This is a genomic window from Xanthobacter variabilis (genome assembly GCF_043831965.2).
GTDB lineage: Bacteria > Pseudomonadota > Alphaproteobacteria > Rhizobiales > Xanthobacteraceae > Xanthobacter.
Window position 1 is genome coordinate 732045 of the sequence record NZ_CM195533.1, and the last position, 55672, is coordinate 787716.

55 protein-coding genes and 1 other RNA gene (1 of these 56 running past the window's edge) are annotated in these 55672 nt (G+C 69.0%); 33 read left to right on the top strand and 23 right to left on the bottom strand.

Going from position 1 to position 55672, the window contains the following annotated elements; all coding sequences use genetic code 11:
* The first annotated feature begins 304 nt into the window (after positions 1-304).
* Positions 305-1639 (top strand): lytic murein transglycosylase, encoded by a 1335-nt coding sequence (locus tag V5F26_RS03210; protein WP_394058078.1) that lies wholly within the window; start codon positions 305-307, stop codon positions 1637-1639.
* A gap of 741 nt (positions 1640-2380) precedes the next feature.
* Here V5F26_RS03210 and V5F26_RS03215 read toward each other — a convergent pair.
* Positions 2381-3781 (bottom strand): ATP-binding protein, encoded by a 1401-nt coding sequence (locus V5F26_RS03215; RefSeq protein ID WP_394947706.1) that lies wholly within the window; start codon positions 3779-3781, stop codon positions 2381-2383.
* Positions 3781-4491 (bottom strand): response regulator, encoded by a 711-nt coding sequence (locus V5F26_RS03220; protein ID WP_234053182.1) that lies wholly within the window; start codon positions 4489-4491, stop codon positions 3781-3783. The genes V5F26_RS03215 and V5F26_RS03220 overlap by 1 nt, the downstream gene beginning before the upstream one ends.
* A 180-nt stretch (positions 4492-4671) precedes the next feature.
* Here V5F26_RS03220 and V5F26_RS03225 point away from each other — a divergent pair, with 180 nt between their 5' ends.
* The 4 genes from V5F26_RS03225 (at position 4672) to V5F26_RS03240 (ending at position 7869) form a co-directional block, all read left to right on the top strand.
* Positions 4672-4983: a hypothetical protein gene (locus tag V5F26_RS03225; protein ID WP_394947707.1), complete on the top strand. Its 312-nt coding sequence runs from the start codon at positions 4672-4674 to the stop codon at positions 4981-4983.
* Positions 4984-5391: 408 nt separating this feature from the next.
* On the top strand, positions 5392-5646 hold the full coding sequence (locus tag V5F26_RS03230; protein ID WP_394947708.1) for a cysteine rich repeat-containing protein: 255 nt from the start codon (positions 5392-5394) through the stop codon (positions 5644-5646).
* Positions 5647-5802: 156 nt separating this feature from the next.
* Positions 5803-6648: a sterol desaturase family protein gene (locus V5F26_RS03235; protein ID WP_394947709.1), complete on the top strand. Its 846-nt coding sequence runs from the start codon at positions 5803-5805 to the stop codon at positions 6646-6648.
* 87 nt (positions 6649-6735) lie between these two features.
* Positions 6736-7869: a hypothetical protein gene (locus V5F26_RS03240; RefSeq protein ID WP_394058086.1), complete on the top strand. Its 1134-nt coding sequence runs from the start codon at positions 6736-6738 to the stop codon at positions 7867-7869.
* A 45-nt stretch (positions 7870-7914) separates the two neighbouring features.
* On the opposite strand, the gene hslU is transcribed toward V5F26_RS03240, so the two are convergent.
* The 3 genes from hslU to V5F26_RS03255 form a co-directional block, all read right to left on the bottom strand.
* Entirely contained in the window at positions 7915-9225 is a 1311-nt protein-coding gene (gene hslU / locus V5F26_RS03245; RefSeq protein WP_234053187.1) for an ATP-dependent protease ATPase subunit HslU, read from the bottom strand.
* Between the two features lie 68 nt (positions 9226-9293).
* Complete coding sequence (gene hslV, locus V5F26_RS03250) at positions 9294-9842, bottom strand: ATP-dependent protease subunit HslV (RefSeq protein WP_234053188.1); 549 nt, start codon at positions 9840-9842, stop codon at positions 9294-9296.
* 165 nt (positions 9843-10007) lie between these two features.
* Positions 10008-10802: an alpha/beta fold hydrolase gene (locus tag V5F26_RS03255; RefSeq protein WP_394947710.1), complete on the bottom strand. Its 795-nt coding sequence runs from the start codon at positions 10800-10802 to the stop codon at positions 10008-10010.
* Positions 10803-10971: 169 nt separating this feature from the next.
* Here V5F26_RS03255 and hisB point away from each other — a divergent pair, with 169 nt between their 5' ends.
* The 7 genes from hisB (at position 10972) to coaA (ending at position 15662) form a co-directional block, all read left to right on the top strand.
* Positions 10972-11565 carry an imidazoleglycerol-phosphate dehydratase HisB gene (hisB, locus tag V5F26_RS03260; RefSeq protein WP_234053190.1) on the top strand — a complete coding sequence of 198 codons (594 nt, stop codon included), beginning with the start codon at positions 10972-10974 and terminating at the stop codon, positions 11563-11565.
* A gap of 21 nt (positions 11566-11586) precedes the next feature.
* A complete protein-coding gene (locus tag V5F26_RS03265; protein ID WP_394058092.1) occupies positions 11587-12075 on the top strand; it encodes a DUF2628 domain-containing protein in 489 nt (162 codons plus the stop codon).
* A 6-nt stretch (positions 12076-12081) separates the two neighbouring features.
* Positions 12082-12729 carry an imidazole glycerol phosphate synthase subunit HisH gene (gene hisH, locus V5F26_RS03270; protein WP_394947711.1) on the top strand — a complete coding sequence of 216 codons (648 nt, stop codon included), beginning with the start codon at positions 12082-12084 and terminating at the stop codon, positions 12727-12729.
* Entirely contained in the window at positions 12717-13454 is a 738-nt protein-coding gene (gene hisA, locus V5F26_RS03275) for a 1-(5-phosphoribosyl)-5-[(5-phosphoribosylamino)methylideneamino]imidazole-4-carboxamide isomerase (RefSeq protein ID WP_234053193.1), read from the top strand. Before hisH ends, hisA begins: the two co-directional genes overlap by 13 nt.
* A 7-nt stretch (positions 13455-13461) precedes the next feature.
* A complete protein-coding gene (gene hisF, locus V5F26_RS03280; RefSeq protein ID WP_394058095.1) occupies positions 13462-14238 on the top strand; it encodes an imidazole glycerol phosphate synthase subunit HisF in 777 nt (258 codons plus the stop codon).
* Positions 14239-14312: 74 nt separating this feature from the next.
* Complete coding sequence (locus V5F26_RS03285; RefSeq protein ID WP_394947712.1) at positions 14313-14669, top strand: phosphoribosyl-ATP diphosphatase; 357 nt, start codon at positions 14313-14315, stop codon at positions 14667-14669.
* 21 nt (positions 14670-14690) lie between these two features.
* Positions 14691-15662: a type I pantothenate kinase gene (coaA, locus tag V5F26_RS03290; protein ID WP_394058097.1), complete on the top strand. Its 972-nt coding sequence runs from the start codon at positions 14691-14693 to the stop codon at positions 15660-15662.
* Between the two features lie 935 nt (positions 15663-16597).
* On the opposite strand, the gene V5F26_RS03295 is transcribed toward coaA, so the two are convergent.
* From V5F26_RS03295 to V5F26_RS03320, 6 genes are all read right to left on the bottom strand, one after another.
* Complete coding sequence (locus V5F26_RS03295) at positions 16598-17491, bottom strand: DUF4167 domain-containing protein (RefSeq protein WP_394947713.1); 894 nt, start codon at positions 17489-17491, stop codon at positions 16598-16600.
* The gene (locus tag V5F26_RS03300; protein WP_234053198.1) at positions 17460-17672 is read right to left on the bottom strand and encodes a hypothetical protein; all 213 of its coding nucleotides are present in this window, start codon (positions 17670-17672) and stop codon (positions 17460-17462) included. Before V5F26_RS03300 ends, V5F26_RS03295 begins: the two co-directional genes overlap by 32 nt.
* A gap of 368 nt (positions 17673-18040) precedes the next feature.
* Entirely contained in the window at positions 18041-18907 is an 867-nt protein-coding gene (prmC, locus tag V5F26_RS03305) for a peptide chain release factor N(5)-glutamine methyltransferase (protein WP_394058101.1), read from the bottom strand.
* A 76-nt stretch (positions 18908-18983) separates the two neighbouring features.
* Positions 18984-20069, bottom strand: coding sequence for a peptide chain release factor 1 (gene prfA / locus V5F26_RS03310; protein ID WP_234053200.1), 1086 nt, complete (start codon positions 20067-20069; stop codon positions 18984-18986).
* Positions 20070-20260: 191 nt separating this feature from the next.
* Positions 20261-22528, bottom strand: coding sequence for a phosphoenolpyruvate--protein phosphotransferase (ptsP, locus tag V5F26_RS03315; RefSeq protein ID WP_234053201.1), 2268 nt, complete (start codon positions 22526-22528; stop codon positions 20261-20263).
* Between the two features lie 89 nt (positions 22529-22617).
* Positions 22618-23877 (bottom strand): aspartate kinase, encoded by a 1260-nt coding sequence (locus V5F26_RS03320; RefSeq protein WP_394058104.1) that lies wholly within the window; start codon positions 23875-23877, stop codon positions 22618-22620.
* A 374-nt stretch (positions 23878-24251) separates the two neighbouring features.
* On the opposite strand from V5F26_RS03320, the gene rnpB reads away from it, so the two are divergent.
* Positions 24252-24636, top strand: an RNA gene (gene rnpB, locus V5F26_RS03325) — RNase P RNA component class A.
* Positions 24637-24741: 105 nt separating this feature from the next.
* Here rnpB and V5F26_RS03330 read toward each other — a convergent pair.
* The gene (locus V5F26_RS03330) at positions 24742-25305 is read right to left on the bottom strand and encodes a hypothetical protein (RefSeq protein WP_394947714.1); all 564 of its coding nucleotides are present in this window, start codon (positions 25303-25305) and stop codon (positions 24742-24744) included.
* A gap of 85 nt (positions 25306-25390) precedes the next feature.
* On the bottom strand, positions 25391-25999 hold the full coding sequence (locus V5F26_RS03335) for an arylesterase (protein WP_394947715.1): 609 nt from the start codon (positions 25997-25999) through the stop codon (positions 25391-25393).
* Positions 26000-26141: 142 nt separating this feature from the next.
* On the opposite strand from V5F26_RS03335, the gene V5F26_RS03340 reads away from it, so the two are divergent.
* From V5F26_RS03340 to V5F26_RS03380, 9 genes are all read left to right on the top strand, one after another.
* Entirely contained in the window at positions 26142-26855 is a 714-nt protein-coding gene (locus V5F26_RS03340) for an ABC transporter ATP-binding protein (RefSeq protein WP_234053205.1), read from the top strand.
* Positions 26852-29380: an ABC transporter permease gene (locus V5F26_RS03345; protein ID WP_394947716.1), complete on the top strand. Its 2529-nt coding sequence runs from the start codon at positions 26852-26854 to the stop codon at positions 29378-29380. Before V5F26_RS03340 ends, V5F26_RS03345 begins: the two co-directional genes overlap by 4 nt.
* 473 nt (positions 29381-29853) lie before the next feature.
* The gene (locus tag V5F26_RS03350) at positions 29854-30264 is read left to right on the top strand and encodes a Spy/CpxP family protein refolding chaperone (protein ID WP_234053207.1); all 411 of its coding nucleotides are present in this window, start codon (positions 29854-29856) and stop codon (positions 30262-30264) included.
* A 34-nt stretch (positions 30265-30298) separates the two neighbouring features.
* Complete coding sequence (locus V5F26_RS03355; RefSeq protein ID WP_394058111.1) at positions 30299-30586, top strand: GCG_CRPN prefix-to-repeats domain-containing protein; 288 nt, start codon at positions 30299-30301, stop codon at positions 30584-30586.
* 354 nt (positions 30587-30940) lie between these two features.
* Positions 30941-32275, top strand: coding sequence for a DUF3422 family protein (locus V5F26_RS03360; RefSeq protein ID WP_394947761.1), 1335 nt, complete (start codon positions 30941-30943; stop codon positions 32273-32275).
* Between the two features lie 116 nt (positions 32276-32391).
* The gene (locus tag V5F26_RS03365) at positions 32392-33033 is read left to right on the top strand and encodes an MBL fold metallo-hydrolase (protein ID WP_234053210.1); all 642 of its coding nucleotides are present in this window, start codon (positions 32392-32394) and stop codon (positions 33031-33033) included.
* Between the two features lie 6 nt (positions 33034-33039).
* On the top strand, positions 33040-33747 hold the full coding sequence (locus tag V5F26_RS03370) for a DUF1045 domain-containing protein (protein WP_394947717.1): 708 nt from the start codon (positions 33040-33042) through the stop codon (positions 33745-33747).
* Positions 33744-34358, top strand: a complete 615-nt coding sequence (locus V5F26_RS03375; protein ID WP_394947718.1) for an LbetaH domain-containing protein — start codon at positions 33744-33746, stop codon at positions 34356-34358. Before V5F26_RS03370 ends, V5F26_RS03375 begins: the two co-directional genes overlap by 4 nt.
* Positions 34359-34516: 158 nt before the next feature.
* On the top strand, positions 34517-35533 hold the full coding sequence (locus V5F26_RS03380; RefSeq protein ID WP_394947762.1) for a KpsF/GutQ family sugar-phosphate isomerase: 1017 nt from the start codon (positions 34517-34519) through the stop codon (positions 35531-35533).
* 9 nt (positions 35534-35542) lie between these two features.
* On the opposite strand, the gene V5F26_RS03385 is transcribed toward V5F26_RS03380, so the two are convergent.
* From V5F26_RS03385 to V5F26_RS03420, 8 genes are all read right to left on the bottom strand, one after another.
* Entirely contained in the window at positions 35543-36325 is a 783-nt protein-coding gene (locus V5F26_RS03385) for an N-acetylmuramoyl-L-alanine amidase (protein WP_394947719.1), read from the bottom strand.
* Positions 36322-37029, bottom strand: coding sequence for a TerB family tellurite resistance protein (locus V5F26_RS03390; protein WP_394947720.1), 708 nt, complete (start codon positions 37027-37029; stop codon positions 36322-36324). The genes V5F26_RS03385 and V5F26_RS03390 overlap by 4 nt, the downstream gene beginning before the upstream one ends.
* A 119-nt stretch (positions 37030-37148) precedes the next feature.
* Positions 37149-38006 (bottom strand): GNAT family N-acetyltransferase, encoded by an 858-nt coding sequence (locus tag V5F26_RS03395; RefSeq protein ID WP_394947721.1) that lies wholly within the window; start codon positions 38004-38006, stop codon positions 37149-37151.
* A complete protein-coding gene (locus V5F26_RS03400) occupies positions 37999-39417 on the bottom strand; it encodes a sensor domain-containing diguanylate cyclase (RefSeq protein ID WP_394058118.1) in 1419 nt (472 codons plus the stop codon). Before V5F26_RS03400 ends, V5F26_RS03395 begins: the two co-directional genes overlap by 8 nt.
* A gap of 133 nt (positions 39418-39550) precedes the next feature.
* Positions 39551-40246 carry a pyrimidine 5'-nucleotidase gene (locus tag V5F26_RS03405; protein WP_234053217.1) on the bottom strand — a complete coding sequence of 232 codons (696 nt, stop codon included), beginning with the start codon at positions 40244-40246 and terminating at the stop codon, positions 39551-39553.
* Positions 40247-40305: 59 nt separating this feature from the next.
* Positions 40306-40647 (bottom strand): lysozyme inhibitor LprI family protein, encoded by a 342-nt coding sequence (locus tag V5F26_RS03410; RefSeq protein WP_394947722.1) that lies wholly within the window; start codon positions 40645-40647, stop codon positions 40306-40308.
* Positions 40648-40702: 55 nt separating this feature from the next.
* Positions 40703-41458 carry a 7-cyano-7-deazaguanine synthase QueC gene (gene queC / locus V5F26_RS03415; RefSeq protein ID WP_234053219.1) on the bottom strand — a complete coding sequence of 252 codons (756 nt, stop codon included), beginning with the start codon at positions 41456-41458 and terminating at the stop codon, positions 40703-40705.
* Positions 41459-41587: 129 nt separating this feature from the next.
* Positions 41588-41902 (bottom strand): BolA family protein, encoded by a 315-nt coding sequence (locus tag V5F26_RS03420; protein WP_234053220.1) that lies wholly within the window; start codon positions 41900-41902, stop codon positions 41588-41590.
* A 193-nt stretch (positions 41903-42095) separates the two neighbouring features.
* Here V5F26_RS03420 and V5F26_RS03425 point away from each other — a divergent pair, with 193 nt between their 5' ends.
* From V5F26_RS03425 to V5F26_RS03450, 6 genes are all read left to right on the top strand, one after another.
* Positions 42096-42707, top strand: a complete 612-nt coding sequence (locus V5F26_RS03425; RefSeq protein WP_234053221.1) for a J domain-containing protein — start codon at positions 42096-42098, stop codon at positions 42705-42707.
* 116 nt (positions 42708-42823) lie between these two features.
* Entirely contained in the window at positions 42824-43807 is a 984-nt protein-coding gene (cobS, locus tag V5F26_RS03430) for a cobaltochelatase subunit CobS (protein WP_234053222.1), read from the top strand.
* 78 nt (positions 43808-43885) lie between these two features.
* Positions 43886-45772, top strand: a complete 1887-nt coding sequence (gene cobT / locus V5F26_RS03435) for a cobaltochelatase subunit CobT (protein WP_394947723.1) — start codon at positions 43886-43888, stop codon at positions 45770-45772.
* Positions 45772-46830 (top strand): esterase-like activity of phytase family protein, encoded by a 1059-nt coding sequence (locus tag V5F26_RS03440; protein ID WP_394947724.1) that lies wholly within the window; start codon positions 45772-45774, stop codon positions 46828-46830. The genes cobT and V5F26_RS03440 overlap by 1 nt, the downstream gene beginning before the upstream one ends.
* Before the next feature lie 426 nt (positions 46831-47256).
* Complete coding sequence (locus V5F26_RS03445) at positions 47257-48237, top strand: SPFH domain-containing protein (protein WP_234053225.1); 981 nt, start codon at positions 47257-47259, stop codon at positions 48235-48237.
* A 7-nt stretch (positions 48238-48244) separates the two neighbouring features.
* Positions 48245-48685 (top strand): NfeD family protein, encoded by a 441-nt coding sequence (locus V5F26_RS03450; RefSeq protein WP_394058132.1) that lies wholly within the window; start codon positions 48245-48247, stop codon positions 48683-48685.
* Positions 48686-48753: 68 nt separating this feature from the next.
* Here the strand turns inward: V5F26_RS03450 and V5F26_RS03455 are convergent, their stop codons facing one another.
* Complete coding sequence (locus V5F26_RS03455; RefSeq protein WP_394058134.1) at positions 48754-49560, bottom strand: undecaprenyl-diphosphate phosphatase; 807 nt, start codon at positions 49558-49560, stop codon at positions 48754-48756.
* Positions 49561-49985: 425 nt separating this feature from the next.
* On the opposite strand from V5F26_RS03455, the gene V5F26_RS03460 reads away from it, so the two are divergent.
* Together V5F26_RS03460 and queG are read left to right on the top strand one after the other, a co-directional pair.
* Entirely contained in the window at positions 49986-50675 is a 690-nt protein-coding gene (locus V5F26_RS03460) for a glutathione S-transferase family protein (protein WP_234053228.1), read from the top strand.
* On the top strand, positions 50672-51814 hold the full coding sequence (gene queG / locus V5F26_RS03465; RefSeq protein WP_394947763.1) for a tRNA epoxyqueuosine(34) reductase QueG: 1143 nt from the start codon (positions 50672-50674) through the stop codon (positions 51812-51814). The genes V5F26_RS03460 and queG overlap by 4 nt, the downstream gene beginning before the upstream one ends.
* Positions 51815-52795: 981 nt before the next feature.
* Here the strand turns inward: queG and V5F26_RS03470 are convergent.
* Positions 52796-53821 carry a sensor histidine kinase gene (locus V5F26_RS03470; RefSeq protein WP_394947725.1) on the bottom strand — a complete coding sequence of 342 codons (1026 nt, stop codon included), beginning with the start codon at positions 53819-53821 and terminating at the stop codon, positions 52796-52798.
* A 262-nt stretch (positions 53822-54083) separates the two neighbouring features.
* Here V5F26_RS03470 and V5F26_RS03475 point away from each other — a divergent pair, with 262 nt between their 5' ends.
* From V5F26_RS03475 to V5F26_RS03485, 3 genes are all read left to right on the top strand, one after another.
* The gene (locus V5F26_RS03475) at positions 54084-54575 is read left to right on the top strand and encodes a thermonuclease family protein (protein ID WP_234053230.1); all 492 of its coding nucleotides are present in this window, start codon (positions 54084-54086) and stop codon (positions 54573-54575) included.
* 97 nt (positions 54576-54672) lie between these two features.
* Positions 54673-55284: a glutathione S-transferase family protein gene (locus V5F26_RS03480; RefSeq protein ID WP_234053231.1), complete on the top strand. Its 612-nt coding sequence runs from the start codon at positions 54673-54675 to the stop codon at positions 55282-55284.
* A gap of 4 nt (positions 55285-55288) precedes the next feature.
* Positions 55289-55672, top strand: the 5' portion of a protein-coding gene (locus tag V5F26_RS03485; RefSeq protein ID WP_394947726.1) for an MBL fold metallo-hydrolase. It continues 360 nt past the right edge of the window; 384 of the gene's 744 nt are visible here — the first part of the coding sequence; it begins with the start codon at positions 55289-55291; the stop codon falls past the right edge of the window.

The window sequence follows — 55672 nt, forward strand, 5'->3', positions numbered from 1 at the left end:
GGAGGCTCCGCAGCCCCTGGGGCACATGAATGCCGCGCAGCTATCAATCAGAATGCAGGCCGAAATCTGGCAGTTCATGGTTGATGTTTCCCTAACCGCAGCCAAACCCCATGACGCTGCGGAAGACATCTGGCGCCGATCCCACGACCACCACCGCTCCGACCGGTCCGCGCCCTCTAAAAGGCGCAAATTCCGGGCCCATGTTAACCTTGGCGCAACCAGGTTGGACGCCCAGTAGGGATGAAACGGCAAAAGCCGCGAATGGCCGCCAATGGCGGCGCGAGATGCGACGAGGGTTCACCATATGGCTTCCACGACCACTGAGGGCGCCGCGGTCAAGGGCCTGCTTGGCGCCGCCCTGGCCCTGGCGGCGGCTTGTCTGATTACGCCTGCAAGCGCCCAGGCGCAGACCACCGGCTCCATCTTCGGCGGCTTCAACGGCTTTGCCGCGCCCCAGCAGCAGAGCGGCGGCGGCCATCCGGAAATGACACCCCAGGCCATTGCCGCGGCCCAGGCGAACTTCCCCAACTGCATCGCATCCATGTGGCCGCTCGCCCAGTCCAAGGGCGTGTCGCGTCGGACCTTCGAGCGTTACACCAGCTCGCTCCAGCCCGACATGAAGATCATGGACTTCCTGGACAGCCAGCCGGAATTCTCCAAGCCCACCGGCGCCTATGTCACCATGCTGGTGAGCGACTGGCGGGTGAAGAAGGGCAAGGAGATCCTGGCCCGCTACAAGCCCATCTTCGACCAGGTGGAGCGCGCCTATGGCGTGGACCGCTACGCGGTGGCCGCCATCTGGGGCATCGAATCCACCTATGGCGACCCCAAGGGCATCGGCAGCCGCAACGTGCTGGTTTCCACCGCCACCCTCTCCTGCATCGGCCGGCGGCAGGACTATTTCCGCGACGAGTTCATCGCCACCCTGCAGATCCTGGACAAGGACGACGTGCCCTATGACCACCTGAAAGGGTCGTGGGCGGGCGCGTTCGGCCCCACCCAGTTCATGCCCACCTCGTTCCAGCGCTTCGCCGTGGACTTCGACCGCGACGGCAAGCGCAACGTGGTGGATTCCATCCCCGACATCATCGCCTCCACCGCCAACAACCTGAAGCTGGACGGCTGGGAATTCGGCAAGGCCTGGGGCTACGAGGTGGTGCTGCCCAAGGGCTTCGACTACCGCTACGTCAATCGCACCTTCAAGCAGTCGCTGGGCCAGTGGTCGAGCCTCGGCGTGACGCGGCCGGGCGGCAAGGGCTTTCCGCGCGCCTCGGACCAGGCCTATCTGCTGCTGCCGGCGGGCGCCAACGGCCCCGCTTTCCTGATGCTCGGCAATTTCAACGCGATCCTGAAGTACAATCCGGCCGATGCCTATGCCCTCGCCATCGGCCACTTGGCGGACCGGCTGCGCGGCGGCGGCGAATTCGCCCAGGCCTGGCCGAAGGAAGAGCGCGGCCTCTCCAAGGCGGAGCGGCTGGAAATTCAGGGCCGCCTCTCCCAGATGGGCTACGACATCGGCAACGTGGACGGCATTCTGGGCCAGAAGACCAAGAGCGCCATCCAGGATTATCAGGTGCGCCGCGGCCTCCTGCCCGATGGCTATCCAGACGTCGCCCTCCTCGAGCAGATGCGCCGCTGAGCGCCACCACACGGAGGGGGCGCGCCGCGCCCCTCTCCCACCGCCCGTCCCAGGCTCCGTCGCGGACGGGCCCTGGCATGACGGGCGCGCGCAAGGTCCGTTCGCCGGATGCCCCTTCGCGGCCGAAACGGTTGCCCGGGTGCTTGAAGGACGCGCGTCGAAACAAAGGGATAGCGGGCCTCAGCGGATCCATGAAAAGCTGATACGGCCGCAGTTGCGGGCAGCCACTGCGCGCGCATTCCCTGCGGGGCCGCTTGGCCCAAGCGCGCCTGACCGCCAGTCCCCTGCGCCACAGCCCCACCCTTCGCGCCATCCACCAGGACGAATCGCCCTTCCAAAAGGGGCCGTCCGGACCCAGGGGCGCCGAACCACGTTGCGGGCAGCCACTGCGCGCGCATTCCCTGCGGGGCCGCTTGGCCCAAGCGCGCCTGACCGCCAGTCCCCTGCGCCACAGCCCCACCCTTCGCGCCAGCCACCAGGACGAATCGCCCTTCCAAAAGGGGCCGTCCGGGCCCAGGGGCGCCGCACCACGCGGCGACGGGGAAACATCCGGCGCGGACCGATAGGGACAAAGGCCGCGTCCGCCGCCGAGCAGCCATCTTGGAGACGCCCGCCCCTCGGCTGCGCCATGGGCTTCCCGCTTCAACCACGCGAGGCCGCGCAGCGACGCAGGCCACGTCCACAGCCGAACGCCCATCCTGCCGGCACCCGCTCATCCGGCACCGCCATGCGCCGCCTGCTTCAGCCGCGCCCGGCAAGGTCCCCGCCGGGCACGCCGCCCGCCGGCCCGCTGTCGAGGCGGGGCAGTGCCACGATCACCCGCGCGCCGCCGCCGGCGCGATCCGCGATCTCGATGCGTCCGCCGTGGGCCTCCACGATCTGGCGCACGATGGTGAGGCCGAGGCCGGCGCCGCCGCGCTCCCTGTTGCGGGAGGGCTCCAGGCGGAAGAAGGGCTCGAACACCGCCTCGCGCGCCGCCTGCGGAATGCCGGGTCCGCGGTCCTCGACGATGAGCTCCACACTGGCGCCGCGCGGCGCCAGGCTCACATCGGCGCGGCCGCCATAGGCCAGGGCATTCCCCACCAGGTTCGCCAGCACCCGCGCCAGCGCGCCCGGCGTTCCCAGCACCAGATGGGGCCCGCCGGCCCCCGCGAGCGTCATGGCCGCGCCCTGGGCAAGGCGCGCGTCCAGCTCGGCCCGTGCCAGGGGCGAGAGGTCCACCGGCTCGGCGCCCGCCCCGGCGAAGGCGGCCCGCGCATAGGATAGCGCGTCATTCACCAGCGCCTGCATGTCTTCCACGTCGGTCTTGGCCTTAGCCACCTGCGCGTCCGGCTCCATCAGCTCCAGCCGCAGCCGCAGGCGGGTGATGTAGGTCTTCAGGTCGTGGCTGATGGCGCCGAGCACGAGGGTGCGGTTGCGCACCAGCTCGGAAATGCGCGCCTGCATGGCGTTCACCGCCCGCGTCACGGCGCGCACCTCCGGTGCGCCACGCTCGACGACCTCCTTGGGCTCCAGGTCGGCGCCGAACCGCTCCACCGCCGCCGCGAGATCGGTGAGGGGGCGCACCTCCCGCCGCACCGCCAGCAGGGCCACGAACGCCACCAGGAAGCCAAGCACCCCGGCCAGCATGCCCACCGGCAGGCCAAGCAGGCGCACCACCAGGTCGCCGCCCGCCGTCACCTCCAGAAAGCCACCCTGGCGCAGCGCCACCACCACACGCAGCCGCGCGCCGGAAAGATCGCTCAGGCGCTCCACCGGCTGCTCGCCCAGGCGGGGGGAGGTGAGCAGGCTGATCATGACCTGCCGTTGCGGATCGCCGCCCAGAAGGTTTCGCAGCCGCTGGGCCAGGGGCGCCAGCACCGCCGTGGTGCGCATGTGCGGCACCTCGGCCAGGTAGCGTGGCGAAAAGCCGGTGCTGGTGGCGGCCTCCAGAGCCAGTTCCCGCTGGGCGGGCGCGATCTCCTCCGCCGCCCGCGCCACGGCGGCGATCTGCCCCATGAGCGGGACGATGGTGACCTGGCCATTCATGGCGCGGCTGCGCTCCACCATGTAGGCCGCCACCATCAGCAGCTGCACCAGCGCCAGCGCGCCCACCACGATCAGCGCTAGCCGCGCGGCGATGCCAAAACGATGCGGCCCCATCACAGCACGCGCACGTCCAGGGCGAACAGATAGCCGCCATTGCGCACGGTCTTGATGAAGCCGCCCGCCTCCCCATCCACCGTCGAGAGCTTGCGCCGCAGGCGGCTCACGGAGACGTCGATGGTGCGGTCGAACGGGTCGGCGGTGCGCCCGCGCGTCCAATCCAGAAGCTGGTCGCGGGACAGCACCCGCTTGGGCCGTTCCAGGAAGCAGGCGAGCAGCTCGAACTCGGCCGAGGTCAGCTCCACCACGCCATCGGCGTGGGTGAGGCCGCGGGCATCCAGGTCCGCCACAAAGCCGGCGAAGGCGAGACGGCGGGTGGGCTCCGGGGCGCCCTGTGTTTCTGTCCGCCGCAGGACGGCGCGGATGCGGGCCAGCAGCTCGCGTGGATTGAACGGCTTCGGCAGATAGTCGTCCGCGCCCATCTCCAGGCCCACGATGCGGTCCACGTCGTCGCCCTTGGCGGTGAGCATGAGGATGGGCAGGCTGCTCCGCGCCCGCAGGCGCCGGCAGATGGACAGGCCATCCTCCCCCGGCAGCATCAGATCCAGCACCACCAGGTCCGGCCGGGCCGAATGAAGCAGTCGGTCCATGGTGACGCCGTCCTCGGCGGCGAGCACGCCGAAGCCCTCGCGTCCGAGGAAATCGGCCAGAAGCGAGCGAATCTCGCGGTCGTCCTCCACCAGGAGGATGGTGCGTTGCAGCGGCATGGCCCCACTTTCGCGGTGATCCGGCCCGGCATCAATGCACGGCGACGCGCCCGTTACAAAACGTTACGCCAGCGGCCCGCCGTGCAATTCGCGGGCAAAGGCTACCGCCCACTCTCCCGCCATCGCGACGGGCCCGGCCTGGGAAGCCCCCTCGGGGCGCGCTGCGAAGGAGATTTTCACATGAAGCCCATCATGCTGTCCGCATTCATCACCGCGGCCGCGAGCCTCTGGGCCATCGCGCCGGCCGGGGCCTGGGAGCGCTCCGGCTCCGTCACCACCGCGCGGGGCATGACCACCGCCAGCGCCTCTGGGGGCTGCGCCGGCGGCACCTGCTCGCGCAGCGCCAGTGTCACCGGGCCCCAGGGCTATGGCGCGTCCCGCACCGGCTCCGTGTCCGCCAGCGGCAATTCCTCCCTCAGCTATGGGCGCACCACCACCGGCCCCGCCGGCGGCAGCGTCACCCGCTCCGGCTCGGTAAGCGTCAGCCGCTAGGGTCGATCGGCACCGGAGCAACAAGGACGTCCGGAGCCCGTTCCCGCGTCCGGGCGAGACCCGCGCACCGTTGGCCCTGACGGCGGAGCGGCTTTGGCTCTGTCCCCGGCATTGCCGCTCGCCACGCTTGTGGGCCTGCGCTCCAAACGCTTCGCCCTCCCCACCAGGGGGCAACCGCGGGCACCTTGGCGGGAGAGCGCCGGCCTCAAGCGGTGCCCTGACATTCAGCTCGCCCCGGAGCGCCTTCGCGCGACGCGGGTGCAAGGCCCCTGCGTGAAATCAAACCTCTAGAGCACTCCCGCTTCCGCAGAACGCGGGAGTGCCCGCAGGTACCGCCGCATCCGGGCCGCGGCCACCCAAGGGGGCCATGGTCCCCGCATCCGCCATTGTCATCATAGGAGACTAGCCATGTCCGCCTTCACCCGTGCCCCCGTCCGCGCGCTGGCCGCGCTTCTCACCGGCTCCGCCCTTCTCATGTCCGCTCCCGCCTTCGCGCAGTCGCTGGCCGACCTGCAGAAGGCCTGCGGGGCCGATGTGAAGACCCTGTGCGGTGGCATCCAGCCCGGCGGCGGCCGCATCAAGGCCTGCCTGATGGAAAAGTCGGACCAAGTCTCAGCGGCCTGCAAGGCCGCCATCGCCGCCGCCGCGCAGGCCAAGCAATAAGGTCGACCGGCCCCGGCCCAGCTTCTCGCCCGCGAGGGGCCGGGGAGACCCCCCGCGCCCCTTCTCGACGCCCGATCGCCGCGAAAGCGGCTACTTGTGGCGCGGTGGGGCCAGGAGCGGTGGGGCCAGACGCGGCAGGTGCCGGGAAGGGATGACATGATGGGCCTCTTCACCACGCTTCAGGGCGCGACGCCGGGCGCCGGGCTCACCTTCGCTGCTCTCGCGCTGCTGCTCATGGGCGGCGAGTTCGCCTGGCTCCGCCTTCAGGGCGCGCACGCGCACGATGGGTCGGAATCCGCCGCCTCCCTGGTGGTGGCGGCAGGCAATAAGGTCATCGGCGTGCTCACGGCCGGACTGGTGGCGGGGCCGGTGATGCTGGTCGCGGAATACCGGCTGCTCGACCTGTCCATCAACGGGCCGCTGATGGCCGCGCTGCTGTTCGTGGCAGTTGACTTCACCTATTACGTCCATCACCGCGCCATGCACCGGGTGCGCTGGCTGTGGGCGAGCCATGCGGTGCACCACTCCTCCAGCCGCATCAATCTCACGGCGGCGGTGCGCCTGGCCTGGGGCGGGCCGCTCACCGGGGGCCTCCTGTTCTACCTGCCCCTGGTGCTGCTGGGGTTTCCGCCACTGGCGGTGTTCGGCATGCTGGGGCTGAACCTCACCTACCAATTCTTCCTGCACCTCGCCCACCCGCCGCATCTGGGGCCGCTGGAGTGGGTGTTGAACACGCCCCGCCACCATCTGGTGCACCACGCGGCCAACCCCTCCTGCCTCGATCGCAATTTTGGCGGGGTGCTGATCGTGTTCGACCGCCTGTTGGGCACGTTCGCGCCCACACCCGCAGGGGAATCGCTGGTGTTCGGCCTCGCCGGCGGTGCGCGGGCCACTCATCCGCTGGCCATCGTGGTGGTGGGCTGGGCGCCGATGCTGAAGGATGCCTGGGTCGCACGGGGCATCCGGGCACGGCTTTCGGTGCTGTTCGGCCCTCCATCCTGAGATACATCCTCAGGTTGGACATCTCACCCCCTCGCGGCGCAGGCTTGTCCCCTGCTAGCATCGGGCAAGCTGCGTTAGGAGTGGGTCATGTGGTTCGACGACCATCGTCCTCTCACGCCCGGCGCGCCGGATCTCCGCCGGCGCCTCGATGAGGACGCGTTCCGTCCGCTCGGTATCAGCCATGTCTGTCTGACCGAAGCGGACTTCGGCATTGAGGAGAGCATTCGCGGCCACCTGCCCTATGGCCTGCTGCGCAGCTTCAGGCGCGCGGGACCGGGGGCACCGCCCGCGACCGGCCGGCGCGTGCTGGTGGTGGCGCCCATGGCGGGGGGCTTTCCCTTCCTCATGCGCGATCTGGTGGTGTCGCTGCTGGCGGTGGCCGACGAGGTCGCCATCACCGATTGGCCCGATGCGCGCTACGTGCCGGTTTCCGCCGGCCCCTTCGGCTTCGCCGACAATTGCATCGAGACCGCCCAGATGGTGCGGGCGCTGATGGAAGACGGCACCACCACCCATGTGGTGGGCGTGTGCCAGGGCACGGTGCCGGCGCTGGTGAGTTCCCTGCTGCTGGCCGATGAAGGGCTCGCGCCAGCCAGCCTCACCCTCATGGGCGGGCCCATCGACCCCTCGCGCAACCCGACCCGGCTGTGGCGGATGCTTCAGGACCGCTCCCTGGACGCACTGGAAAAGCAGATCATCGAGACCGTGCCCGAGCGCTTTCCCGGCTGGGGACGGCGGGTCTTTCCCGCATGGCGGCAAACGGATACCTTTGCCCTTTATCTCTGGCGCCAGAGCATCACCGGTGGGCGGCTGCCCTTCCAGCTCGCCTTCGACGAGGGCGAGGACCCCATCCGCTACCCCCTGGCACGGCTGTGCTGGACGCTGATGGACGTGCCCGGCGAATTCTTCATGGAGAATGTGGCCACCATCTTCCGGGCCAACGCCCTGGCCCATGGCAGCCTCGCGGTCGCCGGCCACAGGGTGGACCCGGCGGCCCTGCGCGACACCGCGCTCCTCACCATCGAGGGCGAGGAGGACGACATCTCCGCCCTCAGCCAGACGGCGGCGGCCCACGAGCTGTGCGTGAACGTGCCGGACAGCCGCCGCGCCCGCCTGGTGGTGCCCCAGGCGGGGCACTTCGCCCTGTTCTACGGGCGGCTGATGCGCACCCAGGTCATTCCGGCCATCACCGGCATCATGGCCACCGCCGAAGCCGGCTGACCGGCCCCGGCCAGCCGGGGGAAACGCCCCCGGCTCCAGACATACTCAGAGGATGAAGCGGCTGAGATCGGCATTCTTGGCGAGGTCCGCCACGCGCGAGCGCACATAGTCCGCATCGATCAGCACCGTCTCGCCGGAGCGGTCGGGGGCGGTGAAGGAGAGATCGTCCAGCACCCGTTCCACCACCGTCTGCAGCCGGCGGGCGCCGATATTCTCCACGCTGGCATTCACCTCCACCGCCACGTCGGCGATGGCCTCCACCGCGTCGGCGGTGATGGTGAGGCTGACGCCCTCGGTCTCCATCAAGGCCACCGACTGCTTGACGAGGCTCGCCTCGGTCTCGGTGAGGATGCGCACGAAATCGGCCCGGGTCAGCGCCTCCAGCTCCACCCGGATGGGCAGGCGGCCCTGCAGCTCCGGCAGAAGATCCGAAGGCTTGGAGACGTGGAAGGCGCCGGAGGCGATGAACAGGATGTGGTCCGTCTTCACCGGCCCATGCTTGGTGGACACGGTGGTACCCTCGATCAGCGGCAGCAGGTCGCGCTGCACGCCCTCGCGGGAGACGTCGGCGCCCGAGCGACCCTCCCGGCCGGCGATCTTGTCGATCTCGTCCAGGAACACGATGCCGTTATTTTCCACCGCATGGATGGCGTCCTGCACGGTGGCATCCTGGTCGATGAGCTTGTCGGCCTCCTCCGTGAGAAGAAGGGGATGGGCCTCCTTCACCGTCACGCGGCGGGGCTTGGCGCGACCGCCAAAGGCCTTGCCCAGCATGTCGCCCAGCGAGATGGCGCCCATCTGCGCGCCCGGCATTCCGGGAATCTCGAACAAGGGCATGCCACCGCCGCCCGCCTGCAGCTCGATCTCCACTTCCTTGTCGTCCAGCTCGCCGGCGCGCAAGCGCTTCCTGAAGGCGTCACGGGTGGCGGGGGAAGCGTTGGCACCCACCAAGGCGTCGAGCACGCGGCCCTCAGCGGCGAGATGGGCCTTGGCCTGCACGTCCTTGCGCTTGGCCTCGCGCACCAAAGCGATGCCGACCTCCAGGAGGTCGCGCACGATCTGCTCCACGTCGCGGCCCACATAGCCCACTTCCGTGAACTTGGTGGCCTCCACCTTGAGGAAGGGCGCGCCCGCCAGCTTGGCCAGGCGGCGGGAAATCTCGGTCTTGCCGACGCCGGTGGGACCGATCATGAGGATGTTCTTGGGCAGCACCTCCTCACGCAGCTTGTCGTCCAGCTTCAGCCGGCGCCAGCGGTTGCGCAGGGCGATAGCCACCGCGCGCTTGGCGTTCGCCTGGCCGACGATGTGGCGGTCGAGCTCGGAGACGATCTCGCGGGGGGAAAAGTCGCTGCTCATGCGGGTCTGGTATCCTGGCGGTGTTGCATCCGTGCGCGGGGCTGAGCGCGCGCGAAACCCGGCGGCCCTCAGGCGCCGATGGTCTCCACGGTGACGTTGCGGTTGGTGTAGATGCAGATGTCGGCGGCGATCTCCAGCGCGCGGCGGGCGATGGCTTCCGGATCGTCCTGGTGGTCCACCAAAGCGCGGGCGGCGGCCAGCGCATAGGACCCGCCCGAGCCGATGGCGGCGATGCCCGCCTCCGGTTCCAGCACGTCGCCGGTGCCGGTGAGCACCAGCGTCACGGTGGCGTCGGCCACGATCATCATGGCTTCCAGCCGGCGCAGATAGCGATCCGTGCGCCAGTCCTTGGCCAGTTCCACGGCGGCGCGCTGGAGCTGACCGGGATACTGCTCCAGCTTGCCTTCCAGGCGCTCGAACAGGGTGAAGGCGTCGGCGGTGGCTCCGGCGAAACCGCCGATCACATCCCCCCGCCCCAGGCGCCGCACCTTGCGCGCATTGGCCTTCAGCACCGTATTGCCCAGCGTCACCTGCCCGTCACCGGCGATGGCGACCCGGCTGCCCTTGCGGATGGAAACAATGGTGGTGCCGTAAATGGTATCCGGGGACGAATGCATCAAGCGCTCCGCTCGGGCCGCGCCTGCCCCCGGCGGGGCGTTGGGCGCGGCGCATGACTTCCTGGCGTGGAGCACCACCGGGTGGGCTCCGCCTGGGGCTTACTTATGCCGTTCCGCGCCGTGCGCAATGCGTGAGCGCAAAGGGGGCAGGAAAAGGCGCGCCCCTCAATCCGCGGCGAGGAAGCGCCGCACCACGTCGGCAAAGGCTTCCGGCTGCTCCACCATGGGACAATGGCCGCTGTCCGCGAGCTCGTCGAGGTCCGCCACCCCCGGCAGCCCGAGCACCAGCTCCCGCGCCATGGCGGGGGAGAACAGGCGGTCACCGTCGGCATAAAGCACCAGGGTGGGCACCCGGATGGCATGGAGCCGGTCCAGCGTATCGGCCGCGACGCAGGCCTCGAGCTGGCGCAGGAAGGCGGCCTTGGGCTGGGTGAGGCCCGCATCGAGCGCAGCCTGGACGAAATCGTAAAGGGCGTTGCGCCTCAGCATGTGCTCGCCGATGACAAAGCTGGTGAGGGCGGCGCCGAACACCAATTCATCGTCGAGCTGTCGCCGAAGATCGCCCAAAAGCTGCATGATCTGCCGGCTATAGAGATCATGCCGCGCGAAGCTGTTGGCCAGCACCATGCGCCCCACCCGCTGCGGCGCCATGATGGCGAGCTCCTGGGCGATAGCGCCGCCCATGGAATGGCCGATCACATGGGCGCTGCCGATGCCCGCCGCATCCAGCACCGCCAGCGCGTCGCGCGCCATGTCGGCGACCGTGTAGGGCCCCTGGGCAAGGCTGCTCTTGCCGATGTCGCGAGGGTCGAATTCGATGAGCGTGAAGCCCGCGAGCCGCGGCCGGACCAGGCCCCAGAACGCTCGCTGGGCCGAGAGGCCGGAGAGGAGAAGGAGAGCCGGCCCCTCGCCGGTCACCTGATAATCCAGCACAATTCCGTCATTGGAAGCGGTCGGCATTGCGTTTCCCGTTGGCTACAATCCAATCTTCGGCGGCGAACCGGTGCAATCGGCCCCAACTCGCGACGGTGTCATCGCAACGCCATATGGCGTTGCAGCAGGGATGCTGCTAGAACCCGCTGCCTTGGAGGGGTCCCAACGGCCTCCTGAAGGTGGTCCAGAGGCGATCATGCGCAAGGCAGACATCGTTCGTGAGACGAAGGAGACGAAAATCTCTGTTTCCGTCGATCTCGACGGAACGGGGAAATCCGACATCTCCACCGGCATCGGGTTCCTGGACCATATGCTGGATGCCATCGCCCGTCATGCCCGCTTCGATCTCACCATCAAGGCGGTGGGTGATCTCCACATCGATTTCCACCACACCACGGAAGACGTGGGCATCGTGCTCGGCCAGGCGGTGAAGCGGGCGCTGGGCGACCTGCGCGGCATCACCCGCTACGCCGATTGCCTTCTGCCCATGGACGAAACGCTGACCCGGGTCGCCATCGACATTTCCGGCCGGCCCTTCCTGGTGTTCCGCACCGAATTCCCGGTCGCCAAGATCGGTGAGTTCGACACGGAGCTGGTGCGCGAGTTCTTCCAGGCCTTCACCATGAATGCCGGGGTGACGCTGCACGTGGAGACGCTCTATGGTCTCAACGCGCACCATATCTCGGAGAGCTGCTTCAAGGGGCTCGCCCGGGTGCTGCGCGCGGCAGTGGCCATCGATCCGGCCTCGGCGGGGGAAATCCCCTCCACCAAGGGCGCGCTCGGAAGCTGAAGGAACGGACGGGAGCACCCCATGGCGACCTTCTCGGTCTTCTCCCGCACCCGCCCCGCAGACACGGCGGCGGCGCCGGAAGGGCGCGTGGTGTTCGTGCGCGAGGCCTTTTCCTGGCTCGCCTTTTTGTTTGCCCCTCTGGTCCTGATCTATAACCGGCTGTGGCTGGTGCTGGCGGCCTATGTGGCGGTGTCGGTGCTGGTGGGCCTCGCCCTTCAGGCCTCCGGCGTGCCAAACGCGAGCGTGGAAGTGGTGATGATCGGCTTCAACCTGCTCGTGGCCCTGGAGCTGCCCGCGCTGCGGGCGCGCAAGCTCGTCCGCCAGGGCTATGTGGAGGAAGGGGCGGTGATCGCGCCCAATCGCGATATCGCCGAACAGCGCTTCTTCTCCACCTGGACGCCGCGTCGCCCGGCCGCGCCGGAAGCGCTCGCCCCGCGCCGGGAGCGCGCGCCCATGGCGCCCGCCGGGGTTCACGGCCCGTCCGTCATCGGCGCCTTTCCGGGGAATTGAGGTTCCATGACCGTCGCCATCATCGATTACAATTCCGGCAACCTGCACTCGGCCGCCAAGGCCATGGAGCGCGCCGCCCAGAGCGTGGGCCATGAGACCGTCGTCGTCACCAGCGACCCGGACGTGGTGCGCAGCGCCGACCGCGTGGTGCTGCCCGGCGTCGGCGCCTTCGCCGATTGCCGCGCGGGGCTCGACGCCGTGCCCGGCATGGTGGAAGCCATGACCGAGGCGGTGCAGCAGAAGGGCCGGCCCTTCCTCGGCATCTGCGTCGGCGCCCAGCTGCTGGCGGAGCGGGGCCTTGAGCACAAGGTCACCGAGGGGCTGGGCTGGATCAAGGGCGAGGTGATCCGCATCGCGCCGTCGGATCCGCACCTGAAGATCCCGCACATGGGCTGGAACACGCTGAACCCGGCGCGCGAGCACCCGCTGCTCGCCGGCATCCGCACCGGGGAAAGCGGGCTCAACGCCTATTTCGTGCATTCCTATCACATGAAGCCGGCCGAGGGGCTCGACCTTGTGGCCACCACCGATTATGGCGGCACCATCACCGCCATGGTCGCACGCGACAACGTGGCCGGCACCCAGTTCCACCCCGAGAAGAGCCAGACCCTGGGCCTGGCGCTGCTCGCGAACTTCCTGAAGTGGCATCCGTGATCCTTTTTCCGGCCATTGATCTGAAGGACGGCCTCGCCGTTCGCCTCGAACAGGGCGACATGGCGCGCGCCACCGTGTTCAACCACGACCCCGCCTCCCAGGCGGCGGAGTTCGAAACCCTCGGCTTCCGCTATCTCCATCTGGTGGACCTCAACGGCGCCTTCGCCGGCAAGCCGGTGAACGCCGCCGCGGTGGAGCGCATCCTGGAGACCGTCTCCATCCCGGTGCAGCTCGGTGGCGGCATCCGCGACATGGCCACCGTGGAAACCTGGCTGGAAAAGGGCATCAACCGCGTCATCCTGGGCACCGCCGCCGTGCGTGACCCGGACTTCGTGAAGGCCGCCGCCAAGGCCCATCCCGGCCGCGTGGCCGTGGGGCTCGACGCGCGCGACGGGCGCGTGGCGGTGCAGGGCTGGGCCGAGACCTCGGACCTGCCCGCCGTGGACATCGCCAGGCGGTTCGAGGATGCGGGCGTTTCCGCCATCATCTACACGGACATCGCCCGCGATGGCCTGCTGAAGGGCCTCAATCTCGATGCCACCATCGCCCTCGCGGACGCGGTGTCCATCCCCGTCATCGCCTCCGGCGGGCTGGCCTCGCTGAAGGATATCGAGGACCTGCTGGCGCCGCGCGCCGCCAAGCTTGAGGGCGCCATTACCGGCCGCGCCCTCTATGATGGCCGGCTTGACCCGCGCGAGGCGCTGGCCCTGGTGGCCGGACGATAGGTGTGCCATGCTGAAAGTCCGCGTCATTCCCTGCCTCGACGTGAAGGACGGCCGCGTGGTGAAGGGTGTCCAGTTCGTGGACCTGCGCGACGCCGGGGACCCGGTGGAGGCCGCCCGCGCCTATGACGCCGCCGGCGCCGACGAGCTGACCTTCCTCGACATCACCGCCAGCCATGAGAACCGGGGCACCATTCTCGACGTAGTGCGCCGCACCGCCGAGCAATGCTTCATGCCCCTCACCGTGGGCGGCGGCGTGCGCACGGTGGAAGACGTACGCACCCTGCTCCACGCGGGCGCGGACAAGGTTTCCATCAACACCGCCGCCGTGAACCGCCGCGCCTTCGTGGGCGAGGCGGCCGAAAAGTTCGGCGAGCAGTGCATCGTGGTCGCCATCGACGCCAAAAAGGTGAGTGCCCCCGGCGAGGACAACCGCTGGGAGATCTTCACCCATGGCGGGCGCAAGCCCACCGGCATCGATGCCATCCAATATGCCCGCGAAGTGGTGGACCTGGGGGCTGGCGAGATCCTGCTGACCTCCATGGACCGCGACGGCACCGGCCAGGGCTTCGACTGCGCGCTGACCCGCGCTGTATCGGACGCGGTGCATGTGCCGGTGATCGCCTCCGGCGGCGTGGGCACCCTCGACCACCTGGTGGACGGCATCCGCGAAGGCGGGGCCTCGGCGGTGCTGGCCGCCTCCATCTTCCATTTCGGCACCTTCACCATCCGCCAGGCCAAGGAACGGCTGGCGGAGGCCGGCCTGCCGGTGCGCCTGGATGTGTGAGCGCCGTCGCGCCCGCACGAATCGCGCCTCCTTCCACCCGTCCGCGCGCGGCGCGGCGAACAATCGGGTGCCCCATGAGCGAAACCGCCACCAGTGACACCACCGCCGGCGAGACCTTCACCCTCGCGGATCTCGAGAGCACCATCGCCGCCCGCGCCGAGGCGGAAGCGAGCGCGTCCTACACCCGCTCCCTGCTCGACAAGGGCATTGCCAAGTGCGCCCAGAAGCTGGGCGAGGAGGCGGTGGAAACGGTGATCGCCGCCGTGTCCGGCCCGCGTGAGGAGGTCGTTTCCGAGACATCGGATCTCCTCTACCATCTCATGGTGGTGCTGAAGGCGCGCGGCATCGCGCTCAGCGAGATCCATGCCGAGCTTGGCCGGCGCACGGGCCAGTCCGGCCTTGCCGAAAAAGCCAGCCGGGCGAAGAGCTAGGACCGAAGCGGGGGCACCAGGATGGACCGCCGGATCGACTCCAGCCTCTCTCCCTATCGCACCTTCTCGCGTGACGAATGGGCGTCACTGCGACGCGATACGCCCATGACGCTGCGCCCCGACGAGATCGCGCGGCTGGAAGGCCTCAACGCCCACCTCTCCATCGCCGAGGTGGCGGAAATCTATCTGCCTCTGTCGCGCCTGCTCTCGCTCTATGTGGCGGCGACGCAGAAGCTCTTCCGCGCCATGAGTTACTTCCTCGACCAGAAGGACGGGGAGCGCGAGGGCGAGGGCAAGATGCCCTACATCATCGGCATCGCCGGCTCCGTGGCCGTGGGCAAGTCCACCACCGCCCGCGTGCTGCAGGCCCTGCTGGCCCGCTGGCCCAACACCCCCAAGGTGGATCTGGTGACCACCGACGGCTTCCTCTACCCCAATGCGGTGCTGAAGCGCGAAGGGCTGATGGAGAAGAAGGGCTTTCCGGAAAGCTACGACCTGCCGGCGCTGCTGCGCTTCCTCACCGACATCAAGGCCGGCCGCCGCCGCGTGCGCGCGCCGCTCTATTCCCACTTCTTCTATGACGTGATGCCGGACCAGGTGGTGGAGGTCGACCGCCCCGACATCCTCATCGTCGAGGGGCTGAACGTGCTGCAGACCACCCGTCCACCCAAGGACGGCAAGGCCATCCCCTTCGTCTCCGACTTCTTCGATTTCTCCCTCTATATCGATGCCGAGGAAGACGTTCTGGAGGACTGGTACGTGGACCGCTTCATGCGGCTGCGCTCCACCGCCTTCCTCGACCCCCTCTCCTACTTCCACCGCTATTCGAAGCTGACGGAAGAGGGGGCGCGGGAGCGGGCGCTGTCCATTTGGCGCACCATCAACATGCCCAACCTCAAGGACAATATCCTGCCCACCCGCCAGCGCGCGGACCTCATCTTGCGCAAGGCCGGCGATCACGAGGTCGCCGAGGTGAGCCTGCGCCGGCTCTGAGCCGCGACGCGGCTCCGGTTTGTCCCTGAGGAGCGCCGGGCAACAGTCGGGCGACGGCCCCCGACCGGCCAACCCGCCGGGAGCCGGGGCCGATCGACCACGAGGTCCCCGGCCCGCGCCCCGCAGGCCTGAAACGGCACTCTCTCACGCGGCACCGGCCAGACCGCGCAGCGAGCGCGCCGGCCTGTTCAATTTCACCTTCGCAAAAGGCCCGCAGGGGTGCCTGCTCCGCGCCGACGCCGCCCGCGATCGACGCCGACGCCGGGCCCTCGCCTCCCTTCGACGGCAAAGCCCCGAGCGCCCCGGGTTGGCTCCACCGACCGGCTCCGCGCGTGGCCAGTTTCGTCAAACCGCGGGGTTTCTCCTCCCACTGCGGCTTCATCCTCCGCCCCTGAGGACGGCGCGCGAGATGTCGGACAGGTCGACCCGACACCGAGCTGGCAGGCTGGGCTCCGGAAAGCCCGCAAGCCGAAACGCCTCGACCACCTCAGCGCCCGCCCCGCGCTGCGCGGGCTGTCCCCGAGGTCCGGAAAGGGAGCGCTCCCTGGCTCACCTCTTTGCCAGGAGTGCACCCGATCTCGGATTTTCAGAACCTCGGCCATTCGCTCCGATGCGACGGGCGACCCGGTGTCCTGGCGCCGTTTCACTCAAGGTGGAGACCTGTTCGCGTGCAGAACGCGCCTCAATTGAAGCCCGGTCCCCGCCCTCTCCTCCCCCTCGCGGCCCGCCCCGGCGGGCGCCTCCGGCCGAGCCCCACGCGCGCGAGCGCGCCACGGGGGCGACCCCCGCCGATGACCTTGCACACCCGCGGTAACGCGCGCAGGCCATCCGCCGGGCATGAGCTGCGGGCACTCAAATAAAAATGCCCGGGGCGAAACCCCGGGCATGAAACGTTGCGTTTCGGTGGCGCCGCGCCGTTTCGGCGGGCTCCCTTGTCACTCCCCGAAAAGGGCCTGCTGCTCGGGGGCGGGCGCCTCGCCCGCCCCCGCCTCAGCGTCCTCCGCGCGCTCCGCGCGGGTGCGGAAGCGGCGGCGGCGGCGGGTCACACGGCCCTCGGCGCCCTCGCCGGCATCATCGGCTGCGGCCGGTGCCTCGGCCTCAGCCTTGGGCTCAGCACGCTCCTTGGTGATGGCCGGCGTGCCGGTGATGAAAGCGGGCAGGCCGATATCCTGCTCATCGTCCACACGCTCAGCCCGGGGCGCGCGCGGCGCCTCGGCGGCCTCGGACGAACGCGCCGAGCGGGAACTGCGCGGAGCGGGTGCGTAGGCCGCAGCCTCGCCGCTCTCCTCGCGGGGGGCGCGGCTCGCCCCCTCCTCGTCCCGGTTGCGCCGGTAATTGCTGGAGCGTCCCTCGCGGCTGCTCCGTCCTTCACCACGCGGCTCGCGGGGTTCGCGCGGCTCACGACCCTCGCGGGGCTCACGACCCTCCCGCGCCTCTCGCGGCTCGCGCGGTTCACGCGGCTCGCGGGCCTCACGCCCTTCACGCGCCTCGCGCGGATAGGGCTGCTGCTCCTGGCGGGCATAGGGCTGAGGCGCGTCCAGCGCACCCACGTCGTCCATCTCCTCGTCGTCCATCCCGTCGTCGCGATCGAAGCCGAGTTGGGGTGTGAACTGGCCCTGCAGAGAGGCGATCAGGCGCAGATAATGTTCCGCATGCTGCAGATAGTTTTCCGCCGCCACCGGGTCACCGGAAGACTGCGCGTCGCGCGCAAGCTGCTGATACTTTTCGGCGATGTGGTGAGCGGTGCCGCGCACCTTCACGTCGGGGCCGTTGGACTCGTAGACCCGCGTCAGGGGATTAGAGCTGCGGCGGTTGTTGCGGCCGCGCATGCGCTTCTGCTGACCATTTCTCATCTGGATCGTTCTCTACTCGCGCGGCGTGAAAACCGCCGTTGTAATCGGCGCGCGTCACCGTGGATGCTTTGATCCAGGTGTGTCCGACAATCGTGGAGTTCGAAAATCGGCGGCAGCGTCCGCATCTTTCACTGCAGGTGATGAACGTCTTCTTCATCGAGCCCCGCCTGCATCGGGTGCCCGCACTCAATTACGAGTTTAAGGTTTCGGCTTCCGTCCGCTCAACGAGCCCCATTCCGCATGGATCCCACGCAGACGCCCAAACCGACTCCGCCCGGCCACCAAACCAAGACGGCGACTTCATGAAACAATCTTCCGCCAGAAGCCTGCCGGAGCGCTGCACGTCTGCGCGCCACCCTACAGAGCCACCCCAAGCGCCCGAAACTGCTTTTGAGTGTTCGGAAGCCAGCACCCGCCATCCGGGTGCCGCGGTTCGATTCCTGGATTCGACACTAACCAGTTCCGGCCCTTGTTCCAAGTGAATTTTTTCGTCCCTATTCCTGCGCCCTTGGTCGCAGCAGGCGCCTAGGACCGGCGCAGAGTGAGGGCCCGCGGGATGCCGGCGAGATCGCGCCGCGCCGGTTCGGGCACCAGCAATCCGTGCGCGCGGGCGATGGCCGCGACATCCGCCTCCTGACCCGCGCCGAGCTCGAATACGGCCGCGCCGCCGGGCGCCAGCAGGCGCGGAAGATCGGATGCAATGGCCCGGTAGGCGCCGAGACCGTCCTCGCCCCCATCCAGCGCCAGCACCGGGTCATGCAGGCGCACCTCCCGCGGCAACCCGGACATGGCCTGATGAATGATGTAGGGCGGATTGGAGACCACAAGATCGAAGCCGCCGGCGAGGCTCGCGCCCCAGTCCCCCACGAGCACCACGCCGCGATCGGCAACCTGCGCGCGCGCCAGATTGTCGCGCGCGGTGCGCGCGGCGCCCTCGGCCCGGTCCACCCCCACCCCAAAGGCCGCCGGCCGCTCCCGCAGCAAGGCGGCGAGAATGGCGCCCGAGCCGGTGCCCAGATCGAGAATGCGCAAGGGCGCGCGTGGATCCGGAAACAGGCCGAGCGCCTCCTCCACCACGGTTTCGGTGTCGGGCCGGGGAACGAGCGTGTCCGGAGACAGCAGGAAATCGAGGCTCCAGAACTCACGATGGCCGAGAATCCGCGCCACCGGCTCTCCGGAAATGCGCCGCAGCAGCAGGCCGGTCGCCGCCCGCGCCGCGGTCGGGGTCACCAGATCATTGCCCTGGGCCAGCAGCGCGGCACGGTCGCATTGCAGGGCATGGGCAAGCAGAATCCGCGCCTCCAGCTCCGGCGACTCGACGCCGGAAACCGTCAGCTCAGCCGCCATCTGCCGGCAGAAGGCGGTGACCGTGAAGGGCGGATCAGCAATCATGGTGCGCGAACTCGGAACGGGAGGCCCCACCCATGGCGCCTCATGGCGAAGGCTGCAGTGGTACTTTAGAACTATTTCACGCTTCGTCGGCCGCCGCCAGCAGCGCGGCGTGGTGCTCGGTCAACAAGGCGTTGATAATTTCGTCAAGGGCTGTTCCCGCCATCACCTCTTCCAGCTTGTAGAGGGTGAGGTTGATGCGGTGGTCGGTGACGCGGCCCTGCGGAAAATTGTAGGTGCGGATGCGCTCCGACCGGTCGCCGGAGCCCACCTGCCCCTTGCGCTCGGCGGCGCGGCCGGCGGCGGCGCGGGTGCGCTCCTCGTCCAGCAGGCGCGAGCGCAGCAGGGCCATGGCGCGCGCCTTGTTGCGGTGCTGGGAACGCTCGTCCTGAACCATCACCACGGTGTTCGTCGGCAGATGGGTGATGCGCACCGCGCTCTCGGTCTTGTTCACATGCTGGCCGCCGGCGCCCTGGGCGCGGAACACGTCGATGCGCAGATCCGCCTCGTTGATGTCCACGTCCACGTCCTCCGCCTCGGGCAGCACGGCGACGGTGGCCGCCGAAGTGTGGATGCGCCCGCCGCTCTCCGTTTCCGGCACGCGCTGCACCCGGTGCACGCCGCTCTCGAACTTCAGCCGCGCATAGGCGCCGCGGCCGTGCAAGGCGGCGACGATTTCCTTGTAGCCGCCCATGGTGCCCTCACTCTCGGAGAGCACCTCCACGCTCCAGCCGTGCTCGGCGGCATAGCGGGAGTACATGCGGTAGAGGTCGCCCGCGAACAGCGCCGCCTCGTCGCCACCCGTGCCGGCGCGGACTTCAAGGATAACACCGCGCTCATCCATGGCGTCCTTGGGCAGCAGGGCCAGGCGCACCTCGTGGGTGAGCTCCTCGATCCGCGCTTCCAGCCGTTCCACCTCGCTTTCGGCCAGCGCCTTCATCTCCGGATCGGAGGCGGCATCGGCCAGCAGCTCGCGGGCGCCCTCAAGGTCGCGCTCCGCGCCTTTCAGCGCCTGGACCTGCTCCACCACCGGGGAAAGGTCCGCGAACTCCCGGCCGAGCCGCACATATTCATCCCCCTCCGCCCCATGGGCGAGGGCGGCTTCGATTTCGGCATGGCGCGCGACCAGCTGGTCGAGCTTGGCGAGGGGCAGGGCGGAGGACATGGCGGGCGCGGGCAATTCCTGCGGAAAGAGAAATCGGTTTTGCGGGCGGAACTGAGAAAAATCAAACCGAGGACAGGTCCGCCGAGCACACGATGGCGGGAAAGCGGGGTGGCGGCGCAGGTCCCCCGGCGCTGCCTCGCGTGCGCCGGAACCAACCCGGCCCCGAAAAGCGGCGCCCCTTCAGATGAGCGCTAAAGAGGCACGCCCGTGGTCTCGGCGAAGGTGCGCAGCGCATCGCGGATATGGGCGATGCCGGTGCGATCCTCCAGAAGTGGCAGCAGCACCTTGCGTGCGGCGCCGACATCCAACTCCAGCAGCGCCGCTTTCACGGGCCCCACCGCAGCCGGCGATAGGGACAAAGAGCGGTATCCCAGCGCCGCGAGGGCGATGGCTTCCAGCGGCCGAGAGGCCAGTTCGCCACACAGGGTGATGGGCTTGCCGGCGCGGGCGCCCGCCTCCGCCACCATGCGGAAGGCGCGCAACGCGGGCGGCGACAGCGGGTCGAAGCGATCCGCCACCCGCACATTGGAGCGATCCGCGGCGAACAGGAACTGCACCAGATCGTTGGACCCCACGGAGAGGAAGTCCGCGCGCGTCAGGATCTCGTCGAGCTGGAACAGGAGCGAGGGCACCTCCACCATGGCGCCCACGAACACCCGCTCCGGCAGGCCATGGCCGTGCTTGCGCAGGTGGGTCAATTCGCGCTCCACGATGGCGCGGGCGGAATCGAATTCCTCCACCGCCGCCACCATGGGGAACATCAGGCGCAGGTCCCGCCCGGCGCCGGCGCGCAGCAGCGCGCGCACCTGGCTGCGCAGCAGGCCCGGCCGGTCGAGGCCCAGGCGGATGGCGCGCCAACCAAGTGCCGGGTTCTCCTCCTCCACCGTGCGCATATAGGGCAGCACCTTGTCGCCGCCGATATCGAGGGTGCGGAAGGTGACGGGCCGCTCGCCGGCGGCATCCAGCACCGCGCGATAGAGCTTCAGCTGCTCGGAAATGCGCGGGAAGGCCGAGGCGATCATGAACTGAAGCTCGGTGCGGAACAGGCCGATGCCCGCCGCCCCGGTTTCGGCGATGTGGGGCAGGTCCACCACCAGGCCGGCATTCAGGTGAAGGGCGATGTGCACCCCATCCTTGGTGACCGAGGGGCGGGTGCGCAGGGCCGCATACTGGGCCTGCCGGCGGGCGCGGAACCGCACCTTCTCGGCATAGGCCTCCTCCACGTCGCCGGGCGGGCGCAGATGCACTTCGCCCGCCTGCCCGTCCACGATCATCGGATCGCCGGAATCGGCAAGGCCGGTGATGTTGTCCACCTGCCCCACGGCGGCGATGCCGAGCGCGCGGGCCACGATGGTGACATGGCTGGTGGTGCCGCCCTCTTCGAGAACGAGGCCGCGGATGCGGGTGCGGTCGTAATCGAGCAGCGCCGCCGGGCTCATGTTGCGGGCGACGAGAATGGCGTTTTCCGGCAGGGAATCCCGATCCGGCCCCGGCGCATGCCCGAGCAGCTCGCGCAGCAGCCGGTTGGCGAGATCGTCCAAATCGTGCAGGCGCTCGCGCAGATAGGGGTCGGAGGCGCGCATCATGCGGGCGCGGGTGTCCGACTGCACGCGCTCCACGGCGCCCTCGGCGGTGAGGCCCGACAGCACCGCCTCGCGCATCTTGTGCATCCAGCCCCGGTCATGGGCGAACATGCGATAGGCTTCGAGAATGTCGCGGTGCTCGCCCGATTTGGCGAGGCCGTCATCCTCCAGCATCTTGTCGATGGCGTGCCTGAGCTTGCCGATGGCCGCGTCAAGCCGGTGGGTTTCGCGCTGGACGTCATCGGCGATGACGTTGGTCACCTTCACCCGCGGCTCATGCAGCACCGCGTGGCCGAGGCCCAGGGCATCGGCGAGGCCCACGCCCTTCAAATGCAGCGGCCGGCGCACCGCCGGCTCGGCGCCGGGACGGGCAAGGGCGGTGAGCTCGCCGGAGGCGATCATCTCCGCCAGCACCATGGCCGTGGTCTGGAGCGCCTCGATCTCTTCTTCGGTATAGGTGCGCCGGGCCCGGTTCTGCACCACCAGCACGCCGAGCGTGTTGCCCGCCCGCAGGATCGGCACGCCGAGGAAGGAGTTGTAGATCTCCTCCCCCGTTTCCGGCCGATACGAGAATTCGGGATGGGCCTGAGCGTCGGACAAGGCCAGGGATTCGGCCTCCCGCGCCACATGGCCGACGAGGCCCTCATCCACGCTCAGAACGGTCTGGTGAACGGCGTCGCGGTTCAGACCCTCGGTCGCGTACAGCTCCAGGGTCTGATCGACGCGCAGCACGTAGACCGAGCAGACCTCCGCGACCATGTTGGCGGCGATCAGCACCACGATCTTGTCGAGACGATCCTGCGCGCTGATCTGCTCCGCCATCACCTCTCGGAGGCGGCGAAGCAGCACACGGGGACCGCCGAGCGCGCCACGCATCGGCCGCATCCTTAAATTGCAGCGGGTTTCACACCCGCAAAGCCCTCAGTGAAGAACGGTATCCGGATCAGATCCAGGCACACGCGCCGTCAGCTGTCGAGCCCGTATAGCGAATGCAGAGTCCGAACCGCAAGTTCGGTATAGGCCGCATCGATGAGGAAGGAGATCTTGATCTCCGAGGTGGTGATGGCCCGGATGTTGATGCCCTTGGCCGCCAGCGCCTCGAACGCCTTGGAGGCAACCCCCGCGTGCGAGCGCATGCCGATGCCGATGACCGACACCTTGGTGACGTCGGTGGCGCCTTCCACGATCTGGTGGCCGATGGCTTCCTTGGCCCCGTCGATCACCGCCTTGGCCCGCTCATAATCGGCATTGGGCACGGTGAAGGTGATGTCGGTGAAGCCGTCGGCGGACACGTTCTGCACGATCATGTCCACATTGATGTGGGCGTCCGCCAGCGGGCCGAACACGCTCGCCGCGATGCCGGGCTTGTCCGCCACCCGGCGGATGGAGACCTGGGCCTCGTCCTTGGAGAAGGCGATGCCGGTGACAACCTGGGATTCCATCTGGTTTGCCACGATTTCCTCCTCGTCGCAGATGAGCGTGCCGGCCTTTTCCACATGCGCCATCTCCGGCGCGTCGGGATCGACCAGGCTGGAGCGCACGAAGGTGCGCACCTGATGCACCATGGCGAGCTCCACCGAGCGCACCTGAAGCACCTTGGCGCCCAGCGACGCCATTTCCAGCATTTCCTCGAAGGCGATGCGGTCCAGCCGCCGCGCCTTGGAAACCACGCGCGGATCGGTGGTGTAGACGCCGTCCACGTCCGTATAAATGTCGCAGCGCTCCGCCTTCAGGCCGGCGGCCACCGCCACCGCGCTGGTGTCCGAGCCGCCGCGGCCGAGGGTGGTGATGCGACCGGTCTCGGCGTGGATGCCCTGGAAGCCGGCGATCACCGCCACCTCACCCCCATCGATGGCACCGCCGAGGCGCGCCGCGTCGATGTCCATGATGCGGGCGGAGCCGTGCGCGTCGTCCGTATAAAGCGGGATCTGCCAGCCCTGCCAGGAGCGGGCGGGAATGCCGAGCTGCTGCAGGGCGATGGCCAGGAGGCCCGAGGTCACCTGCTCACCGGAGGCCACAACCGCGTCGTATTCGCGCGGGTCATAGAGCGGGGCGGCCTCCTTGCACCAGGCCACCAGCTCATTGGTCTTGCCGGACATGGCGGAGACCACGACGGCCACCTGGTAGCCGGCCTCCACCTCGCGCTTCACATGGCGCGCCACATTGCGGATGCGATCGATATTGGCGACCGAGGTGCCGCCGAACTTCATCACCAGCCGAGCCATCGCTCGTGCCTTTCTTCAAAAAAGATGCGGGGGAAGTCGTCTCAGGGCGCGCGGCGACATGGGCTCTGCCGGCGCCGGCCTCAGCGGAGCGTCATTTTCGCGGACGCGGCGTCCCCCGGCGCGAAAGAGCGCACCAAGCCGACGAGGAAAGCGTGAGGTTCGGAAACATCCCCAAAAACCTTGCCCAAAACCTTGTCCGCGCCGGTTCGAGCGGGCGCGGTTCGTTGCCGGCCTCCATAGCGGCACTTGCGCCTTTGGGCAACCTTCGGGCTCGTCCGGAGGTCCACCACGGAGGTCACGCGCCCCACACCGCCGCAGGGGAACGCCGCGCGCGGCCCTTGACGCTGCGCCCTCAAACGCCCATTCCTCACCCACCAGCCGGCCGGGCGGCCGCGGCATTTCGGTGTCGAGGAAAGTCCGGGCTCCACGGAGACACGGTGCCGGATAACGTCCGGCGGGGGCGACCCCAGGGAAAGTGCCACAGAAATCAGACCACTCGTGCATGCACGAGCCAGGGTGAAACGGTGGGGTAAGAGCCCACCGCGCGACCGGCAACGGGAGCGGCACGGCAAACCCCACCGGGAGCAAAGTCGAATAGGGACGACGCGGGAAACCACCCCTGTCCTCGGGGGGTCGTCCGGGTTGACTGCCAGAGGCGCCGGGCAACCGGCGTCCCAGATGAATGGCCGCCACGCGGGCCGAGATGCCTCGGTGTCCCTGCCCGCCATACAGAACCCGGCTTACAGGCCGGCTGGTGCTTCGGCGCGAAACCCGCGCCCAGACTGTTTCAGCCATTTCACGGCCGCACCGAAACCGTCTAGAGCTTTGTTTTTACACGCGTCCTTCACGCGGGTCCGGCCCGCGTCATGACCGGCCGCGCGGAGCGCCCCCGCCCATGACATCGGTAATGTCGAACCAGAACGTGCGCTCGTAGCGCACCTGGGCGGCTTCGCGCTTTGATTCGTGGGCGGAGATGTTGAAGCCGGGCCGCCGCCCGAATCCGTTGCTCTCCCACTCGGTGCGCAGATGGTCCCAGTGCCGGTCGGCCCAGCAGGACACGGCGAATTCCAGTGCGTCGTAGCGCCGCCCGCCGCTCTCCACCTGCATCTGGCGGCCGAGGGTGAGGCGGATGCCGGAAAAACGCTCCTCGCTGGCGCGGAAGACGATCAACTCCTCATGGACGATCTTTTCCGCAAGAAAATATTCCAGGGAGACGAAATCCCCCCGCGGCCCGCGCGCCCCGCCCCCCGCATTCAGCAGGATGATGGCATCCTCGCGCGCATAGCCCCAGCCGCCGGCAATGGGCAGGTCCGCGCACTCCCGCGGGAAATCCTCCGCCAGCACCTGGCGCAGCGGCACCTCACAATGCACGGGCGCGATGGACGAGCGCAGCTGCGCCATCCGCTCCGGGCTAACGTCCCATTCCATCGGCTCGTTCCTCGACATAACGCCTCTCGACATCGCGCCTCTCGACATGACGCCTCTCGATACGGCGCCCCTTACCCTGGCCGCGTTATTGGGGCGGCGCGACTTGCCCGATGAGTTCCTCGGTCTTGGGCAGGATGCCGGAAACCATCACCGCCACGCCCTTGGGATTGGGATGCAGGCCGTCTTTCTGGTTCAGCGTCGGCTGTCCGGCCACCCCGTCCAGGAAAAAGGGATAGAGCAGCACGCCCTCGTGGTCGGCCACCTGGGGGAAGATGGCATCGAACTCGCCCGCATAGCCGGCGCCGAGATTGGGCGCGGCGCGCATGCCCGCCAGCAGCACCTTCACCCCACGCCCCTTGAGCCGCTCGACGATCTCGCTGATGGCGGCCCGCGTCACCTGGGGCGGCAGGCCCCGCAGCATGTCGTTGGCGCCCAGCGCCACGATCACCGCATCCGTCCCCTCGGGCACCGACCAGTCCAGCCGGGCCAGGCCCTGGCTGGCGGTTTCGCCCGAAACGCCGGCATTCTCGATCACCACGTCATGGCCACGCGCCTTCAGCGCGGCTTCGAGCTGGACCGGAAAGGCATCCTTCGGCGCCACGCCATAGCCGGCGGTGAGGCTGTCGCCCAGCGCCACCACCCGCACCGTGCGCGCCAAGGCCGGTGACGCGATCGTGATGAGCGCGGCCAGCACCAGACATCCCCGAGCCGCCTTGAGGGCCCATTGCCGGAAAGAATGTCGCGGCAAAGGAGATTGCCTCCGCGCCCGTTGCGCCGCAGCCTGCGCGCCTCCGCGCGTCGCGGCCATTCCGTTCGGTTCGAGGGTCCTGTCAGGCATGAACGATGTTTCCTTGTCCCCGCGCGCCATCGATCTGAAGGACGTGGACCTGTCCCTTGGCACCGGCGCGGCCCGTGTGCATGTGCTGAAAGACATCTGCGTTCATATCACGGCCGGCGAGACGGTCGGGCTGGTGGGGCCGTCGGGCTCCGGAAAATCCACATTGCTGATGGTGATGGCGGGGCTGGAGCGGCCCGATCGTGGCATGGTGAAGGTGGCGGGCGAGGACATCACCCGCCTGTCCGAAGATGCCCTCGCCCGCTTTCGCGGCCGGCATATCGGCATCGTGTTCCAATCCTTCCACCTCATCCCCACCATGACCGCCCTTGAGAACGTGGCCGTGCCGCTGGAGCTGGCCGGCCGCCGCGATGCCTTCGCCCGCGCGGCGCGGGAGCTGGAGGCGGTGGGCCTGGCCCATCGCGCCGCCCATTATCCCGCCCAGCTTTCCGGCGGCGAGCAGCAGCGCGTGGCGGTAGCCCGCGCCCTCGCGCCCGAGCCGCCCATCCTGGTGGCCGACGAGCCCACCGGCAATCTGGACGAGGCCACCGGCCAGCAGATCATGGACCTGCTGTTCGCCGCCCACCGCGCGCGCGGCACCACCCTGGTGCTGGTCACCCACGATGCGTCGCTGGCCGACCGCTGCGGCCGGGTGCTGAAGGTGCGCTCCGGCGTCATCGCCGAGGACAGCGCCCGCCTGGAGGTGACGGCGTGAGCCGGCAGCCCCTCGCTTTCACGCTCGCCCTGCGCGAGCTGCGCGGCGCCCGGCGGGGCTTCGGCATTTTCCTGGCCTGCCTGGCGGTGGGGGTGATGGCCATTGCCGGCATCGGCTCCTTCGCCCGTGCCCTCACCGAGGGGCTGGAGCGGGAAGGCCGCGCCATTCTCGGCGGCGACGTGGCCTATAACCTCGTTCAGCGCGAAGCCACGCCGGAGGAGCTGGCGACCATCGGCGCCGACGGCACGGTGTCGCGGGTGGCGCTGCTGCGGGCCATGGCCCGTTCCCAGTCGGGCGAAGCCATGCTGGTGGAGCTGAAGGCGGTGGACGGCGCCTATCCCATGGTGGGCCGGCTCGACATTTCCCCCGCCCAATCCACCGAGGCTCTCCTGCGCTCCTCCGATGGCGCCTTTGGCGCGGCGGCGGACGAGGTGATGATGACCCGGCTGGGACTGGGCATCGGCAGCAGGATCCAGGTGGGCGAGGCCACCTTTGAGATCCGCGCCCGCATCCTCACCGAGCCCGATAAGCTCTCCAGCGGCGTCGGCTTCGGCGCCCGCCTGCTGGTTTCCGATGCCGGCCTGAAGGCGGCCGGCCTGGTCCAGCCGGGCAGCCTCGTGCGCTGGAGCTACCGGGTGGCGCTGCGCCAGCCGGAAAGCCTGCCGCAGGTGATGGAGCGGGTGAAAGCCCCCCTCGCCGCCGCCGGCTTCGAGGTACGCACCCGCGATGCCGCCACCCCGCAGCTGGAGCGTAATGTGCGGCGCATCAGCCAGTTCCTCACTCTGGTGGCGCTCACGGCGCTGCTGGTGGGGGGCGTGGGCGTTGCCAATGCGGTGTCGAGCCACCTCGCCGCCAAGCGCGAGACCATTGCCACCTTCAAGGCCCTGGGGGCCACCCGCGCCACCATCTTCGCCACCTATGGGGCCGAGATCCTGCTGATCGCCGGCGCGGGCGTGGCCCTCGGCCTGGTGTTGGGGGCGGCGCTGCCGTTCGCGGCCGCGGCGGCCATCGCCGCCCTGGTGCCGTTTCCCCTGGCGCCGCGGCTCGATCCCGCAGCGCTGGCGCTTGCCGCTTTCTATGGGCTGACGGTGTCGGCGCTGTTCGCCGTCTGGCCCCTGGCCCGGGCCCAGGAGGCGCCCGTCTCCACCCTGTTCCGCGATGGCATCGGCGCGCGCCTGCCACGGCCCGGTCTGGGTCACATGGTGCTCATGGCCGTGCTGGCGGCGATGCTGGTGGCGGTGGCGCTCGCCACCTCCGACGATATCCGCACCGCCGCCATCTTCCTGGCGGCCTCGGCCACGGTGTTCGTGCTGCTGCGCATGGTGGCGCTCGCGATCATGGCGGTGGCACGGCGCCTGCCGCGGCCGCGCTCGACGGTGGTGCGCCTCGCTTTGGGCAATATCCACCGCCCCGGCGCGCTCACCCCCACGGTGGTGCTCTCGCTCGGGCTCGGCCTGTCGCTGATGGTGGCGCTGGCGCTGGTGGACCGCAGCCTCACCATGGAATTGTCCGGCCCCATGCGGGAGAGCGCGCCGAGCTTCTTCTTCGTCGACGTGCCGTCCTCCCAGCAGGAGGCGTTTTCGGCCTTCATCAAGGCCAAGGCACCCGATGGCGTGCTGAAATCCGTGCCCATGCTGCGCGGGCGCATCACCGCGCTCAACGGCGTACCGGCCGACCAGGTGAAGAGCACGCCCGACGCCGCCTGGGTACTGCAGAGCGACCGGGGCATCTCCATGGCCCCCGAGGTGCCCGAGGGCTCACAGGTGGTGGAGGGCCAATGGTGGCGCCCGGACACGACCGAGCCCCAGCTCTCATTCGAGGACAAGCTGGCCGCCGGCCTCGGCCTGAAGCTGGGCGACCGCGTCAGCGTCAACGTGCTCGGCCGCACGGTAACGGCCCGCATCAGCAATCTCCGGCGGGTGAACTGGGAGCGGCTCGGCATCAATTTCGTGATGGTGTTCTCGCCCAACACTTTCGGCGGCGCGCCCTATACGGTGCTCTCCACCCTTTCCTTCCCCGATGGCGGCGACACCGCGCGTGAGGTGGAGCTGATGAAAGCGGTGGCCGCTGCCTATCCGGCCGTCACCACCGTGCGGGTCAAGGAGACCCTGGAGGAGGCCCGGCGGATGCTGGAAAACCTCTCGCTCGGCATCCGCGCCGCCAGCCTCGTCACCCTCATCACCTCGGTGCTGGTGCTGGCGGGCGCGCTGGCGGCGGGGCACCAGCACCGCGTCTATGACGCGGTCATCCTGAAGACCCTGGGCGCCACCCGGCCCCGGCTCATCGCCGCCTATGGGCTGGAATATGCCGGTCTCGGCCTGGTGACCGCCCTGTTCGCGGTGGCCGCCGGCGGCCTCGCCGCCTATGCGGTGGTCACGCAGGTGATGGAGATCGCCTTCACCTTCTCCCTGCCGGCGGCGGCGGGCGCGGTGGCGGGGGCGCTGGCGCTCACCGTGGGCTTCGGCCTCATCGGCACCTTCCGCGCCCTGAGCGTGCCGCCGGTGCGGGTGCTGCGGCACCTGTGACCGGCAAGGGCGTTTCCGCGTCAGGTGGATCCGGATTTGCGTAAAGGAAACACGTAGATAGCCAGATCCAATGCGTCCACGACAAACGGAAATGGCCGATGGACGGGCGGGCGCGCAAATCGCCCCTTCCGGCCAGCGCCAGGGCTGATACCCTGTGCCCACCCGCCGGCCCCCGGGCCGGGAACGGGTGCCCTTGCGTGAGGCCGAGGCCTCGCGCACTCAGACATGGAGCTTGTCCTCCCATGCGCCTCCTATCCACACTCACGCTCGCCGCCGCACTCGGCGCCGCCATCGCCGCTCCTGCCGCCGCCCAGCCGGCGGGCCCCCAGGGCATGCCTCAGGGCATGGGGCCCGGAATGATGGGGCAAGGCGGGCCTCAAGGCATGCCCCAGGGCATGGGTCCGGGAATGATGGGGCAGGGCCAAGGCATGATGGGGCAGGGCATGCCCTACGGCAGGGGCCCCGGTGGGGCAATGATGTCCCAGGACGCTGTCGGCATGCCCTACACGCCCGAGGACGCCGCGGCGATCCTTGATGCGCGCCTTGCCGCCCTCAAGACCGTGCTGAAGCTGACGCCCGAGCAGGAAAAACTCTGGCCGCCGGTGGAAGCCGCCATCCGCGACGCCGCGAAGGGCGCCATGGCCCGCCGCGAGGCCCGCATGGCCGCGCCGCCGCCCACCTCCGCCCTCGACGTGCTGTCCATGATCGCCGACGCGGAAGAGGCCCGCGCCAAGGCGCTCAAGACCTTCGTGGGGGCTGCCAAGCCCTTCGTGGCGACCCTGACGCCGGCGCAGCTCAACCGCATCCCCGCCTTCCTGGGCCTCCACGACACCGGCGCCATGCCCGAATCCAGCCAGCTCTGGATCTTCGAGGAAGAGGAATGAGCGCCCGCAGCCCACACCGGAAGGATTCCGCGCCATGAAGCCGCTGCTTCTGCCCGCTCTCGTCGCGGGTGCCCTCCTCGCCGGCGTCGCCGGGACCCAGGCCCTGCCCGCCCTCGCCTCGCCACCGCCCGTCGTGGCGGAGCAGGCCCTCGCGCCCGAAGCACCCGTGGTGCCGGTGGCCCAGGGCTGCGGCTGGGGCTGGCATCGCGGCCCCTGGGGCGGATGCCGCCCCAATGGAAGCTATTATCGGTGGTACGGCCCCTGGCGGCCCCATTGTTGGTGGCGCCAAGGTCCGTTCGGCCCCGTCCGCGTCTGCAATTGACGCCACCGGCGCCGGCCCGCGACCGGCGCCGGACAGGTTTGCTCCAGCACCGCGCGGGATGGGCCCGACCAAGGCCCGCCCCGCGCCAACGCCGAAGGCAGGCCTCCGGGGCTGCCTTCGGCGTTTGGCTCAGCCCCGCCTACCCTGGCCCCGCCTACCCTGGCCCCGCCTACCCTTGACCCCGCCTACCCTTGACCCTGCTTGCCCCCTGCGCGGCCTGCGTCACTGAGCCAGCCCATTCCCCCATGCGACGGAATGCGGCTTCGCCTCCGCTTGATCCCGCCGCGCGCCCATGCCAGCACCATACGAAAGACGTAAGGGAGGGGTGTCGGATGCGGACGATGGGACATGACCATGGGTGAGGCGGATCTCCTCATCGGCGAAGGCCGCGCCCTTGCGGCCCATCCGCTGCGAGCCGCCGTACTGCGCGAGCTTCACGCCCGCCCGTTCGTGCCGGTGGAAACGCCCCGGCGCATTCTGCACGCCGCCTTCGTGCTCGGCGCCGGCGGCTCCGGCAAGGACCGGGAGGCGCTGGCGGCCCTGTGCACCTCGCGCGGGCTGCCGGCCCCGGCGGCGGGGGCCAAGCACCACCACGTGTCGTTCGGCGGCGCCGACCTGCGGTGGGAGAGCCACGCCGAGTTCTGCACCTATACCTGGGACCTGCCCTCCCCCGGCGTGCTGCCGGGCATGCTGCCCTTCCAGCCGCCGGCCGCGACCCTCGCAACGCCATTCGGCGAGATGCCCCAGCCAGGCCCGCTGCTGGTGGCGGTGGACCTGCACCTCATCCCCGACACGGCGGAAGACCTGTTCCTCGACAAGGTGTTCGATCGCGCCAGCCTGGCCCGCGCCGACGTCAATGACGGCATGGCCGAGATCGCCAGCGACTTCCTGGCCGACCCCTCCGGCTTCGTGCGCATTCTGGTGCGCAATCGCGGGCTGGGCGCGGAGGCCGCCGGGGCGCTGGTCCAGCGCCTTCTGGAGATCGAGACCTATCGCACGCTGGCCCTTCTGGGCCTGCCGGAAGCCCAGCGCCTGGCTCCCGCCATCTCGAAGATCGAGGGGCGCCTGGCCGAGGCGGCCAATGCCATGACCCATTCGGTGGGCCTTTCCGCCAACCACAAGTTGCTCGACGAGCTGGTGGCCCTGGCCGCGGAGCTGGAAGCGGCCAGCACCGGCTCCCTGTTCCGCTTTGGTGCCAGCCGCGCCTACATGGAAATCGTGAAGCTGCGCCTCGCCACCATCCGCGAGGTCCCGGTGCCCGGCTTTCCTTCCTGGCAGCAGTTCCTCAACCGCCGCATGGCCCCCGCCATGCGCACCTGCCTCTCGGTGGAGGAGCGACAGGAGAAGATCGGCCGCAAGCTCTCCAGCGCCGCCGACCTGCTGCGCACGCGGGTGGATGTGGAGCTGGAGCAGCAGAATCGCGACCTGCTGGCCTCCATGAATGCCCGCACCCGGCTCCAGCTGCGACTGCAGCGGACCGTGGAAGGGCTTTCGGTGGCGGCCATTTCCTACTATGTGGTGAGCCTGATCCACCACCTTGCCGATGGGCTGCATGAAAGCGGTGTCGCCGAGAAGCTCGGCCTGCACCTGGACGTGGGGCTGGTGACCGCCACTTCGGTGCCGCTGACCGTGCTCGCGGTGTGGGGCGTGGTGCGCCGCATCCGTCGCGCCCACGGCGACCACGATTGACGGCCAGGCGGGGCGCCAGCGCCCCGTCACGCCCGATATGGACGCGCTTTTGAGCAGGGAATCGACGCCTTATTCTCTGCGCGGGCCGGCCCGCGCGGATCAGAAGCAGGAACCATATGCAGCCCGTTCAGATCGCCGTTGTGCCCGTCACGCCCTTCGCGCAGAACTGCTCCATCGTCTGGTGCACCCGGACCATGAAGGGGGCGGTGATCGACCCCGGCGGCGATCTCGACCGGATCCAGGCGGCCATTGCCGAGACCGGCGCCACCATTGAGAAAATCCTGCTCACCCACGGCCATGTGGACCACGCCGCCGGCGCCGCCGAGCTCGCCGAGATCCTGAAGGTTCCGGTGGAAGGCCCCCATGCCGCCGACCAGTTCCTGCTGGACGGCATCCCCGCAATGGCCACGAAATACGGCTTCGAGGGCGGCCGCGCGGTGACGCCCGACCGCTATCTGAGCGAGGGCGACCCGCTCGCCATCGGTGAGCTGAAGCTCGATATCCTGCATGTGCCCGGCCACACGCCTGGCCATCTCGTCTATGTGCTGAAAGACGAGAACATCGCCATTGTGGGCGACACCCTGTTCCGCGGCTCGGTGGGCCGCACCGATTTCCCCTACGGCGACCATGCCCAGCTCATTTCGGCCATCGTCGAAAAGCTTCTGCCACTCGGCAATGCGGTGGTCTGCCTGCCAGGGCACGGGGCGCTGACCAGCATCGGCGACGAGCGTGCCCACAACCCCTTTCTCCAGGGCTGACCTCCCATGGCCCATCGCTACGCCATCTACCTCGCCCCGGCGGCGCAGAGCCCGCTATGGCGGTTCGGCTCCGCCGTGGTTGGATATGACGCGGAAAGCGGCGCCGACCTCGACGCCCCGGACATGGCCGGCTTCGATCCGCCGCGCTGGCGCGAGCTGACCGAGGAGCCCCGCCGCTATGGTTTCCACGGCACGCTGAAGGCCCCCTTCCGGCTGGCTGACGGCTGCACCGAAACCGATCTCGACGCGCTGATCGCGGCCTTCGCCGCCGAGCACCACCCGTTCGAGCTGCCGCCGCTGGCGGTGCGGGCCATCGGCCCCTTCGTGGCGCTGGTGCCGCCCATGCCGGTGCCCATGCTGGAGGATATCGCCCGCTGCGCCGTCATGGAGCTGGAACCGGCCCGCGCCCCCCTCTCCGCCGAGGAGGTGGCCCGCCGCCGGCCAGACCGCCTCTCCGCGCGCCAGCGGGGGCATCTGGAGCGCTACGGCTACCCTTATGTCCATGAGGACTTCCGCTTCCACATGACCCTTACCGGGCCGCTGGGGGAGAACGAGCTGGCCCACGCCCTCAACGCCCTGACCGACGCCTATGGGGCGACCGGGGCCGATGCGCCGCTCGCGGTCACCGATGTGGGGCTTTATGTTCAGCCGGAGCCGGGCGCGCGCTTCCGCCTCGCGCGGCGTGTTCCCCTGGGCGCGGGAGTGCGCGCATGAAACAGCTCGGGCCGGAGCCGCTCATCGACCCCACCGCCGAGGTGCGGGATTCCCGCCTCGGCCGCTACACGGAGGTGGGCGCGCGCACCAAGCTCAACGACGTGGAGATGGGCGACTATTCCTACGTTGTGAACGATGCGGACATTGCATCCGCCCGCATCGGCAAGTTCTGCTCCATCGCCGCCATGACGCGGCTCAATCCCGGCAACCATCCCACCTGGCGGGCCACCCAGGCCCACTTCACCTATCGCGCCTCCGCCTATTTTCCCGGCGAGGAAGACGAGCAGGAATTCTTTGCCTGGCGCCGCGCGCAGCAGCTCACCCTCGGACATGACGTATGGATCGGTCATGGGGCGATCGTGCTCGCCGGGCGCTCGGTCGGCACCGGCGCGGTGGTGGCGGCCGGCGCCGTCGTCACCAAGGATGTTCCGGCCTACGCCATCGTCGCCGGGGTGCCGGCGCGGATCGTGAAATGGCGGTTCGAGGACGGCATTGCCGCGCGCCTCCAGACCCTCGCCTGGTGGGACTGGAGCCACGAGGCGCTGCACGCCGCTTTGGGCGACTTCCGCAGCCTGGCGGTGGAAGCGTTCCTGGAGAAGTATGGCGCCTAGGTGCCATTGGCGGCCGCCAACCTCCTATCAAGTTTTGGCGCGCTTGATGGGACGGGCGGCCCCAAATCGAACCGAAGTCGCTCCGCCCGTTCGCCGTTGCGCGGCAGGGTTGAGAAGTGACATTCCATCGGTGTCGCCATCGGTGCTATGAAATGAGCATGACAGTTTCGCAGAAGACACCCGCGCGCGATGAGCGCGCCGTGCTGCCGCAGCACGCTTCCGTCAGTTCGGCCGTGGCCACGGTGGAAGCCGAGCGCGATGGGCTCAAGGCCCTGATCGAGGCCCTTGAGGGGCCGCTCGGCTCGTCCTTCGAGCAGGCGGTGGAAACCATTCGCGGGGCGCGCGGGCGCGTGGTCGTGACGGGCATGGGCAAAAGCGGCCACGTGGCCCGCAAGATCGCCGCCACCCTCGCGTCCACCGGCACCCCGGCTTACTATGTCCATCCGGCTGAGGCGAGCCATGGCGACCTCGGCATGATCACCGCCGACGACGTCATCATTGCCCTGTCCTGGTCGGGCGAGACCGCCGAGCTGCGGGACCTGGTGAACTATTCGCGGCGGTTCGACGCGCCGCTGATCGCCTTCACCGCCCATGGCGAAAGCACGCTCGGCCGCATGGCCTCGGTGCTGCTGCAGCTGCCCATGGCCTCCGAGGCGTGCCCGCTGGGCCTTGCGCCCACCACCTCCACGGTGATGCAGCTCGCCCTGGGCGACGCCATCGCGGTGGCGCTGCTGGAGGCGCGCGGCTTCACGGCGCTGCAGTTCCGGCAGTTCCATCCCGGCGGCAAGCTGGGCGCGAGCCTCTCCTTCGTGCGCGACGTGATGCGCGGCCGGGATGCCCTGCCGCTGGTGAAGACCGGCACCCTCATGGGGGCCGCCCTGGTGGAGATGAGCGGCAAGGGCCTCGGCTGCGTGGGCGTGCTCGACACCGACGGCCGCTTGGTGGGCATCGTCACCGATGGCGACTTGCGCCGCCACATGGCCAACGATCTCGTCAGCCAGCCGGTCGAGATGGTGATGACCTCCACTCCCAAGACGGTGCGTCCGGACCAGCTCGCCTCCGAGGCGCTGAAGATCATGAACGCGCTGAAGATCACCTCGCTGCTGGTGGCCGAGGATGGCCGGCCGGTGGGCGCCCTCCACGTCCACGACCTGCTGCGGATCGGCGTCGCCTGACGTCGCCGCTCACGCCATAGCGGGGCGCGCGGCGGCAGGGCGCGAAGACACCAGCCGATGCAGGGTCATGATGGTGGAGGCATCGGCCACCCCATCCACCCGCGAGCGGCGGAAGTGCCGCTGGAACGCGGTCACCACCTGGCTGGTGGCCGCGTCATAGAGCCCGTTCACTGCGATGCCATAGCCATAAAGGGCGAGCATGGCCTGGAACGCCTCCACCGGCGGCCCGCTGTCGCCGGGCATCAGGAACCGGCCACCGGTCGCCGGCGCCTCGGGCACCAGGTGGCCGACGCCGGCGGCGTGCAGCACCTCCCACGGGAAATGTTCGCCCGGATCCTCCTTGCGGGCCGGCGCCACGTCCGAATGCCCCAGCACCCGGTCGGCCCGGATGGCATGGCGCGCGACGATGTCGGCGCTCAGGCGCGTAACCGCCGCGATCTGCACCGGGGGATAGGCCGGCAGCCCATATTCATGGCCGCCATTGACGATCTCGACGCCGATGGAATGCGAATTGGTGTCGCTGACGCCCTCCCACTCGGACAGGCCCGCATGCCAGGCGCGCGCGCCCTCCGGCACCAGCTGGAGGATGCCCCCATCCTCCAGCACCACATAATGGGACGAGACTTCCGCCGCCGGGTTGCGCAGGGCGGCGATGGCGGCTTCCGCCGTCTCCATGCCCGTATAGTGCAGCAACAGCATGTCGATGGCGGCGCGGCGCGGGCCGAAATTGGGCGAGGGCACCACCGCGGACACCAGCGGGCAGTCGGGGGCGAACGAAACGGCGTCGGTCACTTGATATCCCTGAGTTCGGCGATCCGGCCATAAGCGGCGTTCAGCGCCGCCACCCGGTCATTGGCGAGCTTCACCGCCGCCGGCGGCAGGCCACGCCCCGCGATGCGGTCGGGATGATGGGCGGCGACCAGCGCCCGCCAGCGCTGCTTCACCTCCACATCGGAAGCCTCGGCCGACAGGTCGAGCACCGCATAGGGATCATCCGCCCGGCGCACATGGCGCGCCTCGATGCGGGCATAGGCGGCGCCGGTAAAGCCCAGGATGCGGCCCACCTCCTCCAGGAAGGCAAGCTCGCGCGGATGCAGGGCGTGATCGGCCTTGGCCACGTGGAACAGCGCGTCCATCAGGTCTTCGCGGGTCTCGGGATCGTCGGCGAACATTTCGGCCACCTGGCGGGCATAGGCATCGAAACCGGCCACATCGGCCTTGGCGAGATTGTAGAGCCGCGAGACGGCGTCGAAATCCTCCGGCGGAATGTCGAACACCTGCCGGAACGCCTCGACCTCCGCCGGCACCACCACGCCATCGGCCTTGGCCATCTTGGCGGAAAGAGCGATGAGCGCCACCGAAAAGGCAGCGGGCCGGGGCGCGGGCGCCAACAGCAGCCGGTCCAGCACGTGTCCCGCCAGGGCGCCCAGAAGCGCCCCCAGCGGCCCGCCCAGAACAAGGCCGAGGCCGGTGCTGCCGATCAATCCGTAGGTCAAGAGCATCTCCCTCGTGGATCAAGGGGAGCTAGGGCAGCACTTTGGCGTTCTCAAGATGCCTCCGCATCGCCGAGACGAATGCCCACATTCCGGCGCCGGGTGTGGACAGCCGGCACTGCTCAGCCGAGCTCAAAGCTGGTGATGCCGAAGATGCGCGCCAAGGGCAGGTGGGGCGCGCAGCCGCGATACATGCGCGCCGTCTCGAACACCGGGGCAAGGCCGGCCTCCTGCGCCAAGGCGCGCGCCGGCCCATTGGGCTCGGGCACATCGAGATAGACGGGCGCGCCAGGCGCGACGCCCTGCGCCTGCCCCGCCAGCGCCGCGAACAGCGCGCCCGCGCCGGCGGCGGTCTCCGCGAACAGGGGGCCGATCTTGAAGCCCTCGCGACAGCGACGGATCACGCCGTAGCCCGTCACCCGGCCATTCTCGACGCGCACCCGCGCGGCGCCCAGCGGGGGCTGCAGCCAATGGGCCAGAAAGGCTGGCCGGGCAAAGCCGAAATGCCGCGCATCAAAGGCCTCGACCTCCGCCCGCAGTTCCGGCGTCAGAGTCACAGCGCCCGCGCCCGGAGCCGCGAGCCCGCGCGGAACACCGCCATAGCGGATGTTGCGATGGGCGAGCTCAAAGCCGCATTTGGCATAATTGGCCTGCTGGGCCAGCACCCCGTCGAGGCCGATCGTATCGCCCTCCAGCCGCGCCATGCCAGCCTGCCACAGGCGCCAGCCCAGGCCGCGCCCGCGCAGCTGCGGCCGGCAGATATAGAAGCCCAGGAAGGCAAAGCCGCCCGCATAGCGCACCGCGGAGAGGGTCGCCGCGAGCTCATCGCCCGTGAACAGGCCGAGGAAGCCCGCCTCATCCTGCGCGCGAAAGGCGGCGGCATCGGCGAGGCCCGGGTTCCAGCCCTCCCGGGCGGCCCACTCCACCGCCGTGTTGACCTCGGCGTCAGTCAGGGCGCGGATGAGCGGGGCATCATTCATAAAGCATCGCCCCATCGCCGTCGGCCGCCGAAGCGGAGGGCGGGAACACCACCACCTGGTTCCGCCCACCGTCCTTGGCGGCATACAGAGCGCGATCCGCCCGCTCAATCACGGCCTCGATGCTGCGATCACCCGGCAGCAGGACTGCGACCCCGATGCTGGCCCGCACGTCCAACGCGCCGGTCTCGATCTCCACCGGCTGTCCAGACAGGCAGGCAACGAGGTTCTGGGCCACATGGCGGGCACCCGCCATGTCGGTGGTGGGCAGCAGCACGGCGAACTCCTCCCCTCCCACCCGCGCCACCAGGTCGCGCGCCCGCAGCGTGCCGCGGCAACGGCGCGCGACCTCCCGCAACACTGCGTCGCCGGCGCCGTGGCCGTGCCCGTCATTGATGGACTTGAAGTGGTCGAGGTCGATCATCAGCACCGCGAGCTCACTGCATGTGGCCACCGCCAGGCGGAAGGCGCGGTCGCCTTCGTCGAAGAAGTGGCGGCGGTTGCACAGGCCCGTCAGCTCATCGGTGACGGCGAGGTGGCGCAGCTCATGCTCCAGCCGGCGCTGCTCGGAAACGTCCCAGAACACCACGATGTAGGTGTCGCCCACGAAGCGGAAGCGGAACTGCACGGTGCGGGTCTGCCCGTCCCGGCAAAGCACTTCCCACTCGGCCTCCTTGACCGTCGAGGGATCGGCGCGCGCGCCGTCCAGACATTCCCGCCAGCCCTGAATCGCCCGCGCGCGGGCCGCATCATCGGGAAAGGCGCGCTCCCACCAGCCGTCGAGATCGCCCTGCACCGGCCCGTGGGCCGTGGTCCCGACGCCGAACATCTGGTCGGAAAGGTTGTTGAAGAACAGCTCGCGCAGGTTGCCGTCATAAATCTCGACGCCAACGGGAAGCGAGCGGACGATCTCTTCCAGCATGGGTCCGAAATCGGCAGCCGGCGGGGCCGCGCTGCCGCGCCCGACGGCCGACGGCCCGCGGGGATCACGCAGCGTGACCACCGCGCCAGCGTCACCCGGCAGCCAGGAGGGCTTGAAGCCTATGGTGGCAAGGCCGAACGGGGTGCGGCAGTAAAGCACCACCTCCTCGGGATCATGGCTGCCGCCGCCCAATACCGCTTGCAGCCGGCCGGCGGCATAAGCTCCGAAAAGATCGACGAGATCGCGCCCATCGAGACTGTCGCCGACAAGCCCCACCGCCTGCGCATTGGCCCTGACGACCCGCGCCCCCTCCCGATCCACCACCATCACGGGGGCGTGGACGAGATCAACCCAGGCATGCTGCTCTGCATTCGTCACTGCGGAGGCCTCGCGGGTACCGTCGGCTGAGCCGCTCACAGCACTATATGTGGCGTTGACGTAAAAGGTATAGGCAATATTGCACGCAGTGGTTGAAATCGCGATGACAGGCAAGGTTTCATCCCGCCGCCACCGCGAAGCACCATGATGATACCCCCATCAGGACACGGCGCCACCTGCATTATGGGCCGCAAGCCGGCTATTCACTCCTTCCGCAGAGCGAGGCGGGGCCCGCCGCGGCGCCCTTTCAGGCCAGCCTTTCGAGAAAGGCGGGCAGGTCGTCAGTGACTTGGTCCACATGGGCCGCATCGCGCCCCTCCAGCTCCCAGGCCTCACGCGTGCCGGGGCGGTGGGATGGGGCGACCACCAGCACCGTCGCCATGCCGAGCTGGTGGGGAACCTCCAGGTTCCGCGCCAGATCCTCGAACATGGCGGCGCGCCGCGGATCCACGTCATGGGCGTGGAGGAAGCCGCGATACGCAGCTTCCGTCGGCTTGGGCTGGAACCCGGCGGCGACGATGTCGTGAACCGCCGAGAACCGATCATCTATGCCAAGCCTGGACAGCACGTTATGGGCGTGGCCCACTGATCCGTTGGTATAAACGATCTTGCGTCCCGGCAGCGCATCGATGGCCTCGCCCAGGCGCGGCGTGGGCACAAGTCCCGACAGGTCGATATCGTGCACATGGTCCAGGAACGCGCCGGGATCCATCTTGTGCTCGATCATCAGCCCGCGCAGCGAGGTGCCGTAGCGGCGATAATAATCCTTCTGGAGCCTGAAGGCGTCATCGGGCGCGATGCCCAGGAAATCCGAGATGTAGGACTTCATGCGCGCGTCGATCTGCGGCCACAGGTCATGGTCGGCGCTGTAGAGGGTGTTGTCGAGGTCGAACACCCAGGTGTCGACGTTCTGGAAGCGGGATGGCGGAACCGGAAAGGTCATCGAAAGCTCGCAGGCGCACCGCAACGGGTGCGCCGGATCGGGAGGAAAAGCAGGCCGGATCAGAACGGCCCGCGCGAATAGATGGCGGCAAGGCCCGCCTCCAGCTCCTGGATACGGCCCTGATAGGCCTGTCGCAGGCAGGTGACCTCGCCCCCGCACAGGGCCCGGCGCGAGAGCCAGGCGCGCTGCGCATCCTGGATGTCGCCGCGCTGCCCCATGGCCACCAGGCGCGTGATGACGCCATAGAGCGTGCTCATCTTCACATCGAGCTGCTGCAGCTCGCAGTTTCCGCACACGCCCTTTTCGTCGGCGGTCCGGGCGGTGGCGCAATCGAAGCTGGCCGCGCGCGCCGGCCCTGTTCCGAGCCCGCCCGCGGTGAGCAACGCGACAGTGAACACCACGGCGGAGAGCCTGCGGCCCCCCAACAAACCGGCCCTTGCGCGCATGAAGCCCTCCTCATCCCCCGGCCGTGGCCGGCCCCCGGATGCCCGCACGGTAGCGCGCATATCCGTCGGCGCGAAGACGGCAGGCGGGGCAGGCACCACAGCCATAGCCCCAGTCGTGCCGCTCTCCGCGCTCGCCGAGATAGCAGGTGTGGGTCTCCTCCTGGATCAGCGCCACCAGCGACGCCCCGCCCAGGCTTTCCGCCAGGCGCCAGGTCTCGGCCTTGTCGATCCACATGAGCGGGGTGTGCAGCACGAACCGGCTTTCCATGCCCAGGTTCAAGGCCACCTGCATGGCCTTCACCGTGTCGTCGCGGCAATCGGGATAGCCGGAAAAATCGGTCTCGCACATGCCGCCGACGATGTGCCTCAGCCCGCGCCGATAGGCGAGCGCGGCCGCGAACGTCAGGAAGATGAGGTTGCGCCCCGGCACGAAGGTGTTGGGCAGCCCCCCCTCCTCCATCTCGATGGCGACCGAGCGGGTCAGCGCCGTGTCGGAGATCTGGCCCAGGGCATCGAGGCTCACCATGTGGTCCTCGCCCAGCCGGCCGCGCCAGCTGGGGTTGAGGCGCGCCAGCGCTTCCCGCACCCGCGGGCGGCAGTCCAGCTCCACCGCGTGGCGCTGGCCATAGGCGAAGCCCACCGTCTCCACCCGCTCGAAGCGATCGAGCGCATAGGCCAGGCAGGTGGTGGAATCCTGCCCGCCGGAAAACAGCACCAGCGCCCCTTCCGGGGCGCCATCCAAATCACGCACGCTGGCGGTGTTCATTTCGCCTGAGGTCTCGTCTTCCGGGCCCGCGACGGCGCGAGCCCATTTCGTCATTGAAGCCGCACCGGCCGTCCGCCCCCGCCCGGTCCGCCCTCATTTACGCCGGAGGCACGCGCCCCCGCGCGGATCTCACTCGCCGGGGGCCTTCGCATCGATGGTGATGGCGTGCAGGCCCTTGTCGATCTCACCTTGGAGCAGGGTATTCACGATGCGATGACGCTCCACCCGGCTCTTGCCCACAAAGTCCGGCGACACCACGCGCACCTTCACATGGGTCACGCCGCCATCCTCGCGGTGGGCGCCCTTGTGGTCGTGGCTCACGCCCATGTGGCCGGCATGCTTGTGGCTTTCGTCGATGAGGTCGAGCGTCACCGGATTGAGGCCGCTCTGCAGGGTCTCCCGAATGGAGGCCAGAGAGGTCTGGGAAAGGGAGGGCTGGGGCATGATGAAACCGATGTCTGAAATGAAAGGGGGCCGTAACCGCGCCGCGATGGCGCACCGGCCACGGGACATTATATAAGCGTTATCGTGGCCCGCCTATCCTTTGCCGGGCATGGCCGCCGCGCCCCTCCACGGGGCGCGCAGACCCAGCTCATTCCTTGCCGCGCCGCGGCGCGACGCTCATAATCGCCCGATCATGAAGCTTAACTCCCCGCTCTTCGACCGCATTCGCGTGAAACCCGGCGACGACCGCTCGCAGGCTCCGCGGCAGGCGTGCTGCCAGTGGCCCGGCTGCGACGCGCCCGCGACTCACCGCGCGCCGAAGGGACGGAGCATGGAAGGCCAGTATTGGCACTACTGCCTCGACCATGTGAAGGAATACAACCAGTCCTACAACTACTTCGCGGGCATGCCCGACGACGCCGTCTCGGCCTATCAGAAGGACGCCCTCACCGGCCACCGGCCCACCTGGCGCATGGGCGCGCGCGGGCAGGCGGCCAACGAGGCCACGCGTGACGGTTTCACAAAGGATGCCAAGGACCCGTTCGGCTTTGCCTCCGAAATGGGCCGCACCTTCCGCGCCGACCGGGAGGAGCCGGACGGCCGCGTGATCCGCACCACCGAGCGGCGGGCGCTGGAAGTCATGGGCCTCGAAATGTCCGCCGGGGCGGACGAGATCAAGGCCCGCTACAAGGAACTGGTGAAAAAGCACCACCCCGACGCCAATGGCGGCGACCGGTCCTCCGAGGACCGGCTGCGCTCCGTCATCCAGGCCTATACCAACCTCAAGCAGGCCGGCTTTTGCTGACCCCGGCAATTGCCGGGCGTGACATTTTTCATGTTGCCCGAGAGCCGGCTTCGGTCGAGCCTGCCGGGCGGAGATTCAGACGCGAAGGGCGCACAGCATTCGCCCACGGAGGACTTATGAGCGGCACCGAAACCCTTGCCCCGACCCCGGACATGAAAGTGTCGGTGCGCCAGACCTTCGGCATCGATATCGACATGGAGGTGCCGGCCTATTCCGAGCCCGACGAGCACGTTCCCGATCTCGATCCCGATTACCTGTTCGACCGCCCGACCACCCTCGCCATCCTCGCCGGCTTTGCCCACAATCGCCGCGTGATGGTTACGGGCTACCATGGAACCGGCAAGTCCACCCATATCGAGCAGGTGGCGGCGCGGCTCAACTGGCCGTGCGTGCGCATCAATCTCGATAGCCACATCTCGCGCATCGACCTCATCGGCAAGGACGCCATCGTGGTGAAGGACGGGCTCCAGGTGACGGAGTTCCGCGACGGCATCCTGCCCTGGGCCTACCAGAACAACATCGCCTTGGTGTTCGACGAATATGATGCCGGCCGGCCGGACGTGATGTTCGTCATCCAGCGGGTGCTGGAATCCTCCGGCCGCCTGACCCTGCTCGACCAGAGCCGGGTGATCCGCCCTCACCCCGCCTTCCGCCTGTTCGCCACCGCCAACACCATCGGCCTCGGCGACACCACCGGCCTTTATCACGGCACCCAGCAGATCAATCAGGCGCAGATGGACCGCTGGTCCATCGTCACCACCCTGAACTACCTGGCCCATGACAAGGAAGTGGACATCGTGCTGGCCAAGGCCAAGCACTTCCAGAACCAGGAAGGGCGCGACACGGTCAACCGCATGGTGCGGCTCGCGGACCTCACCCGCCAGGCCTTCATCAATGGCGACCTGTCCACCGTGATGAGCCCGCGCACGGTCATCACCTGGGCCGAGAATGCGGACATCTTCAAGGATATCGCCTTCGCGCTCCGGGTCACCTTCCTCAACAAGTGCGACGAGCTGGAACGGCCGCTGGTGGCGGAATTCTTCCAGCGCTGCTTCGGCCAGGAGCTGACCGAGAGCACGGTGAACGTCGCCCTTTCCTGAGGCGGCCTCCCCGTCCGGGTGCCGGTCCACGGACCGGCACCGCCTGCCCCGCGTGACGAGTCGAGAAAGAGCCGGACCATGGCGCCCACCAACCGCACCCCTGGAAAGCCCTCCGCCGAGGCTTCCACCGAGCCCTTCAAGCGGGCTGTCACCGGCTGCTTCAAGGCCATTGCCGGGGTGGGCGAGTTCGAGGTCTCCTTCTCATCGGAGCGGCCGGGCCTCGCGCCGGGCCGTGTGCGCCTCAGCGAACCGCCGCGCCGTTTCACCGCCCATGACGCCGCCATCGTGCGCGGACAGGCGGACGCCTTCGCCCTGAAGCTCGCCTGTCATGACCCCTCCGTTCATCGCAAGATGCTGCCGGTGGGCGACACCGCACGCGCCGTGTTCGAGGCGGTGGAGCAAGCCCGGGTGGAGGCCATCGGCTCCAACCGGATGCCCGGCACCAGGGGCAACATCGCGGCCATGCTCCAGGACCGCTACCACCGCGCCAACCTCGCCGACATCACCGAGCGCTCGGAAGCCCCCATCGAGGATGCCATCGCCCTCCTGGTGCGCGAGCGCCTGACCGGCGAGGCACCACCGCACGATGCCAAGGCGCTGGTCGACCTGTGGCGGCCCCTCATCGAGGACAAGGCCGGCAAGGATCTCGGCCGGCTGCTCGATTCCATCAACAACCAGAAGCATTTCGGCGAGATCGCCCGCCACATGCTCTCCTCCCTCGACATGGGCGAGGATTCCAGCCTCGATTCCGAGAGCGACGAGGACGACGAGGACCAGCAGGGCGGCTCGGAGGAAGAGGGCGCCGAGCAGGGCCAGTCCAAGCAGGATGAGAGCCAGCAGGGCGCCTCCGAGGCCGATGCCCAGCTCTCCGAGGAAGAGCTGCCCCTGGGCGAGATCGACGCCGAGTCCGCCCCACCCGAGGACATGCCCGACGGCGCCGAGCCCGGCGACAGCGACGAGGAGGCCGAGCCCTGGCAGCCCCGCCCACCGGTGACTCACGACAATCGCGGACCCGAATACCACGCATTCACCACCAAGTTCGACGAGGAAGTGCACGCCGAGGACCTCTGCGACCCGGAGGAGCTCACCCGCCTGCGCGCTTATCTGGACAAGCAGCTGTCCCATCTCCAGGGGGTCGTGGCGCGGCTCGCCAACCGGCTGCAGCGGCGGCTGCTGGCGCAGCAGAACCGGGCCTGGGAATTCGACCTGGAAGAGGGCGTGCTTGATCCGGCCCGCCTCTCCCGCGTGGTCACCGACCCCACCGCCGCTTTGTCCTTCAAGCGAGAGCGGGACACCGACTTTCGCGACACGGTGGTGACGCTGCTCATCGACAATTCCGGCTCCATGCGTGGGCGGCCCATCACGGTGGCCGCCACCTGCGCCGATATCCTGGCCCGCACCCTGGAACGCTGCGGCGTGAAGGTGGAGGTGCTGGGCTTCACCACCCGCGCCTGGAAGGGCGGCCAATCCCGCGAGGCGTGGCTCGCCGCCGGCAAGCCCACCCATCCCGGCCGCCTCAACGATCTCAGGCACATCGTCTATAAGGCCGCCGACGCGCCCTGGCGTCGCTCCCGCCGCAATCTCGGGCTCATGATGCGCGAGGGGCTGCTGAAGGAGAATATCGACGGCGAAGCCCTCGACTGGGCCCATCAGCGCCTGCTCGCCCGCCCAGAGGCGCGGCGCATCCTGATGATGATCTCCGATGGCGCGCCGGTGGACGATTCCACCCTCTCGGTGAATGCCGGCAATTATCTGGAGCGGCACCTGCGCCACATCATCTCCGAGATCGAAACCCGCTCGCCGGTGGAGCTGATCGCCATCGGCATCGGCCATGACGTGACGCGCTATTACAAGCGTGCCGTCACCATCGTGGACGCCGAGGAGCTGGGCGGCGTGATGACCGAAAAGCTGGCCGAGCTGTTCGCGGAAAGCGCGGCCCCCTCCACCCGCCGCCGGGTGCATTGATGGCGGCTCCAAAGGGCCGCAGGTACAAGGGGCGGATCATCGGCGCGGTGGCGGGCGCCCTGTTGGCGCTTGCGGCAGGCGCGGCGGTTCTGGTGGGCTCGGCCTCCTCCAAGCCCACCGCCCTGCCGGAGCAGCCCGAGGCACTGACCGTCACGGCCACCCCCATCACCCGCTTCAAGATCGCCGAGGACGGCAACCGCTTCGGCGCGCTGAGCTTCCGCGGCGGGCTTGTGTTGAAATCCACCTATCCCGCGTTCGGCGGCATTTCGGGCTTCAGCCTGGGGGACGACAACCGCTTCGTCGCGGTCACCGATGCCGGCGTTTTCCTCTCTGGCCGGCTCGACCTGGAGGACGGCAAGCCCACCGGCCTGTCCGATGTGATGGCCGCGGCGCTGAAGGATGATGAAGGCCGCCTCCAGGCCCAGCGCGGGCGCGGCGACAGCGAATCCCTCACCCTGACCCCCCAGGCCGCCTATGTTGGGCTGGAGAGCGTGAACGAGATCTGGCGCTATCCGCTCGATCCCAAGACCGGCACGCCGCTCGGGCAGGATGGCACCCGCGTGCCCGCTCCCATGGTGCGCGACCTGCGCTGGAATCTCGGCCTGGAGAGCCTGGCCTATGTCCGCTCCGGCCCGCTTAAGGGCGCGCTCATCGGCATCGGCGAGGATGGAATTCAGAAGGGCGAGGATCTGCCGGGCTACATCATCGGCGGGCCGCATCCCGGCCGCTTCACCATCACCAAGAGCGGCCCCTTCAACGCCACCGACCTCGCGCTCGCGCCCAATGGCGACATGTACTTGCTGGAACGCCATTTTTCACTGGCCACCGGCGTGCTGATGCAGCTGCGCCGCTTCGCCCTGGCGGAGGTGAAGCCGGGGGCGGTGTTGAGCGGCACTATTCTCGGCACCTTCGACAGCGGCTACGAAATCGACAATATGGAAGGGCTCGCGGTGACCACCAACGCCGCCGGCGAAACCCTGCTCACCATGATTTCCGACGATAATTTCAGCCCCCTCCAGCGCACCATCCTGCTGCGTTTCGCGGTGATTGCGGACTGAAACACGCCCAACGCGCCCCGCCACGGCCCCTGCAGCGGCAGAATCCCATTCTGGGACACCGGGCGCGCCCACGCGGACCAAAGGCGAACAAAAGGCGCGCGAATCGCTTCCCAACACCGGATCGCGCTTCGTTCCCGGCGAGCCTGGATGTCCCGGCTGGCGGCACCACCCTAAAGCCCGGCTTGCGAGCGCGCCGGCCCCATGCTCGACTGCGCCGCCTGCCCGAGCTCACGCATCGGCAGGCCAGTTACTCCGCGCCCCTGCCGGGACAGCACCGGCGGAGTGCGGGCAGCCCGTCTCAAGGCGCGGGCCATGGGCCGCTTCGGCTTTTCATGGAAGCGCAGAAGCGGTCTATCCTTTTGTTTTTACGCGTTTCCTTCACGCGAACCGGTTCCCTCTTTGCGGGGAAGCGCTCTAGGAGATGACATGATCGAGATCGGCCCGAACCTGTTCGTGATCGTGCTCTTGGTGCTCGCCATCGCCATCGTCTTCGCCGGGGTGAAGACCGTGCCGCAGGGCTACGAATATACCGTCGAGCGCTTCCGCCGCTACACCAAGACCCTCAATCCCGGGCTCAACCTCATCGTTCCGTTCATCGACCGCATCGGCAACAAGGTGAACGTGATGGAGCAGGTGCTGGACGTGCCGACCCAGGAGGTCATCACCAAGGACAATGCCACCGTCTCCGTGGATGGCGTCGCCTTCTTCCAGGTGTTCGACGCGGCGCGCGCCTCCTATGAGGTGGCCCGGCTCGACACCGCCATCCTGGCCCTGACCATGACCAATATCCGCACCGTCATGGGCTCCATGGACCTCGACCAGCTGCTGTCCCACCGCGACGAGATCAATGTGCGCCTGCTGGCCGTGGTGGACGCGGCGGCCTCTCCCTGGGGAGTGAAGATCAACCGCATCGAGATCAAGGACATCGTGCCGCCGGCGGACCTGGTGAACGCCATGGCCCGCCAGATGAAGGCCGAGCGCGAGAAGCGCGCCTCCATCCTGGAGGCCGAGGGCATGCGCCAGTCGGAGATCCTGAAGGCGGAAGGCCAGAAGCAGAGCCAGATCCTGGAGGCCGAGGGCCGGCGCGAGGCCGCCTTCCGCGACGCGGAGGCCCGCGAACGCCTGGCGGAGGCCGATGCCCGCGCCACCCAGATGCTGTCCGCCGCCATAGAGAGCGGCGATCCGGCGGCGCTCAACTACTACATCGCCGAGAAATACGTGAAGGCGTTCGAGACCCTGGGCGCTTCCCCCAACCAGAAGGTGGTGCTGGTGCCTTATGAGGGCACGGCCCTGCTCTCCTCCCTCACCGGCATCGGCGAGATCGCCCGCGCCGCCTTCGGTTCGGAAACCACGCCGCCGCCCCGCCGCGGCCGCGCCACCGGCCCCACCGTTCCGCCCGGCGCGTGAGGCTCCCATGCCCGTTCTGACTGATCTCGGGCCCTGGGCCTGGTTCATCCTCGGCGGAGTGCTGCTGGTGGCCGAGATCGCGGTGCCCGGCGCCTTCCTCCTGTGGCTGGGCCTGGCCGCCCTCGTCACCGGCGCTTTGTCCTATGCCGTGGACCTGTCCTGGCAGACCGAGGTGCTCGCTTTCGCCGCCTTGGCGGTGGTGGCGGTGCTGGTGGGGCGCAAGGTGTCCCCCGGTCCCGGCCACGCCTCCGACCGGCCGTTCCTGAACCGGCGGGCACAGGGCTTCGTGGGCCGGGTGTTCACCCTGGACGAGCCCATTGCGGGCGGCGTGGGACGGGTGCGCATCGACGATACGGTCTGGCGCATCACCGGCCCCGACCTTTCCGCCGGCACGGACGTGAAGGTGGTGGCGGTGGACGGCACGCTGCTGAAGGTGGAGGCAGCCTGACCGTCTCCGGCAAAGAAAAACCCGCCGGAAGAGGCATCCGGCGGGTTGAAACACGAGGGGCCGAGCGCTCAACCCACCCAAGCGAGCCCGATCAGCCCTGCGATGCCGACCGCGATGCGCCACCAGCCAAACGGCTTGTAGCCGTGGCGGGACACGAAATCGAGCAGCGAGCGCACCACCATCACCGCCGCGCAGAAGGCCGCCACGAAGCCGATGGCGATCAGGATGCCGTCGTCGAAGGAGAGCGCGTTGCGGTTCTTGTAGAGGTCATAGGTGAAGGCGCCCAGCATGGTGGGCAGGGCCAGGAAGAAGGAGAATTCCGCCGCCGCCCGCTTGTCCACGCCCATCAGCATGGCGCCGACGATGGTGGAGCCCGAGCGCGACATGCCGGGGATCATGGCCAGGCACTGCCAGAAGCCGATCTTCAGCGCCACCTGCCAGGGCAGGCCCATGGCATTGTTGTAGCGCGGCTCCGGCACCACCTTGTCGATGAACAGCAGCACGATGCCGCCGAAGATCAGCGTGCAGCAGATAAGCACCGGCGTCTCGAACAGCACGCTCTTGATGAAGCCGTGCGCCATGGCCCCGATCACCGCCGCCGGCAGGAAGGCCACCACCACGCCGATGACGAACCGCCGCGCCCCCGGGCTGGTGGGCAGCATCTTCGCCACCCGCAGGAAGCGCTCGAAATAGACGGTGAGGATGGCCAGCACCGCGCCCAGCTGGATCAGCACCTCGAAGGTGCGCCCGGTGCTCTCGAAGCCCAGGAAATGGCCCAGCAGCAGCAGATGGGCGGTGGACGAGACGGGAATGAACTCGGTCAGGCCCTCCACGAGGCCGAGCACGAGCGCTTCAAACATGTCGCCGAGGGTCATGGGCTGAGAAGATCCGAAGGGAGAGGAAGCGGAATGGCGCACCCGGGCCGCCGGGCGCGCCATCCTGCGCGAAGAGCCATTAAGCCGCTCTTACGCCGCGCGCCAGCCATTCCGCAGAGGCACCCGGCTGCCGATTGAGGCCATGGCGGCATTTTGTGCGTTGCAAACGGTATGTTCGGACCACCCATGCCCATCTTCCGCGTCCCGCCCCCTTGCGAGGGCGCGGGCGGGGGTTCTACATGCGGCAAAAGACGCATTGGTTGGCGACCGGGCTTGCGTTCCGCTCGCGGCGGCAAGGCACGGCCTTCCCTTTCGGCACTGCGGCGCAGCGTGCGCGAAATGGAACCAATCGGAAAGAATCCGTCACTAAACATGACCGGGCCGGGTGAGCGCGTGGCGCTCGAACGCCCCGGCGAAAGTGCCCCATGTATCTGCACCATCATCCCTTCTGCCCCCATTCCCGCTTCGTTCGCCTGCTGCTCGCCGAGTACGGGCTGGAACCGGAGCTTGTGGAAGAACGGGTGTGGGAGCGCCGGCCCGAATTCCTGGCCCTCAATCCCGCCGGTGAAACCCCGGTGATCGTGGAGGAGCAGTGCGCCTCCGTGCCCGGGGCCGGCATCATCGCCGAATATCTCGATGAAACCCGCGGCCTTGCCCTGGGCGACCACCGGCTGCTGCCCGATGCGCCCGCCGAGCGGGTGGAGGTGCGCCGGCTGACCTCGTGGTTCAACGAGAAGATGTACGTGGAATCCACCGAGCCGCTGGTGCGCGAGCGCATTCACAAGCGCTACATGAACCGCCAGCAGGGCGGCGGCCCGCCGGATGCCACCGCGCTGCGCATGGCCCGCACCAATCTGCGCTATCATCTCAAATATATCGGCTGGCTCGCCAAGGCCCGCAAATGGCTCGCCGGCGGGCGGCTGAGCCAGGCGGACCTGGCGGCGGCCGCGCATCTGTCCGTCGCGGACTATCTGGGCGATGTCCCATGGGACGAGGACGAGCACGCGCGGGACTGGTATGCGCGCATCAAGTCGCGCCCGACCTTCCGCGCGCTGCTGAGCGAGAGCATTCCCGGCATGCCCCCCTCCAAGACCTATGCGGATCTCGATTTCTGAAAACCCCGCCGACACCCGCCGCGCTGCTCGCCCGGCTTGAGGAGCTGGCCCGCGCCGAGGGCTTCGACGCCATTGGCATCGCCGACCCGCGCGCCATCGCTCCGGCCGGCGCCCGCCTCGCCCAATGGGTGGCGAGCGGCGCCCATGGCGACATGGGCTGGATGGCCGAGACCCTGGAGCGCCGCACCGATCCCCTCGCTTTGTGGCCAGACATGCGGGCCGTGATCATGCTCGGCCTCAATTACGGACCCGAGCAGGACCCCCGTGCCGCGCAGGCGGACGCCATGACGGGCGCCCTCTCCGTCTATGCGCGGGGGGAGGATTATCACGAGATCATCAAGCCCAAGCTGAAGCGCATCGCCCGCGCCCTCCTCGCGGCGGCGGGCGAAGGGGACGTGAAGGTGTTCGTGGACACCGCCCCGCTCATGGAAAAGCCGCTGGCGGCAGCGGCTGGCCTCGGCTGGCAGGGCAAGCACACCAACATGGTGTCGCGGCCGTTCGGCTCCTGGCTGTTCCTGGGCGCCATCGCCACCACCCTGGAGCTGCCCTTCGACACCGCGGAGCGCGACCATTGCGGCTCCTGTCGCGCCTGTCTCGAGGCCTGCCCCACCGCCGCCTTTCCCGCGCCCTACCAGATCGACGCGCGGCGCTGCGTGTCCTACCTCACCATCGAGCTGAAGGGGCCCATCCCGCGCGATCTGCGCCCCCTCATCGGCAACCGCATCTATGGCTGCGACGATTGCCTTGCCGCCTGCCCCTGGAACAAGTTCGCGGTGGCCGGACGCGAGGTGAAACTCGCGGCGCGGGCGGAGAACGAGGCGCCGCGCCTGCTGGACCTCGTGAGCCTGGACGATGCGGCCTTCCGCGCCCGCTTTCCCAAGAGCCCCATCAAGCGGGTGGGGCGCGATCGCTTCATCCGCAACGTGCTGATCGCCATGGGCAATTCCGGCGACGCGGGATTTGCGGAGGCCGCCGGCGCCCGGCTGGCCGACCCCTCGCCCCTGGTGCGGGGCGCGGCGGTGTGGGCGCTCGCGCGGCTGCTGCCCGTGGCGGATTTCCAGACCCTCGCCAGCCGCCACGCGCCATTGGAGGAAGACGCCGAGGTGAGGGGGGAATGGGACGCGGAAGGCGGCGCCTGACCCCCCATTTCCGCGCAGCAGCGCAGGGAAGACGCCGCCCGCTCGCCATCTGCGGCGGGGCCACGAAGGCCCGACGACGCACCAAGGCCGATGCCCCCCGGCGCTCGACGGCTTCCGCTTTTCATCGAAACGATAAAACAGCCCATCCTTGTGTTTTCGGGCGTTTCTTTCCCGCGCCGGTTGCCGGTTCGACTCGGAACCTCACGAGCGTTTCCGTGGCCGAGTGAATCGAGGCGGGTGCGGTTGGAGCCCGGATCCTGATTCAAAATAGCTGCGGGGCGAAGGCCCGTATCGAGGCCCCTCTCCAATGATCCGCGCGAACGGGTCATTGCCACCGTGCACGCCTGCGACACGAACCGGGGCCTGACGGCCCGGGTCGTGGTTTCGGTCTCGTCCGTAGTGAAGTGGCCGCAGCACCGGCGGGCCACCGGCTCCGTGGCGCCCGGCAGGATGGGGCCATCGCAAATATGTGCTGGAGCCGCAGCGCGCCCTCATCATCAGGTGCCTCGCCGAAAACCCGCGCCTGACGCGGCACGGCATGAAGGCGGAGGCGGGTCAACGTCTCCCACGATGCCGTCTGGCGCTTCCTGCGCAGCGAGGCACCGCGCTCCCCGACAGGCCAGGGCCGATATCGCTCGTCGCCGCCTCAACGCCCGCGCGCCAGAAGTCGCACGATCCGCACCGGCCCGCCTTCATCGACGAGAACCGGATCGCGACCAACATGGCCCCGCCCAGAGAATTTCCGAGGGAAGCGCGAACCGGTGCGCCGGAATGAAACGTGAAAACCAACAGGCCAGTCGACTCCAGCGGCCCCCATGAAAGGCTGAATGGGCCTGTGGCTGGAGCGCGGAAGGCGCGGACCTGAAAGACTTCGGGCGGCACCGCCATCGGCAAACCCCGCCCGGCGCGCTGATGCGCGCACCGCGCCTAGCATCCTGAATGGCACATCGACGCGAACGGCTCACGCCCGGCCGATGCCGCTCACACCTTCTCGGTGGCCTCCAACGGCGCGTCCAAGGCGCGGCTTTTGGGGAAGACCACGCGCGCGCGGGTGCCGCCGGCGGCCCGGCGCGTCAGGCTCAGCTCACCGCCATGCAGGGTCGCCAGCGCCCGCACGATGGCAAGGCCCAGCCCGGCGCCACGGCCGCTCTTCACGTCCAGCCGGCTTTCGCGGTGGCGCGCGTCCTCCAGCGGCAGCTCGCGCTCGCTCACCCCGGCTCCGGTGTCCTCCACCGCCAGGAAGGGGGCGCCGCTGGCGTCGATACCAGTCACCAGCCGCACCTCGCCGTCCTGCGGCGTGAATTTCACCGCATTGGCCAACAGGTTGAGGATGATCTGGCGCACCGCCCGCTCATCGCCCCACAGCCGAGCGGGCGCGCCCTCCCCAGGCTCCAGACGCAGGGTCAGGCGGCGGCTGGCGGCATCCGGCCGCAGCATGGCGAGGCACTCCTGCCCCAGCCGGCCCAGATGCACCGGTGTTTCCAACAGAACCCGGTGCCCGCTCTCGATGCGTGCCAGATCCAGCAGATCGTCCGCCAGCGCCAGGAGATGACGGCCGGAAGCGAGAATGTCGCGGGCATAACCGCCATAAGCGGGCACGCGATGGGGGCCCAGCACCTCGTCGGCCATCATCTCGGAAAAACCCATCACCGTATTGAGCGGCGTGCGCAGCTCATGGCTCATCTCGGCCAGAAAGCGCGACTTGGCGAGATTGTCCGCCTCCGCCCGCGCGCGCGCGGCCTCCAGGGCGGCGAGCCGGGCCTCAAGGCGGGCCCGCTCCTGGTCGAGACCGCGCGCCCAGGCGAGCGCGAACGCGCCCGCCGCCACCCCGGCGGCGCCGACCACGACCAGCGCCGCCACGCCGCCCCAGGCCAGCGCGGCGGCCCCCGCCCCGAGGGTGCCCACGGCAGCCGACAGCAAAGCGACCGGCACGGCGGAGCGCGCCGCGCCGTCCTGGCGGGCGGGAGCGGGCGACGGGGTCACCCGGGGCCGAACGGAGCCGTGCATGCGAAACTGTGGCGCTCCTGGGCGCCCCCCTGGCACGGGCGGCGCCGGAACCAACCGGCTGCCGCAGTGAATGAACCCATCAACGGGACCGTTCGACTCCTCGCCGAAAGGCGGTTAACGAAGCCTTAACGCTCCCCCGTCCAGGCTCGCCCGTCAACCGCCGCGATCTGGCCGGACCGGCGCCGGACGGCATTCCTGATACCGGCCTCCGGAGCGTTGGCCCGAGAGACCTGTCGAGAGACCTGTTCCAGAGACCTGTCCCATGCGCATCATCGATGTGGTCGTCGCTCTCGCTTTGGTTCTGGCGGTTGGCTTCGTGGCCGAATGGCTGCAGCGCAAGGACGTATTCGCCGGTCCGGCACGGGTGGTGGATGGCGACACCCTGAAGCTCGACGGCCAGCGCATCCGCCTCCAGGGCATGGACGCGCCCGAGCTGGGCCAAAGCTGCCAGAGGGACGGGAAAGCCTGGCCGTGCGGCACCACGGCGCGCTTCGCTCTGGCGGAAATGGTGCAGCGGGGCGAGGTGTTCTGCACCGCATCGGGCCAGGATGCCTACGGCCGGGCCCTGGCGCGCTGCACCGTGGACGGGGTGGACATCGCCGAGGAGCTGGTCCGCCAGGGCCTCGCCGTCGCCTATGGCCGCCATGGCTATGAGGCGGCCGAAGCCCAGGCGCGCGCCGCCCGGCGCGGCATGTGGGCCGGCACCTTCGAGAAGCCGCAGGACTATCGCGCCGCCCATCCCCGCACGGAGTGAGAGCCCCGCCTCCCGTCGCGCGCCCGGGCCACCACGATGGCTTGCGCCCGGCGCCCGCTCATGATCTGTGCTCCCCCAGGGATGGAGAAACTGGATCATGAAGCTCTACGATTCTAGCCGTGCGCCCAATCCGCGCCGGGTGCGCATCTTCCTGGCTGAAAAGGGCATCGCGGTGCCGCTGGCGCCAGTCGACCTGATGAAGCTCGAGCACAAGTCCGAGGCCTTCACCCGCCTCAATCCGCGCCAGCTGGTTCCCGCCCTGGAGCTGGACGACGGCACGGTGATCAGCGAAACCATCGCCATCTGTCGCTATTTCGAGGCGCTGCAGCCGGAGCCCAACCTGTTCGGGCGTACGCCCCTGGAACAGGCCATGGTGGAGATGTGGCAGCGCCGGGTGGAGCTGGAGCTGCTGCTGCCGGTGATGAGCGTGCTGCGCCACCTGAACCCGGCCATGGCCGCCCTGGAGGTGCCCCAGGTGCCGGCGTGGGGCGAGGCCAACAAGCCGCGGATCTCCGCTTTCCTCGAATTCCTGAACACCGAGCTGGCCGAGCGCGCCTTCGTGGCCGGCGCGCATTTCACGGTGGCCGACATCACCGCCATCGTCACCATCGATTTCATGCGCGCCATCCGCGCCGAGGTGCCCGAACACCTCACCCACATCCTGCGCTGGCGCAACGTGGTGTCCCAGCGCCCCAGCATGAAGGCCTGAGACCATGCGGCTGACGGTGGCCGGCTGCGGGGATGCCTTCGGCTCCGGCGGGCGGAGCAATTCCTGCTACCTGGTGGAAGCGGCCGGCATGCTGGTGGCGCTCGATTTCGGTGCCAGCGCCCCGGTCGCCCTCAAGCGCATGAAGGTCGACACCGCGCGCATCGACATGGTGGTGCTGAGCCATCTGCATGGCGACCATTTCGGCGGCCTGCCCACACTGCTGCTCGACGGCGCCCTGGCCCAGCGGCGCAGCCGCCCGCTGGCCATCATCGGCCCGCCCGGCACGCGGGCGCGGCTCGATGCGCTGATGGAGGTGCTCTATCCCGGCATGGGCGCCACCCTTTGGCCATTCGACTGGCAGGTGCGGGAGGTGGAGCCGGGCTCCACC

Bases quoted from the DNA above. Each gene is read 5' to 3' on its own strand.
- V5F26_RS03210 (WP_394058078.1), top strand. From the start codon at position 305: ATGGCTTCCACGACCACTGAGGGCGCCGCGGTCAAGGGCCTGCTTGGC.
- V5F26_RS03215 (WP_394947706.1), bottom strand. From the start codon at position 3,781: ATGGGGCCGCATCGTTTTGGCATCGCCGCGCGGCTAGCGCTGATCGTG.
- V5F26_RS03220 (WP_234053182.1), bottom strand. From the start codon at position 4,491: ATGCCGCTGCAACGCACCATCCTCCTGGTGGAGGACGACCGCGAGATT.
- V5F26_RS03225 (WP_394947707.1), top strand. From the start codon at position 4,672: ATGAAGCCCATCATGCTGTCCGCATTCATCACCGCGGCCGCGAGCCTC.
- V5F26_RS03230 (WP_394947708.1), top strand. From the start codon at position 5,392: ATGTCCGCCTTCACCCGTGCCCCCGTCCGCGCGCTGGCCGCGCTTCTC.
- V5F26_RS03235 (WP_394947709.1), top strand. From the start codon at position 5,803: ATGATGGGCCTCTTCACCACGCTTCAGGGCGCGACGCCGGGCGCCGGG.
- V5F26_RS03240 (WP_394058086.1), top strand. From the start codon at position 6,736: ATGTGGTTCGACGACCATCGTCCTCTCACGCCCGGCGCGCCGGATCTC.
- hslU (WP_234053187.1), bottom strand. From the start codon at position 9,225: ATGAGCAGCGACTTTTCCCCCCGCGAGATCGTCTCCGAGCTCGACCGC.
- hslV (WP_234053188.1), bottom strand. From the start codon at position 9,842: ATGCATTCGTCCCCGGATACCATTTACGGCACCACCATTGTTTCCATC.
- V5F26_RS03255 (WP_394947710.1), bottom strand. From the start codon at position 10,802: ATGCCGACCGCTTCCAATGACGGAATTGTGCTGGATTATCAGGTGACC.
- hisB (WP_234053190.1), top strand. From the start codon at position 10,972: ATGCGCAAGGCAGACATCGTTCGTGAGACGAAGGAGACGAAAATCTCT.
- V5F26_RS03265 (WP_394058092.1), top strand. From the start codon at position 11,587: ATGGCGACCTTCTCGGTCTTCTCCCGCACCCGCCCCGCAGACACGGCG.
- hisH (WP_394947711.1), top strand. From the start codon at position 12,082: ATGACCGTCGCCATCATCGATTACAATTCCGGCAACCTGCACTCGGCC.
- hisF (WP_394058095.1), top strand. From the start codon at position 13,462: ATGCTGAAAGTCCGCGTCATTCCCTGCCTCGACGTGAAGGACGGCCGC.
- V5F26_RS03285 (WP_394947712.1), top strand. From the start codon at position 14,313: ATGAGCGAAACCGCCACCAGTGACACCACCGCCGGCGAGACCTTCACC.
- coaA (WP_394058097.1), top strand. From the start codon at position 14,691: ATGGACCGCCGGATCGACTCCAGCCTCTCTCCCTATCGCACCTTCTCG.
- V5F26_RS03295 (WP_394947713.1), bottom strand. From the start codon at position 17,491: ATGCGCGGCCGCAACAACCGCCGCAGCTCTAATCCCCTGACGCGGGTC.
- V5F26_RS03300 (WP_234053198.1), bottom strand. From the start codon at position 17,672: ATGAAGAAGACGTTCATCACCTGCAGTGAAAGATGCGGACGCTGCCGC.
- prmC (WP_394058101.1), bottom strand. From the start codon at position 18,907: ATGATTGCTGATCCGCCCTTCACGGTCACCGCCTTCTGCCGGCAGATG.
- prfA (WP_234053200.1), bottom strand. From the start codon at position 20,069: ATGTCCTCCGCCCTGCCCCTCGCCAAGCTCGACCAGCTGGTCGCGCGC.
- ptsP (WP_234053201.1), bottom strand. From the start codon at position 22,528: ATGCGTGGCGCGCTCGGCGGTCCCCGTGTGCTGCTTCGCCGCCTCCGA.
- V5F26_RS03320 (WP_394058104.1), bottom strand. From the start codon at position 23,877: ATGGCTCGGCTGGTGATGAAGTTCGGCGGCACCTCGGTCGCCAATATC.
- V5F26_RS03330 (WP_394947714.1), bottom strand. From the start codon at position 25,305: ATGGAATGGGACGTTAGCCCGGAGCGGATGGCGCAGCTGCGCTCGTCC.
- V5F26_RS03340 (WP_234053205.1), top strand. From the start codon at position 26,142: ATGAACGATGTTTCCTTGTCCCCGCGCGCCATCGATCTGAAGGACGTG.
- V5F26_RS03350 (WP_234053207.1), top strand. From the start codon at position 29,854: ATGATGTCCCAGGACGCTGTCGGCATGCCCTACACGCCCGAGGACGCC.
- V5F26_RS03355 (WP_394058111.1), top strand. From the start codon at position 30,299: ATGAAGCCGCTGCTTCTGCCCGCTCTCGTCGCGGGTGCCCTCCTCGCC.
- V5F26_RS03360 (WP_394947761.1), top strand. From the start codon at position 30,941: ATGGGTGAGGCGGATCTCCTCATCGGCGAAGGCCGCGCCCTTGCGGCC.
- V5F26_RS03365 (WP_234053210.1), top strand. From the start codon at position 32,392: ATGCAGCCCGTTCAGATCGCCGTTGTGCCCGTCACGCCCTTCGCGCAG.
- V5F26_RS03370 (WP_394947717.1), top strand. From the start codon at position 33,040: ATGGCCCATCGCTACGCCATCTACCTCGCCCCGGCGGCGCAGAGCCCG.
- V5F26_RS03375 (WP_394947718.1), top strand. From the start codon at position 33,744: ATGAAACAGCTCGGGCCGGAGCCGCTCATCGACCCCACCGCCGAGGTG.
- V5F26_RS03380 (WP_394947762.1), top strand. From the start codon at position 34,517: ATGACAGTTTCGCAGAAGACACCCGCGCGCGATGAGCGCGCCGTGCTG.
- V5F26_RS03395 (WP_394947721.1), bottom strand. From the start codon at position 38,006: ATGAATGATGCCCCGCTCATCCGCGCCCTGACTGACGCCGAGGTCAAC.
- V5F26_RS03405 (WP_234053217.1), bottom strand. From the start codon at position 40,246: ATGACCTTTCCGGTTCCGCCATCCCGCTTCCAGAACGTCGACACCTGG.
- queC (WP_234053219.1), bottom strand. From the start codon at position 41,458: ATGAACACCGCCAGCGTGCGTGATTTGGATGGCGCCCCGGAAGGGGCG.
- V5F26_RS03420 (WP_234053220.1), bottom strand. From the start codon at position 41,902: ATGCCCCAGCCCTCCCTTTCCCAGACCTCTCTGGCCTCCATTCGGGAG.
- V5F26_RS03425 (WP_234053221.1), top strand. From the start codon at position 42,096: ATGAAGCTTAACTCCCCGCTCTTCGACCGCATTCGCGTGAAACCCGGC.
- cobS (WP_234053222.1), top strand. From the start codon at position 42,824: ATGAGCGGCACCGAAACCCTTGCCCCGACCCCGGACATGAAAGTGTCG.
- cobT (WP_394947723.1), top strand. From the start codon at position 43,886: ATGGCGCCCACCAACCGCACCCCTGGAAAGCCCTCCGCCGAGGCTTCC.
- V5F26_RS03440 (WP_394947724.1), top strand. From the start codon at position 45,772: ATGGCGGCTCCAAAGGGCCGCAGGTACAAGGGGCGGATCATCGGCGCG.
- V5F26_RS03445 (WP_234053225.1), top strand. From the start codon at position 47,257: ATGATCGAGATCGGCCCGAACCTGTTCGTGATCGTGCTCTTGGTGCTC.
- V5F26_RS03450 (WP_394058132.1), top strand. From the start codon at position 48,245: ATGCCCGTTCTGACTGATCTCGGGCCCTGGGCCTGGTTCATCCTCGGC.
- V5F26_RS03455 (WP_394058134.1), bottom strand. From the start codon at position 49,560: ATGACCCTCGGCGACATGTTTGAAGCGCTCGTGCTCGGCCTCGTGGAG.
- V5F26_RS03460 (WP_234053228.1), top strand. From the start codon at position 49,986: ATGTATCTGCACCATCATCCCTTCTGCCCCCATTCCCGCTTCGTTCGC.
- V5F26_RS03470 (WP_394947725.1), bottom strand. From the start codon at position 53,821: ATGCACGGCTCCGTTCGGCCCCGGGTGACCCCGTCGCCCGCTCCCGCC.
- V5F26_RS03475 (WP_234053230.1), top strand. From the start codon at position 54,084: ATGCGCATCATCGATGTGGTCGTCGCTCTCGCTTTGGTTCTGGCGGTT.
- V5F26_RS03480 (WP_234053231.1), top strand. From the start codon at position 54,673: ATGAAGCTCTACGATTCTAGCCGTGCGCCCAATCCGCGCCGGGTGCGC.